General features: G+C 45.5%; 37 protein-coding genes, 4 pseudogenes and 1 riboswitch. Of the genes and pseudogenes, 8 read left to right on the top strand and 33 right to left on the bottom strand.

All coding sequences use genetic code 11. The annotated features are described in order from the left end of the window. From GC102_RS10665 to GC102_RS10625, 9 genes and pseudogenes are all read right to left on the bottom strand, one after another. The coding region (locus GC102_RS10665; RefSeq protein WP_171689505.1) for a DinB family protein at positions 1-412 on the bottom strand (412 nt) is incomplete at its 3' end. Between the two features lie 163 nt (positions 413-575). Then, positions 576-1,436 carry an FRG domain-containing protein gene (locus GC102_RS10660; protein ID WP_171689504.1) on the bottom strand — a complete coding sequence of 287 codons (861 nt, stop codon included), beginning with the start codon at positions 1,434-1,436 and terminating at the stop codon, positions 576-578. Between the two features lie 545 nt (positions 1,437-1,981). Further along, a complete protein-coding gene (locus GC102_RS10655; RefSeq protein WP_171689503.1) occupies positions 1,982-2,503 on the bottom strand; it encodes a hypothetical protein in 522 nt (173 codons plus the stop codon). A gap of 163 nt (positions 2,504-2,666) precedes the next feature. Next, a complete protein-coding gene (locus tag GC102_RS10650) occupies positions 2,667-3,176 on the bottom strand; it encodes a hypothetical protein (protein WP_171689502.1) in 510 nt (169 codons plus the stop codon). Positions 3,177-3,384: 208 nt separating this feature from the next. Further along, the gene (locus tag GC102_RS10645; RefSeq protein ID WP_171689501.1) at positions 3,385-4,029 is read right to left on the bottom strand and encodes a class I SAM-dependent methyltransferase; all 645 of its coding nucleotides are present in this window, start codon (positions 4,027-4,029) and stop codon (positions 3,385-3,387) included. 12 nt (positions 4,030-4,041) lie between these two features. Further along, positions 4,042-4,188: a hypothetical protein gene (locus GC102_RS10640; RefSeq protein WP_171689500.1), complete on the bottom strand. Its 147-nt coding sequence runs from the start codon at positions 4,186-4,188 to the stop codon at positions 4,042-4,044. A gap of 328 nt (positions 4,189-4,516) precedes the next feature. Then, the gene (locus tag GC102_RS10635; protein WP_171689499.1) at positions 4,517-5,107 is read right to left on the bottom strand and encodes a TetR/AcrR family transcriptional regulator; all 591 of its coding nucleotides are present in this window, start codon (positions 5,105-5,107) and stop codon (positions 4,517-4,519) included. Next, positions 5,082-5,867, bottom strand: coding sequence for an alpha/beta fold hydrolase (locus GC102_RS10630; protein WP_171689498.1), 786 nt, complete (start codon positions 5,865-5,867; stop codon positions 5,082-5,084). Before GC102_RS10630 ends, GC102_RS10635 begins: the two co-directional genes overlap by 26 nt. A 173-nt stretch (positions 5,868-6,040) precedes the next feature. Further along, a pseudogene (locus GC102_RS10625) lies at positions 6,041-6,403 on the bottom strand (GNAT family N-acetyltransferase); the annotation flags it as partial. A 99-nt stretch (positions 6,404-6,502) separates the two neighbouring features. Here GC102_RS10625 and tnpA point away from each other — a divergent pair. Together tnpA and tnpB are read left to right on the top strand one after the other, a co-directional pair. Continuing rightward, the gene (gene tnpA, locus GC102_RS10620; RefSeq protein ID WP_171689496.1) at positions 6,503-6,829 is read left to right on the top strand and encodes an IS66 family insertion sequence element accessory protein TnpA; all 327 of its coding nucleotides are present in this window, start codon (positions 6,503-6,505) and stop codon (positions 6,827-6,829) included. Then, a pseudogene (tnpB, locus tag GC102_RS40560) lies at positions 6,823-7,157 on the top strand (IS66 family insertion sequence element accessory protein TnpB). Before tnpA ends, tnpB begins: the two are co-directional and overlap by 7 nt. 60 nt (positions 7,158-7,217) lie before the next feature. Here the strand turns inward: tnpB and GC102_RS10610 are convergent. Beyond that, positions 7,218-7,979 (bottom strand): dienelactone hydrolase family protein, encoded by a 762-nt coding sequence (locus GC102_RS10610; protein ID WP_171689494.1) that lies wholly within the window; start codon positions 7,977-7,979, stop codon positions 7,218-7,220. 32 nt (positions 7,980-8,011) lie between these two features. Here GC102_RS10610 and GC102_RS40555 point away from each other — a divergent pair. Both GC102_RS40555 and GC102_RS40550 read left to right on the top strand, forming a co-directional pair. Then, a pseudogene (locus GC102_RS40555) lies at positions 8,012-8,398 on the top strand (IS66 family transposase). Then, on the top strand, positions 8,317-8,556 hold the full coding sequence (locus GC102_RS40550) for a transposase domain-containing protein (protein ID WP_376769358.1): 240 nt from the start codon (positions 8,317-8,319) through the stop codon (positions 8,554-8,556). The pseudogene GC102_RS40555 and the gene GC102_RS40550 overlap by 82 nt, the downstream one beginning before the upstream one ends. Before the next feature lie 183 nt (positions 8,557-8,739). On the opposite strand, the gene GC102_RS10600 is transcribed toward GC102_RS40550, so the two are convergent. Continuing rightward, positions 8,740-8,880, bottom strand: a complete 141-nt coding sequence (locus tag GC102_RS10600) for an NUDIX hydrolase (RefSeq protein WP_171689493.1) — start codon at positions 8,878-8,880, stop codon at positions 8,740-8,742. Positions 8,881-9,108: 228 nt separating this feature from the next. After that, complete coding sequence (locus GC102_RS10595; protein WP_171689492.1) at positions 9,109-9,699, bottom strand: NAD(P)H-dependent oxidoreductase; 591 nt, start codon at positions 9,697-9,699, stop codon at positions 9,109-9,111. Between the two features lie 176 nt (positions 9,700-9,875). Between GC102_RS10595 and GC102_RS10590 the strand changes: the two genes are divergently transcribed. Together GC102_RS10590 and GC102_RS10585 are read left to right on the top strand one after the other, a co-directional pair. Then, on the top strand, positions 9,876-10,487 hold the full coding sequence (locus GC102_RS10590; protein ID WP_171689491.1) for a TetR/AcrR family transcriptional regulator: 612 nt from the start codon (positions 9,876-9,878) through the stop codon (positions 10,485-10,487). Positions 10,488-10,713: 226 nt separating this feature from the next. Beyond that, positions 10,714-12,159, top strand: a complete 1,446-nt coding sequence (locus GC102_RS10585; RefSeq protein WP_171689490.1) for an IS1182 family transposase — start codon at positions 10,714-10,716, stop codon at positions 12,157-12,159. A gap of 1,167 nt (positions 12,160-13,326) precedes the next feature. On the opposite strand, the gene GC102_RS10575 is transcribed toward GC102_RS10585, so the two are convergent. The 3 genes from GC102_RS10575 to GC102_RS10565 form a co-directional block, all read right to left on the bottom strand. Continuing rightward, on the bottom strand, positions 13,327-14,061 hold the full coding sequence (locus tag GC102_RS10575) for a class I SAM-dependent methyltransferase (RefSeq protein ID WP_171689489.1): 735 nt from the start codon (positions 14,059-14,061) through the stop codon (positions 13,327-13,329). A gap of 629 nt (positions 14,062-14,690) precedes the next feature. Beyond that, a complete protein-coding gene (locus GC102_RS10570; RefSeq protein WP_171689488.1) occupies positions 14,691-15,188 on the bottom strand; it encodes an NUDIX hydrolase in 498 nt (165 codons plus the stop codon). Between the two features lie 87 nt (positions 15,189-15,275). Further along, the gene (locus GC102_RS10565) at positions 15,276-16,229 is read right to left on the bottom strand and encodes a nucleoside hydrolase (RefSeq protein WP_171689487.1); all 954 of its coding nucleotides are present in this window, start codon (positions 16,227-16,229) and stop codon (positions 15,276-15,278) included. A gap of 94 nt (positions 16,230-16,323) precedes the next feature. Between GC102_RS10565 and GC102_RS10560 the strand changes: the two genes are divergently transcribed. Next, positions 16,324-16,962 carry a Crp/Fnr family transcriptional regulator gene (locus GC102_RS10560; protein ID WP_171689486.1) on the top strand — a complete coding sequence of 213 codons (639 nt, stop codon included), beginning with the start codon at positions 16,324-16,326 and terminating at the stop codon, positions 16,960-16,962. Positions 16,963-17,421: 459 nt separating this feature from the next. Here the strand turns inward: GC102_RS10560 and GC102_RS40020 are convergent, their stop codons facing one another. The 16 genes and pseudogenes from GC102_RS40020 to GC102_RS10475 all read right to left on the bottom strand — a co-directional run bounded on the left by GC102_RS40020 (position 17,422) and on the right by GC102_RS10475 (position 42,578). Continuing rightward, on the bottom strand, positions 17,422-17,673 hold the full coding sequence (locus GC102_RS40020) for a DUF3231 family protein (protein ID WP_171689485.1): 252 nt from the start codon (positions 17,671-17,673) through the stop codon (positions 17,422-17,424). A gap of 222 nt (positions 17,674-17,895) precedes the next feature. Next, the gene (locus tag GC102_RS10550) at positions 17,896-18,132 is read right to left on the bottom strand and encodes a P-loop NTPase family protein (protein ID WP_171689484.1); all 237 of its coding nucleotides are present in this window, start codon (positions 18,130-18,132) and stop codon (positions 17,896-17,898) included. A gap of 106 nt (positions 18,133-18,238) precedes the next feature. Next, entirely contained in the window at positions 18,239-18,367 is a 129-nt protein-coding gene (locus GC102_RS40015; RefSeq protein ID WP_281367648.1) for a hypothetical protein, read from the bottom strand. Between the two features lie 87 nt (positions 18,368-18,454). Then, positions 18,455-18,541: riboswitch (cyclic di-GMP riboswitch) on the bottom strand. 85 nt (positions 18,542-18,626) lie between these two features. Next, positions 18,627-20,213 carry an ABC transporter substrate-binding protein gene (locus GC102_RS10545; RefSeq protein WP_171689483.1) on the bottom strand — a complete coding sequence of 529 codons (1,587 nt, stop codon included), beginning with the start codon at positions 20,211-20,213 and terminating at the stop codon, positions 18,627-18,629. Positions 20,214-20,386: 173 nt separating this feature from the next. Further along, positions 20,387-22,588, bottom strand: a complete 2,202-nt coding sequence (locus GC102_RS10540; protein WP_171689482.1) for a right-handed parallel beta-helix repeat-containing protein — start codon at positions 22,586-22,588, stop codon at positions 20,387-20,389. Between the two features lie 66 nt (positions 22,589-22,654). Continuing rightward, entirely contained in the window at positions 22,655-28,489 is a 5,835-nt protein-coding gene (locus GC102_RS10535) for a discoidin domain-containing protein (protein WP_171689481.1), read from the bottom strand. 34 nt (positions 28,490-28,523) lie between these two features. Further along, positions 28,524-30,818: a discoidin domain-containing protein gene (locus tag GC102_RS10530; protein WP_171689480.1), complete on the bottom strand. Its 2,295-nt coding sequence runs from the start codon at positions 30,816-30,818 to the stop codon at positions 28,524-28,526. A gap of 269 nt (positions 30,819-31,087) precedes the next feature. Then, positions 31,088-33,460, bottom strand: a complete 2,373-nt coding sequence (locus GC102_RS10525) for a helix-turn-helix domain-containing protein (RefSeq protein WP_171689479.1) — start codon at positions 33,458-33,460, stop codon at positions 31,088-31,090. A gap of 42 nt (positions 33,461-33,502) precedes the next feature. Continuing rightward, positions 33,503-34,387, bottom strand: a complete 885-nt coding sequence (locus GC102_RS10520) for a carbohydrate ABC transporter permease (RefSeq protein ID WP_171689478.1) — start codon at positions 34,385-34,387, stop codon at positions 33,503-33,505. 18 nt (positions 34,388-34,405) lie between these two features. Then, a complete protein-coding gene (locus tag GC102_RS10515; RefSeq protein WP_246320852.1) occupies positions 34,406-35,311 on the bottom strand; it encodes an ABC transporter permease in 906 nt (301 codons plus the stop codon). Between the two features lie 486 nt (positions 35,312-35,797). Next, positions 35,798-36,288: pseudogene (locus tag GC102_RS39385) on the bottom strand (MmyB family transcriptional regulator). Positions 36,289-36,879: 591 nt separating this feature from the next. Continuing rightward, positions 36,880-37,179 (bottom strand): DEAD/DEAH box helicase family protein, encoded by a 300-nt coding sequence (locus GC102_RS10500; RefSeq protein ID WP_171689475.1) that lies wholly within the window; start codon positions 37,177-37,179, stop codon positions 36,880-36,882. A 220-nt stretch (positions 37,180-37,399) separates the two neighbouring features. Then, the gene (locus GC102_RS10495; protein WP_171689474.1) at positions 37,400-38,311 is read right to left on the bottom strand and encodes an aminoglycoside phosphotransferase family protein; all 912 of its coding nucleotides are present in this window, start codon (positions 38,309-38,311) and stop codon (positions 37,400-37,402) included. Positions 38,312-38,647: 336 nt separating this feature from the next. Continuing rightward, a complete protein-coding gene (locus tag GC102_RS10485) occupies positions 38,648-39,496 on the bottom strand; it encodes a GNAT family N-acetyltransferase (protein ID WP_171689472.1) in 849 nt (282 codons plus the stop codon). Positions 39,497-40,098: 602 nt separating this feature from the next. Next, a complete protein-coding gene (locus tag GC102_RS10480) occupies positions 40,099-41,640 on the bottom strand; it encodes a peptidoglycan-binding domain-containing protein (RefSeq protein ID WP_171689471.1) in 1,542 nt (513 codons plus the stop codon). Positions 41,641-41,894: 254 nt separating this feature from the next. Next, a complete protein-coding gene (locus GC102_RS10475; RefSeq protein WP_312883226.1) occupies positions 41,895-42,578 on the bottom strand; it encodes a stalk domain-containing protein in 684 nt (227 codons plus the stop codon). 365 nt (positions 42,579-42,943) lie between these two features. Between GC102_RS10475 and GC102_RS10470 the strand changes: the two genes are divergently transcribed. Continuing rightward, positions 42,944-44,092 (top strand): IS110 family RNA-guided transposase, encoded by a 1,149-nt coding sequence (locus GC102_RS10470; protein WP_246320851.1) that lies wholly within the window; start codon positions 42,944-42,946, stop codon positions 44,090-44,092. A 695-nt stretch (positions 44,093-44,787) separates the two neighbouring features. On the opposite strand, the gene GC102_RS10465 is transcribed toward GC102_RS10470, so the two are convergent. Further along, positions 44,788-45,366, bottom strand: coding sequence for a DUF2269 domain-containing protein (locus tag GC102_RS10465; protein ID WP_171689470.1), 579 nt, complete (start codon positions 45,364-45,366; stop codon positions 44,788-44,790). 233 nt (positions 45,367-45,599) lie between these two features. Continuing rightward, entirely contained in the window at positions 45,600-45,899 is a 300-nt protein-coding gene (locus tag GC102_RS10460) for an immunity 53 family protein (RefSeq protein WP_171689469.1), read from the bottom strand. Positions 45,900-45,948 lie beyond the last annotated feature (49 nt).

Raw genomic sequence — 45,948 nt, 5'->3', positions numbered from 1 at the left:
TCACTTCATAGGTTTCATTTTCTGAAGCATTAACCCGAAGCATTCTGTTCCAATCCTCCAAGTCATAGCGGATTATTACTTCCCTTTTTAAATCCTCCTCGGACAAAACTGATACTATACTTTCCGATTCAGATCGTGTCCTCAAAAGAAGACTACTCAATTCATCCTTCGATATGCCACCTTCAGAATTAAATTCTCGAGCGCGTTCCCAAATGAAAGGTTTGTTTCCGATTGCACTTATGAGGTTCTGATACTCGTTTCCTGCTAAATGTAAGCAAAGGTTTCCAATGCTGTTCATGGAATCCTTTATTTTTTTCCAAATCAAAACATCATCAAGTTGGTTTAAGCTCTTTATGATTCGATCGAGCTGCTTGTTCATGTCTTCGAGTACGTTTTTTGTCAGGTCTGGCACGACTATTTCCCCTCTGCAATTTAGTAAAAATGCACATATCACTTTTTTAATAATTCACTTAACTCAGAATGATTCCCTTTAATTATTCTGCCCATTACTTCAACAGGGTGCCGAATATGCCGGTACGTTCTGCGTTAGTTCAATCTCTTCCTAACACTTTTGATTATTCACTTTTAACTTGTCTTAACATAGCTTCAATATTATTTTCTACACTATTTGAAAGGCAAAAACCCTCAAAATCAGGAAATAGCGTTCGCTGTCTAATATCAAATGTTGTAATCAAAATATCACGAATAACTTTCTTCAAGGAAGGAGATACAGCAATAAAAAGCCTTCCTTGAGTATAAGTCCCTAACTTTAAACTTCCAGTTTTCTCATGAACTACATCACTATAAAGAAATACACCATGTTGAGAAGAAATCCTGGATGATACAATCGGTGGTTCAATGAATAAGGGGTGAGAAAATGCCTTTAAGTTTTCTACGAATTGTTGGTAATCTGTTTTTGTGTGCATTATACTATCTTCAATATCGCCGCCAAAATTAGTATTAAGTAAACCCAACAATAATCCTGTTTCATTTGGGGAAGAGTCAACACAAAACCATAAAGAAACTAATAAATTTTTTGAGAAATCTACTAGTCGAGTTGCTGCTCCATGATGTTGTAGTCTAGCCAATAGCTCAAAATCGCTGATAATTTTACCATCTATATAATGAAAACCTTTGTGTTTTGCTTGATTTATTAAAATGCTTTCATAACTAGAAACATCTTCTTCTTCCACAATATCTCGATCTGCCATTGATTTAAAAGATCCTGACAACATGCCTTTAATTTTGGATTCATAAATTCTTCTATATGCCCCACTATTTATAGCCCAACGTATATCGCCCTGTCCTCTCCACATTCTGATTGGCTTTACTTGGTTATGTTCATTACCTATATTACTTGTGGCTAATTCCATGAGTTCAAGAAAAGTCTCTGGTTCAAATGCATTTTCAAATAGTTCACTTTCAAATTTTTTCATAATTTCCCCTTATCCATGCCTGTTTTCAACTCAGTTATTCCCTTATATTACCACACTATTCGCCCGTTGCTTCAATGAAAAAGGGAACAGTTGCCGGCCGAGGCGTTCTGTCCCTGGTATTTGCACTCGTATCCGTTAGCGTAAAAACTACGTTGTTATTTTTGACATTCTACTTTGCTGTTCTGTCACGATATATAATCAGAGTAATTGCATTTAATATGATGGTTACTATGAGAAGAACTGCTGCGACGGACGCCACAGCACCCGTTGTGTCCATAAGAGCATACCACTCCTCACTCTTTACCAGATGATAGCTATAGAAAATCTGGAAACATAGCGAAATTGCACAAGCACTGATGCTCATAATCGAAAGAGTGACCCAATGCCGATGGTCATGTTTTCCATATCGCATGAGATTAACAACAGGAAGTATCCAAGCAATTAGTCCAAGCACGAGGCTACCAAGATTAAGCAAACCATTCATATCTAATCCCCCTTTGTATTTTCCATTTCTTCACTCTTCTTCCGTTATCCTGCCCGTTACTTCAATGACAAAAGCAGACGGCTGTGGCTGTCTGCTTAATTTCACTATAGTTTCCCGTTAGCTTAAGGAGACATTTGTGATATATATATCCATCCATAGAATGATCTGAATTAATGAACACACCGGTAAATGCCATTTCCATTTCTTCATCAAAGGTTGGAAAAAACACAAAACTGTGTATAAACAAATTACATACTCGATTGACATTAAATTGTACTCCAGATTCATTCTCCAAAGAATAGTATTTGGCAAAATCCAGATAATTGTACGTATCAAGTTTCTCTGTTTTATTAATTCTTCTATATTGAGAAACCTTGAAATTAGAACTCATAAACTCATCGGATAATTTATTGTTCCCAACCAACTTTCTTATGATAAACGCACATGTAAAATAGAATTTCTCAAGCCCAAATACAAAGTGATCTGCATCGTACTTGTCAGAGCGAATGTCAACTTGATACTTTTTAAATTTTCTTAATTCCTTCTTCAATTCAGCTTTCCATAACGGTGAATTCCAAATCATTAGATCACCTGACTTTTATTTTTTACTCTTCTCATATTCTTAATATTCGTGAAATAATAAAAACTCTCCTGCCGTTAACGTATAAAGTTGCCGAGTGCAGTCGCAGCTACATCTAAGTTGAGTTATTGAGCTAAAGTTCTCATGTTAGATTAATCTTAGATTTTCACGTGCACTTCTTCTTGAAATGGGCTGACATAGCTTGCAAGTAGTCCTGAAGCTTAATTGGATCACTAGAGTAGTTATATGTGTGACGCATATCACCTTTTTTTGAAACCGCATATGCACTTAGCATGCGTCTTGACCAATCTTGTTCGGGAATCTCGATATCGGGATTATAAAAAAAGAACCAACAGCATTCTCCTTCTAATACGAAGTCTTCTAAGAAAGGTGTTTGGGGATCTATGATATATCGCTCTAAATCCTCTCGACTGGCATTTTCGGCCATTTGTTTTGCTTGGTCAAACGTAATAGTGGGGATGTATTCATCTACTGATTCCCCGTATAAGTAATTACCTATATTGGACTGCTGTCCTTCAACTTTAAATGTTATTGCTCCAACTTCCATAATATCTAGTACAGAAACGGTTATATTTTCATTTTCTATTACTTCCACAATTCTGAAGTTAAAATCTAAATCGGAATCAGAAACATAGAGTTTATTTCCCGACCTCACGTAATCAAGAGCTCTCCCATGTAAAACTTGAAGTTCCTGGTCGCTGTTGAAATTAATTGAATGGACGGAGAAGATAGGGATCCTTTCCAGACTAATTTTCTCCTTTCAGTACTCATCATTCTGCCGACAACATCTTACTATCTTAAAGATTATGTAAGAGTATTCGCTAAAATTGTTCTACTATCCTGTCCGTAGCTGAGAAGAGGCTTTATGAAGCTCTTGCTGTTAACAAGTGATAATAATTAATTATTTTCAATCCCTTTGAAGTTGCATATTTATTAAATATTCTCTCTACATCTTGTAAGCATTCTTGCCAAACAATTTCTTTTAGTTTTTTGCTCTGTCCAAAGCATTTTTTTATAAGAACATCTTCTGGTGTAGATAGGTATTCAATTTCTTCAAGTAGCTCTACTTTAATATCCGTTAAACCACTTTCATGAAGATTAAGCTCACGCAGTATGTCATTTGCTTCTGGTTTTGGTATTTGGGAATATAGACCTGGGAATAACTCTCGTAAAGCACCGTGACTGCCGGCATGGTAGAACCCTAAAATTGTCCCACCTGCTCTAACAATTCGATTGCCATCGTGATACCAATCTCTAGGTCCTTTTTTTGTATATGCAACATCGAAATAATCATTTGGAAAGGGTAAATTACCATTCCCATCAATAATTAAAAAGTTGATATTTTCAATTGATTTAGCTTTGTTCCCCTTTTCAATAAAGCCCTCTACTACATCAATCCCGACAACTTCATTTGCATTTAATGCAAATTGTAACGCAAATTCACCATGACCACATCCAACATCCAATAATCGACCTTCACATAAGGATGAATTTATTTTTTCTGCCAATATCATTTCAGCTCACGGTTCATCAAACGTTGACTTCCAAGGGTATTTATATACCCCCACCTCTTCAAACAATTGTTTATACCACTCTGGGCTATGGGGTGCTACCCATTCGGGGTGTTTCATTGGGTCAAAAAGTATTTTTTTCAAGCCATCTGACATCTTAATCCCCCCCCCCCCCGTAATCTTAAATATCTCTTCCCTAAATAACATCCTGGAACATTGTGGAAAACCCTTCTGTTGTTTAAAGAATAATTAATTCAGCATTCTTGCCCAATACTTCAAATGTACGTAGCTTTCCGCCACGCTCTACTGCCCAATAGCTTAATGGCAAAAGGAGCAGTTGCCTTGGCAATCTGCTCCAAATTTGTTTGAACTAACTATCGTTCGCCGTTAGCGGAATGAGCTGAACTCTTCTAAGTTGATACAAACGGTTCGGAGCTGAGGCATGTCTGCGGAGTGTAGAGTCCGATTGTTCGGTTTGGTGCGGTTATCGATCGGTACAAAATTGCTGGATGATCTGTTCTTTCATTTCCTCGGTCGGGTATTGATCGGGATAGGTGCAAATCATCAGCATCATTCCATGAAGAGTAGAGGAGAAGTATAGTGATCTTAATCGCGCATTCGCGGTCCCAAGTCCGGCGAACATCCCGCACTGCACTTCGAATTGTTTGGCCATTGCCTCATTGAGTATCTGGCTGTACTTGGACAGTACTTTATCTTCTTTCGGCTGCGTTTGCAAATGCAAGTAAAAGCGGTACACGTCAGGACGCTGCTTGACATTGTCAAGAGCACCTTTAACAATATGTTTCAGCTGTTCGGACGGTGAACCAAGAGCGGACGCCTCTTGCATCACTTGAATAATTTCTTCGATCCGGTTCTGTACCATTTCTTCGAGGAGCTCTTCCTTCCCCCTGTAGTAATTGTACATCAAGCCTTTGGAAACGCCGGCCTTCTTCACTACATCATCAATCGAAGCGTCATGGTACCCTCGTTCGATAAAAATTTCCATAGCTGCCGTGCGTATATTTTCCTTGGCGACTTGACGAATTCGCTCATTCTCTTCCTGTGTTCGAGGCATTGTCGAGTTCTCCCTGTACGAAACGCTTTATGTGCTCTGCGAGCTCTTCAGAGTGGGTCAAGGTAAGCATATGATCCGCCCCTTCAATTTCAGCAAATCGGATCGATGGGAGCCGCTTGAATTGCTCGGCAATCTTGATCATGTCCGGCCATTCTACTGTACCATGAATAAACAACGTCTTCACAGCAATCTCCTCTAACCTTTCAATCGCCAGCGGCTCAGGCCAGCGGACTTCAAAGCTCTGCCATTCGGTAAACACTCTCGTCATGTAGTGAGTAGCCATTTCACGAAGGAAATCCCGATGAGGACTGGCCATCGTGACACGATAATTCGGACCGGCTAAAGACAATTCCACCAATCTCGCAATATCGGGAGCGGCCAAATTGACAGCTGCCATCCACTCGTTAAACTCCTGAGAAAAAGTGAATCCCGTTAGAGAAGGGGCTACCAATACAAGCCGCTCAACCATCGAAGGATAAGATAACGTAAAATCCGTCGCCGCCTGCCCGCCCATTGAATGACCAACTAGCGTGACACGATCCACCCCCACATGTTCGAGCAGCTTTCGCAAATCCTCCACAAGGCTGGTCGGTACTTGCGGAGCAGGCGAGCGCCCAATCCCTCGGCCATCGAAGGTAATGACCTTGCGGGATTGCGCCAATATCGGCGCGACATACTTCCACTCCCTCGAATCGACGCCCGGGCTGTGAATCATGACGATTGGCGAGCCTTCCCCTTGAATTTCGTAAAAAAGATCCATAGTAATCTCCTCCCCAATATGCGAAATCATCCCTTGCATTGTTATTATAGTTTATGACTGACCGTACAGTCAATAAAAATTGGAGTTACCCTGCCCGTTAACACAACAGGCCACCGAGTTCATCATCGGCAGCCTGCTTGATCTTTGTTATGGAGCTATCGTTCTGCGTTAGCTTAATAACTTCCTGCAGCGTCCGCGTAATCGATTTTTGTCATCCCGTAAAAGACTAAATCTTCAAATACATCCCACTTCAAGATGTGCTGTTTGAAAATCCCTTCGTCTTTCATCCCAATTTTACTCATAACCCTATAGGAACCTAGGTTCTTCGTCATTGCAGCGGCGAAAATACGGTTTAACTCCAAAACCTCGAATCCAAATTGAACTATCCTTTTGGCAGCTTCTATTGCAAATCCTTGCCCCCAATACGGCTGACCTACCCAATAAGCAAGTTCAGCACGTTTATGATTTTTTGCAACACCTAAACTCATACATCCAATCAATGATTCATCTTCCTTTTTTACCATAGCGAAAGCATAACTATCCCCTTTTTGTAAGCGTCAAACCCTCCCCACCTTCGTTCCTTTCAATAGCCATGAGATAATCCTCCTCAGAAGCCAAATAGGGGAGGATTTTTTATGGCCAGAGAAAATGTACAAAAGAAATGGGAAGCACACATCGCAACTTTCCGGTCCAACGGAGAAAAAGCAACAAAATGGTGCACAGCCAATCAGGTTAACCGTCGTCAGCTTTACAATTGGATGAAAAGGCTGAGCGGATCATCCGCTGCTTCGACGGTGGCCAAATCAACCACCTTTTTAAGCGTTGAGATCGCTCCCGAAGCAGAACCGGAGGAGCCCGCCTCCCTTCGCATCAGGCTCGGAGCAGCCGTTATCGAAGTCGAAGCCGGATTCAACCCCGCTTTGCTCCGTGATGTGGTGCGAGCACTCCAAACCGTATGCTAAACAAGTTAAGCACCCATCAGTTATATCTGGCTTGCGGCAGCACGGATTTGCGCAAATCCATCGACGGACTGGCCGCTCTTGTCCAGAAGGGGCTCGGGCTCAATCCATTCTCTGCTTGTTGTTCGTCTTTTGTAACCGCGAGCGGAACAAGTTAAAGATCCTATATTGGGAGCACAACGGTTTCTGGCTGTTCTACCGCAGACTCGAGCGCGGCACGTTCCAGTGGCCAAAGAATCACGGCGAGCCGGTCACGGTTACTATCCGCGAGCTTCGCTGGCTATTGGATGGCCTGGTGGGGCTATTTGACGCTTACGTAATCCCCCAATAGAGACCCATGAGATTGAGAGCAGCCTTCATCAGCAACATCCCGTATCTTGTGATCAAAGCCTTAGTGATGGGCAGCGATAAAGTTCTGAATCTGCTTCCAGGCATCCGCAGAAATGGCTGCATACTCGCTGGCAAGTTGATCAAAGAAGCCATGAGGAGCGCCCTCATACACGATGATGTGATTCTCCAGGCCCCTTGCATTGAGCCTCGTTTCGAGCGTCCGCACAGTTCCTATTGGAATGTTCTGATCCGCGCTTCCAAACAGGCCGAGCACTGGACACGTTATGTTCTCGACCTGATCCAACATGGCTCCTGCTTCAGGAAAGACCTTAGGCAGACCCCCATAGAAGGAAATAACCCCAGCAAGCTCAAATGCTTGCTGCGTACCAGACAAGAATGAGAAGGCCCCACCTATACAAAAGCCAACTGGAAAGGTCGCTTCTCCCTTGTTCCCTTGTTCGCGTAAATAGTCAAGCGCAGCTCTCACGTCCAAGAAGAAGGTTTTCAGTTGCATTTGTTGGATGTGTGGCATGCATTCGAACCCTTCCTGACGTGAGGCCACACCTGCTGTCCGTCCAAAATAATCAAGGGCAAGGGCCGGGAGTCCAATCTCGGCAAAACGCAGAGCCAATTCTTTGTAAAACTGATGCAAGCCACGAACATCAGGATAAATGATCACCTGACCTTTTGCCGGTGCTTCAGGACGAGCAAAATAGGCAGCAAAATGATTGCCATCAGCAGCGGTCAAGACGATGTCTTCACCATGCGCCTTTCCAGTGGCCCTCGCTGGCAGCGGAGGGCGAGCGTTGTCATCATAACACATGACTTCTTTTCTCCTTATCAACAAATTGAGAGATGGTAACATCTGTGATCAAGACAGAGGGGGACACATACCGGCACTTAACATATCAATTTCTGAAGGTAGTGGTCGCAGTGGATGCTTTTCCCTCTCTGATTTTACCACAGATTGCGAGTTGGTATCAGGAGCGAAGCAGTCCTTTTGTGGAGGCGTATTTCGTATGGCTGAAACAGCAGCGGTCTCGGACTTTACCAAAGAGCTTGCTTGGTCAAGCGATCGCCTACAGCTTGAACCAGTGGAGAAGCTGACGGCCTTCCTCACTGACGGACGATAACAATCGAAGCGAGCGTTCAATCAAGCCATTTGTAATCGGGCGAAAGAACTGGCTGTTTGCAACACGTCGCGTGGCGCGAAAGCGAGCGCGTCCATCTATAGCGTCATAGAGACGGCCAAGGAAAACGGACTTCGTCCCTATGACTACCTGAAGTATCTCTTCGAGCAATTGCCGCAGCTGACCGGACCGCTCGATCCGCAAACGATCGAACCGTTTATGCCGTGGTCGTCATCGTTGCCGATCACTTGCAGAGTGCTACAGTCTTAATGCTTAGCCTACGCCAGCTCCCATCTGATCTCAAGGTGATGCTATTTGACGCTTACCTACAACATGAGTATTCGGATCAACCATGCTGTTTCCATGATGATTTCTTCCTATATATTCTCTTACTAATGCAAACTGTTTCACTTGTATACGGCAGCCAACTTCCTCAAGAAATTCACGTTTAAGTCATTCGATCAAGTTTTCGCCATGCTCTTGACCTCCGCCTGGTAACGTATTATCAGCACCAAAAAGTTGATCATACTTTTTTATTGTAAGGAGTTTGTTTTTACTGACAACAATTCCTTTCACTCCACTTCGTACCTTCAAATTGACCCGCCCCTTTCATTCGTATCAGGAAAATCAGTGATTATATTATTCTATTTATCTTCTTCAAATTATTTCCATTATCCTGCCCGTTACTTCAACAGGCTGCCGAATAAGCAGGCAGCCTGTTGTTATTGTGCTATCGTTCTTCGTTAGTTGAGAAATCGGCTCAATTTGAGTTTATTTTAGAATCTAGTACCTCCTTAGAAATCCCTTAAATATATCGCAGGTCTATCTCACATGCTCCGATATAAGTTCAGCAGTCTGCTCCAACATCATCATTCTCGCAATGTCATCAACCTTATTTACTTGATACAAGAATAGGTGTTCCACAACATCGATCCCGCAGAATCCAAATATTCCTTCTTTTGTAATTAACTTCATAGCCTGTTCCAGACCACTGTTCATTAGGTAGTATTCACTTCCTCCCGCTGTTTGGACAATTAGGGCTTTTTTTCCGGTGAGCAACCCTACCGGGCGTCCTGAATCTCCATAACGATAAGCGTAATTATTGCTAAGCACACGATCGATATAACCTTTCATAATCGCCGGCATCCCCATCCACCAAGTAGGGTAAATGAAAATGATGAAATCAGCCCAACGGATATCGTCATGCTCTTTGGCTACATCTGCGGGTGGTTCACAGCCTTGGAAAGAGCCGATCAACTCTTCGTAGGATATAACAGGTTGAAAGCTTTTCTCGTAAAGATCGGTCTGTTTTACTTCATGTCCTGCTGCAAGTAAACGATCCGCAAATGCATCCCGTAATGCCGCATTGAAACTACTGAAATTAGGATGTGCTCCGATCAGCAAGGTTTTCATCAAATTTCCTCCTCATTCGAAACTAAACACATTGTTGTAAATTCATCTATCTGTTGATTATTATTATAGATATAATGGGTATACGGCAACCAACAATATGATCGCATAAGTCGATTAGCCAACAATTAGCTGTAAAGCGACGGATAACACAAAAATCTTCCACAAAGGTGATCAAAATGTCCAAAAACTACAAAGATATAGATCGAAGGGTAAAACGCACCCGACAGTTTATACAGGACGCGTTAATTTCGTTAATTGCGGAGAAAGGATTCGATGCGTTAACTGTTCATGAGATTACGGAGCGTGCGGATGTTAATCGCTCTACCTTTTATTTTCATTTCATGGATAAGTACGACCTGTTGGACCAAAGCGTTAATGAGATGCTGGAAAAATTCGCTGAATCGTTAAAGTCATACGATGTTAATCCGGATGAAAAGTGCCCTATAGAAAGGAGTGCCCCTTTGGTGCAACAATTTGAACATGTTGCGAAGCACGCCAATTTTTACAAAACAATGATTGGGGAAAAGGGCATTCCCAGCTTTGCAAAGAGAATGAAGTCGGCAATTGAAGAGGCATTCTATCGAAAGCTAGAATACTCGAACATGGAACATAGGCAAATCCCTATCCCGAAGGATATTCTATGCAGATACGTAGCTTCGGCCCATTACGGCGTCATCGAATCTTGGTTGGAGAAGGACATGCCATACTCTCCTGCGTACATGTCCTCTCTATTACGCGAATTGGTTAAGATCGGGCCTTTAAACGCGGCTGGCATACTGAAGGAATAATCGCCGATTTTAACTACAAATGTATTAACGGGACAGTGATTATATTACTGCAAGCTGTACCATCACACACCATGTTAACCTGCCCGTTACTTCAACAGGCTGCCGAGTAAGTCGATGCCACTGAAAAAGTTCAAATCATATAAACAGGGTACCTTACCTCAATTCTGAGTATAGGTACCCTGTTTTCCTGTATAATTTATTTAATTAATTTCAGGTGGTTTCTCGGATGATTTCAAACCAACAATCTCTTATTCTTAGTCCATTTATGGCCATTTACGATATCGTAGTACCTAAAGATAATATGTTACGTCAAATTAAAGACCTCGTAGATTTTTCATTTGTCCATGAAGAATTACAGAATAAATACTGTCTCGACAATGGCCGAAATGCTGTTCCACCTATTCGAATGTTCAAGTATTTACTACTAAAATCAATCTTCGATTTATCAGATATAGATGTTGTGGAACGTTCGAAATATGACATGTCTCTCAAGTATTTCCTAGATATGGCACCGGAAGACGGGGTTATCGATCCCAGTTCACTTACGAAGTTTCGCAAACTTCGCTTGAAAGATGTGAACCTTCTCGACATGCTGATTCAAAAAACAGTGGCAATCGCTTTGGAAAAAGAAATCATTAAGAGCCGCTCAATAATTGTGGATGCTACCCACACGAAATCACGATTCAATCAGCAATCACCAATAGAGATATTAAAGGAGAAGTCCAAACTGTTACGGAAATCAGTGTACCAGATCGATGAAAACATGAAGAACATGTTCCCGCCAAAAACAACGTCTAACGAATTAGCGGACGAACTGGACTATTGTCAAAAAGTAATTGATTCCGTTGAAAAAGAAGAAGCTCTCCGCGAATATCCAAAGGTAAAAGTAAAGCTGAATTACTTGAAAGAAATAGTAGAAGATCACATAGAGCACCTTCAACTCTCGAATGATCCTGACGCACGTGTGGGTCACAAAACGGCAGACTCCTCTTTCTTTGGCTATAAAACACATATTGCCATGAATGAAGAACGTATTATTACAGCTGCCATCATTACAACAGGAGAGAAGAGTGATGGGAAACAATTGCAACCTTTGATCGAGAAAAGTCGCAAAACCGGCATGGAAATCGATACGGTCATTGGAGATATAGCCTATTCTGAGAAAGAGAATATCCACTATGCCAATGAAAATGAATTGCAATTAGTATCAAAATTACATCCCCTAATTACACAAGGAAATCGTAAAAAGGAAGAGGAATTTGAGTTTAATAAAGATGCAGGGCTGTACGTTTGCAAAGCAGGTCATATGGCGGTACGCAGGGCGCATACGGGAACAAAAAATTTGGGGGAAAACCAAAGAGATAAATATTACTTTGATATCGATAAGTGTAAACAATGCCCTTTAAAAGAAGGTTGCTATAAAGAAGGGGCGAAATCAAAAACCTATTCGATAAGCATCAAATCAATGGAGCATAGCGAACAGCTAGCCTTTCAAGAAGATGAATTTTTCAAAGAAAAGGCAAAAGAGCGCTACAAAATTGAAGCGAAAAATAGTGAACTAAAACACAGACACGGGTATGATGTGGCATCTTCCTCAGGTCTCATTGGAATGCACATGCAAGGGGCAATGGCCATATTCGCTGTCAATCTCAAAAGAATATTGAAGCTATAAGGGGCAAATCAAGCTCACCAAACGAGGCAACTCACTTCTGCGTAAGCATCTCTACTTCACAGTGTTTCACCTGTTATCTTTCAATGAAGCGTTTCAAGCCTTGAATGCTCATAATACCGAAGTAAAACGAATGACGAAAAAGCAGTCTATGATGAAGCTGATTGGGAAACTAGCCCGGATGCTTGTAGCCATGGCGAGAGAAGGGCAAACATTTTCAATGGATAAGGCCCAGCTAACATTAGCAGCATAAAAAGTAAATCGTAACCCAGACACGTAGATTGGCTCATTCGTAGGATCTCACAAAGAAAGCACGGAGTACCGAGATTGTTCAGCTTTAGGGCATAGACCCGTTCCGTTAACGTTAATCGGACTCCACACCTTGGAAAGATAGGACGAAGGAATGTGAGGGCATAGACCCGTCGAGATTTGGGAGAGTAAATCCCCAAGGACCTTGTGGAGTGAAGCGTGCAGCATAACTTTGTTATGGAAGATGTTGTAAATATATCAGCACCTTCTGTTCCCGCATGCGCTCTAACGGAACTTCCTGCCACACAGAACCCAAACACCGCAACTCCTATTTAACAAACATTTTGAAATCCTGCGAATGAGCGAGCATTCGTGAGAAAATCCCTATTCTATGAGGGAGCGGAGCGGTTAGGTTTATTTTGTTGGCAAGTAGAGAATCTCTTGAGTGATCCGATCTAAAAATCGATCTCCTATAATGTAGGTGAATTTGTGTCGCCAGACTACAATGTTGGGACATTTGTGCATTTTTAGATGACACAAATCCTCCTACATAAAAATAAAAAAGCCTGATTCCTCAGGCATTTGCATTCAAAGTTATGTAGGCACATTTGTGTCATTGGACACCTAGTGATGATTGGTCACACCCATTCCATAGCAATAAAAAACATAGCTATAATCTTGCTTGTTTCTTTGGTGCACATTAATCTCTGTTTGCAGCATTTCAACAACTTGCATTGCCACAACATTATCTGCGTATTTTTCTCTCATACACTTGAGATTGTTCTCTATTAAATCATAGTAGTGAGCAGTTCAATCGGTACTAGGTGAAATAAAATTACTGAACAGACTGCCGATATTTTCGGCAGCCTGTTGTTATGATGCATTCATTTTCCGTCGTAGTAGTTACATTAACTGAAATGTTTAATTCTTAACCGCTGAGATCAAGAGGAAAATGGGACGACGGGTTTCGTCTCTCATTTCGGGATACTTGTCCAATGTTTCTTGCGTTGGTTGAGGTTCGGAAAGTTTCATAATACGAAATCCTGAATCAATTAACGCATTCACATAGGTAGTGATAGTTCGATGATATTTGACGACATCATTGTCCAGAAATCTCGCCTGCCGTAGACCTTCTTTCTGGTAGTCGTCGACAGGCCAGTGCAATCGCTCGCCTGCGGAGCCATAATACCAGTCTTGTGCAGCGAGTGCAGTAAATACTGGATGTTCAACCGAAAGTATGAAAGTTCCTCCTGATACAAGACATTGATGTATTTTACGACAAACAACTTCGAAGTTCTCCACATAATGAAGAGCAAGCGAGCTCATCACAACGTCAAATTCCCCTGCTGCAAAATCGATGTCTTCAATCGCGAGCCTCCGATACTCGATCGCAGAATCGTTATTATTTTCTCTGGCATACGCTAACATTTTCTCAGATAGATCTACTCCAACCACTGACCGGGCTTGCTGTTCTATTGCATATTTGCAATGCCAACCAAAACCGCATCCAAGGTCAAGAACTCTTTTATCTCGCAGCGCGGGAAGCATCGCACGGAGTACGGGCCATTCCCCAGCAGCTTTCAGACCACCAATCGAGCGAGGCATCTCACTGTATTTTTCGAAGAATCCGAGTTCATCATATTTGTTCTGTTTCATATTTACCTTAGACTCCTAACTTAGCTATAATCTTGCTTGTTTCTTTGGTGCATATTAATCTCTGTTTGCAGCATTTCAACAACTTGCATTTCCACAACATTATCTGCGTATTTTTCTCTCATACACTTGAGATTGTTCTCCATTAAATCATAGAAGTGAGCAGTTCAATCGGTACTAGGTGAAATAAAATTCCCCTTTATACCATATCCTGCTGCTTCTATCTTTCTCATGTTATTTGCGATCGTATCCATTTCAGGGTACTGTTAGGCATACTCTGTAATTACAACTGCTTTTTACAGAGCAATTAACAAACAACACCATTAACCCGGTGGCTTTGCACTGAAATATTCACTCCACATAATCTTATGCTTTTTCTCAACCACCGGCCTCACCAATTCTGAAGAACACTGGCATTAATTTAAAAATCATTTGAAATCCCGCCGCGTGAAAATATTCGATGAATATTAGATGTGCATGACCACACAATTGATAAGAAAGTCAAAAAGCGAGAGTGCTCTCATGTTTCCCAGTAGGAAGTATTGAGGGCTTTTCAGGTTTTAGGGTACCTAATCTTCCTATCTGGGAATTGCCGTCCTCATTTATCCGGTTCACAGGAAATCCATACATTCTCAATGATTAGGAATAGCTTTGACAACACGTTCATGAAAATTATTTATGGATCGAATCTGATATTTCAATATATCTCCTTCGTACTCTACTCCCGTGTAAAAAAGAGCAAATTCTACTGGTACATCCATCGTGAGCACATCTTCCAAGATTGTCGGGATGCTACTAACGACATCGGGAGATTCCATGATCCACTCCTTACTTTTCCAATCGAGTGTTCCTTCATTGCATTCAATTAAATCCCCTACAAATTTCTTAGCAAGAAAAATATACATACCACCTACTTGATTCCAAGTGGCAATACCTTTGAAATGAACAGACTGGATTGTCAGTCCAGTTTCCTCTTTGACTTCTCGAACTACTGCATCCCGAGGAGTTTCATCAAGCATAATCTTGCCTCCCACGCAATTCCACATATTCTTAAAGGGAGGATTGTTCCTTCTAAGCATCAATAATTTATTATCTTTATAAATAAAACAATGTACATATTTTATAGACATTATAACCTCTAATTTAACGTATTTTTTCACCAGCAATTTTCTATCAGGCGAAGCCTATTAATGTTGAGAGAGAAAATATTAAAAATTTCATTGCACAAGTAAGCTAATTAATTTTTCTTTAAATAAAGGATTGTTGATCGTTTTACAAACTTTAGCATTAGGGGTATGGCCTGCAAAACCATCAGATATAGCAAGTTTACAACCGTCATTTACAATCACTTGACCATAGGCAGCTTCTTCTGTTGTGCATACATAGCAGTAACATAATTTTTCTTCAACTACAATTTCATTCCAGAGTACAACCCCCATTGCCACAGCATCAGGTAAGTCAACAATATGTTCATTACTTCTTTGTAAATTATATTCAAGCAAGGAACGGTTACATTTAACGGAAAACTCAGCTTCCTTCTTACCACTTGAGAGTAATACATCCATATCGCCCTTATTCAAAGCAGCTTCTCCTAGACATACATCAAATCCAATGATGGTAATAGGTATCCCTGAGCCCAGCATAATACGATAAGCCTCTGCATCTACATACACATTAAATTCAGCAACAGGTGTGGTATTTCCAGGGCCAAAGCCGGAAGTACCCATGGTGTAAATATGCTTGACCTTTTTCATGGTCTCAGGTGCTTTTAAAATAGCAAGAGCAATATTCGTTACAGGACCGATGGTTACAATTTCGATTTCTCCAGGGTTATTTTCAATGATGTCTAGGATCGCATCTACGGCATGCTCGGTTTCTGGCAAAATGGTAGGATGAATTAAATTACAATCTCCCATACCATCCTCACCATGAACATTAACGGCTGTAACTAAATCACGCATAAGCGGTTTGGCCGCTCCAACATAAAGAGGCGGTTTTTGTCCATTAGTAATTTCGATCGTCATAAGTGCATTTTTCGTTGCCAATTCAACCGGAACATTGCCACAAATGGTTGTTATCGCTTCCACTTTCACATCCGATGATTTTAATGCCATAATTAACGCTACAGCGTCATCACTTCCAGTGTCTGTGTCAATAATTAATTTTCTCATATAAGAGACCTCCATTTCGTATTTGATTTCATTATATAAATCCAATTACAATGAAAATAGGTCAAATGACCAAAAGGGAAAAGAAGGTGAGAATATGGATTTAAAAGAAATTGTGAATGATGTACCAACGCAGATTAAGAAAGAATTCATTTATAAAAAGCATAAGAAAAGCAGCCTTATTCTTCATCCACATGAACAAAATAATTATCTTTATATCCTGACTACAGGTTTAGCTGAAGTGTATAGGCAAAGTTATGTGGGAACGATGCTTTCCATGTATATTTACAATTCATATAGTTGTTTTGGGGAGATAGAAATTTTTAATGATAACATTAAGACACTCGGTGTTATTGCCAAAGAAGATTGTGAAACGATTGCGATCCATAAAACAAAGGTTTATGAATGGATGAAACTCGATTTTAATTTTAATTTTTACTTAATTAAACAACTTGCCCAAAAGTTAGTTTTAAGTTCAGATACCGCTGCGCAGTTATCACTACTACCAGCTAAAGACCGTATTTTATTAAGTCTACATAATCATTATAAAATTGGTGATTTAGATAACCTTACAAAGCAAATTTTATCAAGTGAGGTCTGTGCACCAATTAGAAGCTTAAATCGTTCAATAGCTGAGTGCATTAATGAGGGTTTTATAAACTATAAAGATAAAAAATTCTCTATAAAATCAATTGAAGCGATAGAAAAATACCTTGAAAATTTTTTACTAAGTTAAAAAGTATTGGTTCTGTTTTTTATACATCGTTGATAAGGAAAACCAGTGAACCCTTGAGGAGGCCACTGAAAAAGTAATGTTATAGAAAAATCAATGAATTTGGGGGGTCTAAATATGACTCCCGAAATACGAAACGAGCCTTAGAAGTGATTCTAGAGGCTCGTTTTTTTCTGCTATTTTCTGGTTTTAAAAAAGTGGGCTTTTTCAGCGGCCTCCCCTTGAGTTTACTGGTTTCTTGCACTTCAAAACTTAATTGTCACCCAACAAGCTGTTCAAGACGCTGCGCTACCAATGAGAACATCCTGGCCGAAAAGATCATTCTTTCTTCCAAAATTCTCCTTAGAACCTTTTCGATGAAGCATTGGTTGACCGCAGCGATTGCACATTTCAGACTTGCGTCCATTACGGTCGTGAACATTTATGCTTTCGTCAAAATGTTGGCGTGGATCCCTTTTTATTTTAAATATCTAAATGTTGCAGCTTAATAGGAATTGGCGTGTACACGCTTTCACCTCTTTCGACTTCTGTATTGACCATGATTGTCCCGAGCAAATCATCTTGAACCAACTTATCATTTATAAATTTGATTTGATCCATAGACAGTTGTTTTCCCCTTGCCAGTAAACGCTTAATATGTTCGTCCTTAACTACTTGCATAAAAGCTGTAAGAAGGATTAGTCCGAAATAGTTCCGTTCTATGTTGAAGAACATTTCGGATATTTCTCAGTCATATACAAGTAAATCAATGATGGATTGAGCGGGGATATAATCTTATAAATTGCTTCGATAAATGACTGAAGTTGGATAAGTGGTGCGTCAGCTAAGATAAATGTGTAAATTTGGAATTGAAAAATACAACTATCCAAGATTGCAATTTCATTGGAATGGAGTTGTTTCTCTACGAAATGCTCCCACTTTTCTATGGCCACTTGTTTATAGCGTTCTAAGTCGAAGAGGATAACGAGCGATAAATTCTAAATACTCTTTGTCCTCCATATAAGCTTCATAAAAAAATAAAGTTGGATGAGGTCTCGCTACTTCGTGAATCCTTCTTGCTTTCTTGCCATTTCGCTCTAATTGTGAGAATAATATTCCTGCATTCGTTGATTTGCCTGTTGAAGGAAGGCCCTCCATCAAAATCAACCTGGATTGATTGAGTGTCTGTTCCATAATGAGTACTCCATGGTTTCATAAATATACCAATTATACCAGAACAAAATGCACGGTACTGTTATGAGCAAAACTGCCCGTTACTTGAATGTAAAACAAGGAGCAGCTAACTTCCACTTACCACACTAAGCGGGATCTCTTCCGTTTCCTCGCAGTTCAAACAAATGTACTTGCCCGTCTCTTTGCTTAACATGCGCTTGCTTTTGCTTAGCGGCTGCTTCTTCTTCTGAGCCACTCTTATGAATCCCGAAAATTTATAATTTCTTATTTCTAAAAATAAACCGCCCATCGGGGCGGTAAGATCAGCATGACGCGCCGCAAATTCTGCAGCCCATGCGCCATAGGCGGATACGTCGTTAGGTCCGTGGTTTTGCGTCCCTGTCTTTCAACTGCTTTGCCGTTATAACATGATTTTCAAATCTTTGTGAAAGAACAATCAAATCGGCCAAAAAGGAAGGAAATCTCGCCTCTCTCTTGGCCGATGGTGAGATGGCTTATGACTTGGTCTTCTTCCACATATCAACTTGCCTTTGTTTCTCAGCGATCACTTTATCCACGCCAGCCTTACTCAGCTTATCGAGAAATTCGGGCAGCATTTTCACAGGATCGACCGATCCGGAGATCAAGGCGGTGTTATATTGTTTGATGACCGAATTCGTCTGCGTCAGCTCCGTCTTCACCGGCTCGGGATTAAAGTTGAAACCGAGCAGCGGCGAACGCTCCGCGCTTGCGTTGAGCTGCCGAATTTTATCCCAATTGCCGACATCGTCCTTGGAGATGTAATAGCCGTTAAATTGGTTGCCGAACATCCAATCCGTACCCGGCGCATAGCCGTTCGTTTCGGGGGTGACGCCCTCCGGCATGCCGATCACGCCGTTCGCTTCGTTCACCATCACGTAATGCTTGCCTTCGATGCCGTGGCTGAGCAGATTGTACAGCTTCTTATCCGAGTTGATCAGCTCCAGGAACATCATCGCCCGTTCGGGATTTTTGGATGTGCTGCTGATGCCCGTCATCGTAGCGATCGCGCGTCCTGTGGTGGCCAGCGGTTTGCTCAGCTGTTTGACTACTTTATGGACTCCCCAGCGCAGGAAAATCTGGCTTTCGACGCCCGGCGTAATCGTACCCGCGATCGATCCGCCGTATTTGCCAGCTTTGACGTCCGCCGTATCGTCCGAAATGGACGCATTGTCTTTGCGGAAATAGCCTTTCTCGTGCCACTTGTGCATCAAAGTCACGAAATCCTTGTACTCGGGAGACGCGTATTGGTTGACGACCTTCGTGTCGGCGTCTTTCAAGTAGATCCAACCCGGAGATGCGTCTTCGCCGATCGTATCCATGCCGAAATACGGCGCTTCACCGTTAAAGGTATCGTAAGTATTGACGAACTGAAGCGGAGTAACCCCCTTCTCTCCTTTCAGGATTTTGTCCAGGAACGGTTCAAGATCGTCGTAACGATTGATGGACCCCAGATTCAGGCCGTATTTCTCCGCCAAATCCTTGCGCATGTCAAAACCGTACGACATCGCGATGATCTGCCAGTTGATGGCACCGTAAATTTTGCCTCGTACGCGGGTAGCGTTCCAAACGTAGTCCGGCACGGTCGACTTCAGCGTCGGCGCGTATCGGGTAAGCAGGTCGTCCAGCGGTATCAGGGCTCCCTTCTCCACGTTTTTATAATAATTATTGCTCCAAGGGGCGGTAAACATCAGGTCGAATGCGTCGCCAGCTCCGATCATGACATTCATCTTCTGATCGTAGCTGCCCCAATCGATCAGGTTCAGCTTGATCGTGGCGTTGATTTTCTCCTTCAAGATTTTATTGATCTCACCTTCGACAAGCGGCAAATCTTTTTGCGGAGTTCCTACGAAGTAATAGGACAACTCCACCGGTTCCAACGCTTTCCGACTACTCTCTCCGCCGCTCGCCGCGGAACTTGCCGGAGGAGCGGTCGATAATCCGCTTTCTTTACTGCTTGGCGCTGCGTTGCCGTCATTGTTTTTGCCGGCGCATGCGCCCAAGAATAAAACAAGGATCAGCATGCTGACGATTGTCGTGAAACTGCGCTTATCCTTCCTCAAATTGCAATCCTCCCCGATTTCATTTGGTCAGCTTGAGGGAATACCGTTGCGGAAGTCCCTCAGCAGCCCAAACATATCATTCTATCACAGGCATCTCCACAGCAAAAACGCAACCTTTTTCGGGATTTCGATAGATTTGGCCACGCAAAAAGTATAGATTTGGGGAACCCGGTTTAATACCCGAATACTTTCAAGTCCGCGATGAAGAAATACTCGTTCACCGTTTTGACGACGCGCACGTATCGGTACGTGCCGGACGTGCCGTATACCGGGGTGATCCAAAATCCTTGATAAGGAAGCGGCGATGCGAACTGTTCGGCTATTGTCGCGTAGGTCGCGAACATTGGATCGTTGGAAACCCGGATTTCGAAATTCCTTCTCGTTACCGACTGGTCTACGTCTTGCCTTGTCGTCAGATTGATTTGTGTGATCGTTTTGGCCGCCCCCAAATCAACCTGCCACCAGTGGTTTGGCTCAGCGGTGGCGGATGCAGGAGACCAGCCCGTCGCGATATTGCCGTCGTTCGCCATACCGGCTCCGAAACCTCCGGGATACGTAGAGGAAGACGTGGCGGTTTTCCCTTGCGCCTGGTCGGTCGGAGCGTACCCTGTCTTGATCCCCGAATAGGAAGCCTGAAGTCCCGATTGGAAGATCGTAGTCGAAGAGGTGCCGTCGTTATTGGCGAAGGTATTCGGAAGCGTGGATACTTCGAAGCCCAAGTACAATGATATTGGGGCGTTGGCCAGGACGTTGTTCTGAACCGTCATGTTGCTGCTTCCGTAATCCATGTAGATGCCGGCCATCGGATAGCTTTGCGTATAAGAGGAACGGATGATGTCGTACACGTAGTTCGAATCGATGATCGTGCTGGGTTGGTTCGATAACGTATATATTCCGCCTCCGTCATCATGGAGCTGACCCGTGTTATGAATCCGATTATACCTGATTTTGTTATTTTGCAGAGCCGTGGGGCTTGTTGTCCACCCCCATCCCAATGCAATTCCGCTGTACGGCAAGTTGGCCAATTCATTATGTTCGATGGTTAACCCATTCGTATATCCCGCGAATAGGCCCGCGCTGCCCGGATAATATTGACCGATTCCTGTTATATAGTTGTTCGTGATCGAATCGTTGTGGCTGATGTTCCGATTATCGGCGGGATTGGCGACCAATGCGGCGTCCACGGTAATCCCTTGTCCGGCTATCTGATGGAAGACGTTGCCGTCGACGGTCGTATTTTTCGTGCCCGAAATCAGTTCGAGCCCCGTCGCGCCCATTTTTTGAAACTTGCTGTTTTCGAATCGCACGCCATCGGTGTTCTTGATTTCCACTCCGCCCGGTTCCATAAGCGTCTCTACGGAGTTACCTGTCTGAATCCCTACGAAACCGTTGCTTAATGGACTGTTCCAGGCCGAACCTTCGAACGTGATTCCTTGGAAGGCGATGTTGGTGGCAAGCGTATTCAAGGAAGAGCCTTGCACCCGCATGACCGTCTGCAAATATGGAGCCTGAACGACGGCCGACGCCATGTTCTCCCCGTCTCTCGGTATGTAGAACAATTCGTTCGTCGCGTTGTTGATATACCATTCGCCCGGAGAGTCCAGAAATTCATACGCATTCTCGAAGTAATAGCTCTGTAGATAATCGCTGCCTGTTTCCATATTGGGCCAGGCCAGGTTGAAATTGTCCGTCCTTTCCGGTTCTTTCACGGTAACGGTGGCGACGCCTCCGCCCGACGTGTAAGAGAGAAGCCTCATTTTGCTTTCGTTCCAATGCTTCCGGGCGACGAGCATGACGTCTCCGAAATTGGCCCAGTTGGCGATTTCCGTACTATTCAGCTTGATGGTTTTGTTCGCGATGTCCCAATTCTTGACGTAATAGTTGCTTCCGATATTCGGCGTCCTCGCGCGAATGGCCGTTTTGCCGTTTACGTAAAGCTGAAGAAAGCGGATGGAACCGAAAGGGGCAAGATCGGCTTTATAAATCCCGCCCCCAACCAAAGTCCAACCGGTAATGTTGGTGGCGCCGTTCAGAATGGGCGTCGCGCCGCCGGGATCGGCTTGCCAGATGACGTGCCAACCGTTTTTCCCGGAATCCGCTTCTGTTAACGAGAACGTAGAGACCAAATAATAGTTGCCGGTATACAGATTGACCACGATATCGCCCGTCATGGCGGCGTTCACCGTGCGAACCTTATCCCTGACCCCTGTCAGCGAGCAAGGAGCAACGTTCGAACAGGCGGTCCCGCCTCCGGTCGGAGACGCATAGAACGTATACTGCACGGCCGCTGACGCGGATGGAGAAAAAACCGGAAATAAACTCAAGAGTAAAGCGCTTACCATCGTGATGACAAACATTTTCACCGGTTTGCCCATTAGATAAAACCCCTCTCTTAATGGTTAAAAGAAGGGGCCGCGTATAAACCTGCCCCTTCCTTTCGATTACGGATTTGTCACACCCGAGCCATGGTTTGCCGTCCGGATCGGGATATCTCCATGAAAATTCGCGTTCGTCGTGATTAAGCTGCCCGTCGTATCGAATGCCGACAGATGAATATCGCCGGAAACGAAATCCGCGCGGGTTAAATCGATCGTTCGGTTGGCCGTCAGACGCGTATCCCCGCTATTCTTGGTCTTGAATTGCGTTCCTCGGGCCGAAATGTCCGTTCCTGCTTGAATCGTGATATCGTTACTTCCGGTCGAGGCTGCCAACACAGCGTGATCCACGACGACCGGCCCCAAGGCAGATCGAAGTTGAATGTCGGAACCGGATGCTTTCGTCGTGATTTGCGCACCGATATAGATCCCTTGATCCGCGGAATAATCCACCCGGACGCCATTGTTCGTTTGATAGCCGAAACTCGACGGAATGAATAAGATTCCTTTCGTCTTGATCGTCCCGTTGGATTTTAGTTGCTCCTGCGTATAGGTTTGCGCTACGCCGTCGTAAAAGCTGACCGCTTGCGTCGCGGCGGGAGCCGCATCCGAAATTGCATAACCCGCGGAATTGCGGGAACTATTCGCCGCGGTCACTTTAAACGAATAGCTTCCCGCGGCCACGCTGTCCGGTACGATGACGGGGACGACGGCTTTATCATTGCGGATCTTGCCTTGCGCCGAAACCGCAGGCGTGAGAGACGCTCCCTCGCTCGTGACGAGCTCCACGTTGACCGGCGAATCGTCCTCCACATTCGTCGTTCCGACGGAAACGAGAATCAACTGCATCGTGTCGGGCTTCTGGGCCGTCAGATTCGTCGTCACGGAGTCGATCGAGCGTTCCGGAACCGCTGTGATCAGTATCAAATCCGCATGGCTCACATCCTCATAGGGCACATAGATCTTGGCGGAGGATCCTTCATACCCGGTTCCCGTTGCTTTCACCAGATATTTACCCGACAATTGGGACGGGGATAACGTATAAGTCCCGTCCTGTCCCGTTATGGCCGTGCCTAAGGAAATTTCCTGTTCATCGTAAGCGTAAATGCTTATCATGGCTCCGGACACCGGCTGACCGTGATCGCCCTTGATCGTTCCGCCGACCGAATACGTTTCCGGCGCTCCCGGGCTGAATACCCTCAGCTCTGAAACGAAAGCGTAATCGATATTCGTCTTGGCATACCGGATATACCGATAGGCCTGGTCTCCCGATACGTCAAGCAGCCAGGATGCTCCCGCAAACGGCGTAGTTCCGACTTCTCCCAATACGGTATAGCTGCCTGCGGCAAAGCCCGGATCGTTAGAAGCCTGGATTTGGAATGTTTTTCTTTCCCCGTCATACCCATGGTTCGGTCTGGCCACCACCTCCACTCCTTTAACGGGAATGGAAGCTCCCAAATCGATCGTCAGCCATGGCTTCAGTTTTGGCTTGTCGGCCCATACGCCCGACTCGGCGCTCCATCCGTTGCCGAAGCTTACGATCCCGTCCACGACCGTATCCGGCCCGTAGCCAACCAAAATATCCTTCGCTTCCGAGCTGGTTGCGGTTTTGCCTAGCGCGACGTTGCTCCAAACCTTCTGCGATTTGGCAAACGCCGATTCCGCGGATTTCAAGAGAGCGAGCGCCTCTTGTAATTCCGCTTCCGTAGTCGCCGCGTTATCGTAGCTTATCTGTGCCTTGGCCACCATGAATTGGAGATACTCTTGGGCCCACTGAGGATATTGGCCGTATTCATTCCCGATTTCCGCCCCGCTCAGGGTCGTCTCGGCCTTTCCTATTTCCAGCGAGAGCAGAGGTTTTGTATCCATCGCCCCGCCGCTGCCGATCTCGAAGATTTTGCTTAACTTGATCGTGTTGTTCGCCTGGTAGGTACCGAAGTAACCCGAATGTTCGATCTTCCCTTCGAACGTATCCACGCAGTCGAATACCAGTTTGCCGTTGATGTACATGACCAGCCTAACTCCTTCGTCGGTGTTCAAAGCGCCCACCTGCACGAGATTGTCTTTGTCGAAGTCGAACGCGGTATTCGGGATCACGTCGCCGAACTTGCTCGGACTTCCCCCGATGTTCCCGTAAAAGACCGTCCGCACGCCGCCGTTGAACCGCTGCAGCTCGATGCCTTGTGATGTGATCACGGTAATGTAGCCCGAACTGCCCGCTGCGATCGGATCTTTGCCGCTGTCCTGCGCCCGGAAAAAAACGCTCGGCCATCCGCTGCTCGTCGTCTTCAGGTTGAACGCCAGCATCTCATCCTGGAACGTCTTGCCTTGATAGATCGTGTAGCCATTGTTCAAGGTAAGACTGTTAGCCGTCGCCGCCGCGGTACCACCCGTAGAATGCCAACCGGCAGCTTGCCTTATCGCGTCGTTCAACTGGAAGACGACCGGCGCTTTACTTAACTTGATCGTGTTGTTCGCCTGATAGGTACCGAAGTAACCCGACTGTTCGATCTTCCCTTCGAACGTGTCCACGCAGTCGAATACCAATTTGCCGTTGATGTACATGACCAGCCTGACTCCCTCGTCAGTGTTCATGGCGCCCACCTGCACGAGATTGTCTTTGTCGAAGTCGAACGCGGTATTCGGGATCACGTCGCCGAACTTGCTCGGACTTCCCCCGATGCTCCCGTAAAAGACCGTCCGCACGCCGTCGTTGAACCGCTGCAGCTCGATGCCTTGCGACGTGATCACGGTGATGTATCCCGAGCTGCCCGCTGCGATCGGATCTTTTCCGCTGTCCTGTGCCCGGAAGAAAAGGCTAGGCCATCCGCTGCTCGTCGTCTTCAGGTTGAAAGCCAGCATCTCATCCTGGAACGTCTTGCCTTGATAGATCGCGTAGCCGTTGTTCAAGGTCAGGCTGTTGGCCGTCGCCACCGCGGTACCGCCCGAAGAATACCACCCGGCGGCTTCCCTTATCGCGTCGTTCAACTGGAAGACGACCGGCGCTTTACTTAACTTGATCGTGTTGTTTGCCTGGTAGGTACCGAAGTAACCCGACTGTTCGATCTTCCCTTCGAACGTATCCACGCAGTCGAATACCAATTTACCATTGATGTACATGACCAGCCTAACTCCTTCGTCGGTGTTCAAAGCGCCCACCTGCACGAGATTGTCTTTGTTGAAGTCGAAAGCTACGTTGGGGATGACGTCGCCGAACTTGCTCGGACTTCCCCCGATGTTCCCGTAAAAGACCGTCCGCACGCCGTTGTTGAACCGCTGTAATTCGATGCCTTGCGACGTGATCACGGTGATGTAGCCCGAGCTTCCCGTCCCGATCGGATCCTTGCTCTTGTCCTGTGCCCTGAAGAAAAGGCTCGGCCATCCACTGCTTGTCGTCTTCAGGTTGAATTCCAGCAATTCATTCCCGAACGTTTTGCCTTGATAGAGGGTATATCCACCATTAAAGGTTATGCTGTTCGTTCGGACCGTTTTCGTGCCTCCCTGAACGGACCAGTTGTCGGTGTCCGCCAGTTGGTTGGCCAGGTTATACCCGGAGACGGACGTGCTCTCTACGTCCCGAAGCACTTTCAATTTCCAGAATTTCGCTTTGACGCCATCTTCGAAAATCCAACTCTTGGAGCCGTCGTTGATCCGAACTTGATAGGTCGCCCCGGACGAATAATCTCGACTCTCGCCGCCCACGCGTTCCAGAACGGTCCCCGGTGGCGAATATGCCCTCAGGTCCAGGTTGCGGATATCCACGTCCGGATTGGCCATGACGGTCATGATCCGGTTGCGATAGTCGATTTGCGTTTCTTCGGCTTTGATCCCCTCGAACTTGATGCGATCGATCACCAGCTGGGGAAAGTAGGCCTCCGGCTTGATCCGCGACTGCCACTCCACCTGGTCCGGCATGCTGAAGCTGATCACGTCGCCAGGCTCTACGTCGACATTGAGATTGTAGTTGACCGGGCTCTGTCCATCCAGGTTGCCCGACCAAGTCGGCTGTCCGTTTTTCAGGATGGATACGACCGTCTTATTCTGGGAGGCAACCGTTCCGCTGATCCTGAAGCTGCCGCGACCCGTCGCCGTCACGTTTCCGCCGGAATGATTCAACTCGGCGCCAGGAACGATGTCCCAATATGCGGGCTCAAGTCCTGCGCGGTTAATGACATCCGGATTCTGGGAATCGTTGTTCCTTAACGTGTTCCCTTCGTCGGCTACAACGTTGGCATACATTGTCTGTCCGACGCGGGTAAGCACATTGTCCGCGATCTCGTATCCCCATGTGGCCTGGTCCAGGTAGATGCTCGCTACCGGATAGTTGGACGCGTACTCATTGCTGTCGATGTCATGAATGTAGTTTTCGACGATTTGGCTGTTCGGCGTTTTGCTGAGCGTATAAATAGCCGCGCCGTCGGAAAGCTGTTTCATGACGCCGTAAATATTGTTGTTGCGGACCACGTTATTCATCAGTGAGGTGTCGTTGGCCGTCCAGCCCCATCCCAGCGAAATTCCGCTGTAGTCCGCGTTCGCGATTTCATTGTGTTCGATCAATACGTCCTGCGAAAATCCGGAAATGATGCCCACACCGCATGACGTAAGGGAAATCCCGTTCAAATAATTGTTCCGGATGATATTTCCCTTGGTAATCAGCGAAGGGTCCTTGGTGCTCGCATAGGATTCGGAGAATAATCCTTCGAAAATCCCGCTCCCGCCGATGTCTAGAACGGCGTTGCCGACGACTTCGTTATGGCTGGAGCTGCCCCGGATATCGATGGCGGTCGCTCCGGTATGGCGGATCACGTTCCTCTCCAGCTTGACATTATCCGCCGCTTCGAGCAGAATGGCGGCCGGCTGCCTTCTGGAACCTGCGTAGATGCCGTCCGTCAACCCTCCCTGCCCGGGAAGCACGTAATCGTGATCGATCGGATATTGGTATTTGGTGTATTCGAAGGTGATTCCACTTATGGTGACATTGTGGATGCGATTGTTCTTATCCGATCCCTTCAGGTGGAGGAACGATTCGACCGACCCGGTTCTGGCATCCAAAGCCGCAGGCAATTCTCCTTCACGAGGGACATAATAGACCGTGGAATCAGTCTCATCCAGCAGCCATTCGCCCGGTTCGTCCAAGTAGAGACGCGAATTTTCGAAATGGATGCTTTGGTTCGCCGCCTTGTCCGGATACTTGTCCGCGAACAGACGGTTTCCGGCCTCTTCCAACATTTCGAGGGAAACAAGGCCGTTCTGCACTTGGAAACCGTCCAGACGGGAGTAGTTGCGAATCCAGTGTTGGTTAATGACGATTTCCAGCTGCGGATCCAGGCTTCCTCCCCATGCGGACACGGTGGATGCATTCAGGTTGATCCGCTTATTCGGTTCGTCCCAGCTCACGATTTTGTAGGATTGCGATCTGGCTCTGACGGCACGTTCCCCATTGATCCAGAGATCGCGAAATTTCATCCCGGCCACGTTTGCCTTGAATATTCCGTTTTCCTCCGTCCATCCGGTAATTTTCTGCCCCCCGCTGATAACTGGCGTCTCCCCCGGGTAATTTCTGTAGATGACGTTGTGGCCGTTCATCCCCGAATCGGTCTCGTTCAGCACGAGCGTTTCCGTTGCCGAATATTCCCCTCCCCGCAGATAGACGACAATATCGCTGTCCATATTGCCGTTAATGCCGCGGACCGTATCCCGTGCCTTTCCGAGCGTTAGAAACGGATGGTCCATCGACCCGTCATTGCCGTCATTTCCTTGCGGAGATACATAATATTGGATCCTCGCCGCTTCTTCCGCATGGGCCGTTGACCCGATAGATGGCAAGAGGGAAAAGCTGACTGCGATCAGGCATAGTGCCGTTAGACTTTTGAACCATGGCGATCGTGCTCGTATTCCCATGTGAATGACCTCCCGATCATAATTCCGATTGCGTTCATGGAGAAAGCGTGAAATCCGCGTCGGTGACGGCCGCGTAGGGGATGGTCACCGTTTGATTGCCCGTCTGATACTGCGTCTTTTCCGCAGTCACGGTATATTTGCCAGACAACTGGGAAGCCGTTAACGTATACTTGCCGTCCGTTCCCGTCGTGGCCGTCCCCAGCACCGTCGTCGATCCGTAAGCGTACAGTTTCACGGTCACGCCCGAGACCGGACTGCCGCTCGCGTTCACGACCTTGCCGCTGATCGGGTATTTTCCTTTCGCGATGCCGAAAACTCTCATTTCCGTCAAGAACACGTATTCCGAACCCGTTTTCTGATACCGGACATACCGATACGTGTTTGTAGTCGTCAGATCCAATCCCCATGTGGCTGTGGTGAAGGCCGTCGATCCCACGCTGCCCAATACCGTATAAGTCGCGAAAGTCGGATCATTGGACGCCTGAATTTCGAAATTTTTCCTTTCTCCGTCAAAAGTCGACGTCGGCCGGGCATCGATTTCGACCCGATTGATCAGGGACTCCGCTTGGAGATCGACCTGGATCCACGTGCTGGCCGTCGTTTTTCGGTTCCACCCGTTGGTGAACTGAACCCCTCCGTCAAAAGCCTGTGAAGGCGGATATACCTGGTCGTAGCCGGCTCCATCCGAGCTGGTGGACGGCTTATGGAGGGCAATATTGGTCACCGCGTTTTTGGATTTTTCGAAAACGGTTTTTGCATTCCGAAGGGCCATCATGGCATTTCCAAATTGCGACTTAGTGGCGTTTGGAGCCGCCAGAAGCGCTTCCAGGTCGTCGATCGCCTGCCCCAGGTATTCGGCCGCCCAAGTCGGATACTGATTCGTACCGCTGCCGATGGACGAGCCGTTCAGCAAGGCATTCGCCTCCGTGACATCCTGCTGCAGGGACGTATTCGTCAACAGCGCAGGTACCGCCCCCGTCCAAGTGACCGCTTCGTCCGTCACGTGAACGGCCTTGACTTCCGTCCGATTCCCGTAGACTTCGAACACCAGCATTTGCTGTGGCGAGCCGCCCGACGGCGTCGTAGATCCCGCGTTGACGAAAGTGCTCTCCGCGCGGAACATACCGGCGGATGAATGCATGTGACCGCTCGTGAAAATCACTTGCGGGTATTTCGCCAGAATGCTCTTCACCTTCGTCCACTGCCTGACTCCGTCCCGCCAGCCTTTGAGACCGTAACCGTTTGCAATGTACGTTCCGTTCACCGTCTCCTGCAACGGCTGATGGATGAATACGAAGATGGGCTTGTCGTAATCCGCGTTCTCCGCCAGCTTCGTCTCCAACCAGCTCAGCTGATTGTCGGAGAGGAAGACCTCGTCGCTGCCTTCGTTCTGTTCGGTTCCGAGGAAGATGAAGTGATGGTCCTCAATCCACGCGTCGGAATACATGGCTGGCATTCCCGTCTTTTGCTTGAAGCGCGCCTCAAGTTGGGCGAATGTGCCGGCCGTCGCTCTGACGTCGTGGTTTCCGATAACGTAATAGGCCGGAGGATGAGCGGTGGAATTCATAATCGACATCAGCGCGTCATACTGGGCGTCCGTGGACCCTTCCGTCAAATCTCCCGTGATGACGAATGCCTTGCAGTCCTGGCTCACCGAAATTTGCAGCTCAGTCGTGAGATTGGCCGAACCGGTCGGGATATGCGTATCGCTTGCCAAACAGAATTTGAACTTGAGCGCGTTCGCGTTCTCTGGCGTTCCAAATACCCTGAGCTCGGATAAGAAAGCGTAATCGATGCTTGTTTTGACGTATCGGATATACCGGTACGCGTTGGTGTTCGTTACCGTGAACACCTTTGAATCGCCAGTGAAGGCCGTTGTGCCTACTTCTCCCAATACCGCATAAGTGCCGTCGGCAAAGGTGGGGTCGTTAGAGCCGAGAATCTGGAACGTTTTTCTCTCGCCGTTGTACCAGGCATTTCCGTTATCGTCCAATCCGGGTCTCGCCACGACCTCCAGGCTGCTGATCACGTAGGCTCCCTGCAAGTCCACTTGCAGCCAAGGTTTGACCTTCGGCTTGTCGGCCCAGACGCCCGAGTCGGCGCTCCAGCCGTCGAATCTGGATACGACCCCGTTAAACGCTTTGTCCGGTCCCAGATTCGGATAGACGAGATCGGACCCTTCCGAAGCGGTTGCCGGCTTATTGAGCGCCACATTAACGGCTGCAAGCGAATCAGCGCTCGCCTTAGGCGCGAACGATGTGCCCAGCGCCCCGAATACCATAGCTATTGATACAAAAACTGCGATTAACGTTTTACTGATCTTCTTCATTACACCATCTCTCCCATCTTGTTTAACGAATAGGTTCCGGCCCATACAGCCGGGTCCAACACGATCCGAGATAACCGAATACTCGTTCTGAACGATGCTTCAAGCGGCCATGACCCGCGTGGAAATCCCCCCCCTCAAAACGTGATTAGACATGAAAAATCCCCTTGCGAGCTGAAGGTACTTGGCCCAACTAACGCCTTGTACTACGTTGACTGTCGCAAGAGGATCTTGTTGCCGTTGCTTGATTGCCTTCAGGTGTCTGTTGCCGGTTATCCCCCCAAACGTTCTTTGCCGCTGACGATTTGCTCCAGATGTTTCGTTTTGTATTCGCTGAAGGATACGCCCATTTTGACCTTGAACAGTTTGTAAAAATAATTGCTGTTTTCCATACCGATTTCGTTCAAAATATCGTTCAAATTCGTTATGCCGCGATTCATGAGCTCCGTCGCTTTTTTGAATCGGACATCGGTGATGTAATCCGCGACGGATTGGCCGTAGGCTTCCCGAAACAGCTTGCCGATATAGACCTTCGACATGTTCATCGTGTTCGCGATCTCTTCCAGGCACAGCATCTTGTCCTGGTAATTGCTCTCGATCAATTTGGCGATCGCGCCGGCCACCGCCGTGTTCCTTTTAGGCTTCTGTTCTTGCATGACGGTTGAAATATGGGCGAATAACCGATGGAACCGTTCGGTGATTTGCTCCAACGTTTCCATCCGGCTGATGTCCATCGTTAAGGCATTGAAATCGACGTGGAACTTGTTCACGCTGTTCCTCTCCAGCGTAATGACCGAATTGTAGGTCAAATAAATGATATAGAGGATGGCGGATACGATCGTATCATGCGAATAGCTCCTCAACTCGTCCGTGATTTCCGCGTACACCGCCGCCATGTCTTCGAATTTACCCGCCAAAATCGCGTCGAGAAATTGCTTCTCCTTAGCGGCGGATAATCGGTAAGCATCTGTGTTCTGCTTGGCGAGCGAACTCGGTTTCAGCAAGGCGCCATGATTGAAAATCAAACGGTATTGGGATATTTTGTACACTTCCTGATACGCTTGCTGGATCAGCGACAGATCAGCATGTACATATCCGATCGAAGCGGTAACCGATAATTTCAAATTTGCAGCGATCCAATGCTGAATGTCCTTGATCGCGTGCTCCAACTTATCCTGCTGCTCATCGGGGAAGCTGTCGGCGCCGCCTTGGAGCACCGATATCAGCCGATCTTCCCCCAGATCGACCGTTTCACAACGATATTCTTTCCTTAGCCATTCATTGACGGAGTTGGCGATCGCATATCGAAGAAGCGTCCGGTCCCGGTTGGAATAGCCGGCTTCCATTTCGGCGTAATGGTCCAACCTCCAGGAGAGGAGCAGGTAGCTCCGTCCGAATTCGAAATCGAAGTTATGTTTGGCGAATAGCGACTGTAGATGGGCGATCTCGTAGCTCGTCTGCGGATCGAGCAGCAGGCTGCTAAGCAGCTCGTTCCTCCGTTGGTACTCTCGGTCCCGCTCGGACGCCTCCAACAACTGCGCTTTATGATGCGTCACCGTGAAAGCTTGGGACAGCCAAGCCACTTCATCCATGTTTTTGCCGATCCGCTCGCCTTTCGTCAGGTTCTTGACACTTCCGACCAGGGTTCGGATCGGAGACGAAATTTTACTTGAAATCAAGAAAGACACCGCGAAGCCGATAAGGAGCAGCCCGACGCATAAGATCATCATTGTCCTTTTGATTCCATCGATCGGGCTGGTGATGACATCATACGGGGTGACATTGAAGAACTTCCAGCCGAGGACGTCCGATGAAACGAACGTCACCATCATTTTCTCCCCGTTGATCGTCGCTATGGAATATCCGCTGTCTTCATTTGACTGAAGAATGGACTGTACATAGTCCATTTTGGAGGTGTCCGTTAAAAATTGTTTGCCCCCGCTGATAATGAATCCTTTCTCGTCTACGATAAACGTGTTCGTATCCGGGATGCGGTTTTTCTCCTGTAGGGATTGGATGATGTGGTCCAGATACTCCCCCTTAACGTTAACGATGACGGCGCCCTCCGGCACGTTCTTGTTGGAGGTTAACTCATAAACCACGTATGTGAAAACATTAACCGTTTGAGGATTGCCGTCCGAGCTTCGCAGCTTTAATTCGAGTTTTCGCGGATAGGGTGTGAATTTTTTCCGATTCGGATTGACGGACAGCAGCATGTTTTCTTTAGCGTTCGTTCCGGGAGGATACTCGTAAGACGTATCTCCCACCCAATAGTATTGGTTGATTCGGCTGTTGTAGATATAAAAGGAATAAATGAACGAATTCGTCTGCATCAACCGGTTTAAGCGGTCCATGTTGATCAACAGCCGGGGGTCCTCTTCATGCTGGTACATGAGCTGAGTCACGTCGGGATCGCTGAAGACGGAGAATGCGAAATTTCTGGCGTTCTCATTCATGTAGTTCGCGCTGTAACTGATTTGGGACAGGATTTTTTTGTTTGCATCCGCCACCATGCGGAGCCCTGCATTCTCGAACACGGCATACAGACCGAAAGATGATCCGATGATCAAAATGACGAGAACGAACGTGAACGATAAAAACATTCGGGAAAACACGCTTTTGCGCGATTGAAAAAACAGGCCCATCAGGAACCCCTCCCACCTATCGGATGACTTCATATATCAAAGTCAACCTTTTATGGCTCCTACTGTCAATCCTTTCACGAAATATTTTTGGAAGAAGGAATAGACGAAAATGATCGGTCCGATCGCCAAAACCGCCGTCGCCATCCTCACCGTCTCGGCCGGGGCCGCGGAGGTTACGGTATTCACGGATGCATTGATGGCCTGAATGTTCTGGATAATCGTGATCAATAAATATTGCAGAGGCAGCAGTTCCCTGCTGTCGATATAAAGCAGCGCCAAAAACCAATCGTTCCAATAATTCAAGCTACTGAACAGGCCGATCGTGGCGAGCACGGGGGTCGATAGGGGCATCATGATTCGGAAAAACAACCTGTATTCCCCGATTCCGTCGATTTTGGCCGACTCGATGATTTCGGTCGGAATCGCCTTGAAGAAAGTGCGCAGCAAGAGCACGTACCAGGGCAGGATCAGATAGGGCAGGATCAAAGCCCCTATCGTGTCTTTCAAATGGAACACTTGCGACACGACGATATACGTGGGAACGAGCCCTCCGTTGAACAGCATGGTGAAGAACACGTAAAAAGAAATCGGACCTTTCCACTTGAAATCTATGCGGGACAGTGGATAGGCCAGCAAGCTGGACAACAGCAATGCCGAAATCGTCCCCGAAACTGTCACGAAAACGGTAACCCCGTAAGAACGCAAAAGCTGTTCGGGTTGATGCCACAAGTACCGGTAGGCAGCCGTGCTGAACTCTTTTGGGAAAACCATAAACCCGTGTTCCACCAGCGCATTCTCGCTCGAAAAGGAAGCGGAGACTACGATCACGAGCGGAAACACGCACAGAAAACCAACCAGCGACAATAAGACGATCAACAAAGCCTTGTTTAAGCCTTTAAGCAAAACGAAAGATTTCCCCACATTCATCACGTTCCTTCCCGAAATCTAAAACAGTGCGTTCTCTTTATCGATTTTCCGAACGATCAAATTCGCCAGGAGGACAAGCGCGAATCCGACAATGGCCTGATAAAATCCGGCAGCCGAAGCCATCCCGACATCCCCTGCTGAACGGAGCATCCGAAATACATAAGTGTCGATGACATCCGTCGTTGTATACAACATGCCGGAATCGCGCGTTACGTTGTAAAACAGGCCGAAATCCGCGTAAAAGATCCGTCCGATTTGCAAAAGCGTCATGATCGTGACGACTGGCGTCAACAAAGGCAACGTGATGAACCTGATCTGCTGCAACTTGCTTGCACCGTCTATTTTGGCCGCCTCGTAGTATTCGTCGCTGATTCCCAGAATAGCCGACAAATAGATGATCGAATAATAACCTGACGTTTTCCAAAGCATAACGACCAATAGGATTGCGGGCCAATACCGGGGTTCCATGTACCATTGCACCGGTTGAAGTCCCATCCCCGTCAACCAATTGTTGAGAAGTCCGTTTTCCATCTTAAGTACGGCAAAGACGATGTAACCGATCAGAACCCAAGACAGCAGATAAGGAAAAAACAAGGATGACTGCAGCAGTTTATTCGCCCATTTTTTTTTGACTTCATTCATCAGCAAAGCCAGAAGGACAGCGCTTACCGTGCCGCAAAAAATAAACAGGGCGTTAAGGTACAACGTGTTGAAGGTAATGCGCCAGGCGTCCGCGGACCCGAACAGGTATCGGAAATTGTCGATTCCAACCCATTCGCTGCCCCAAATCCCCTTGGTTGCCTTGAAATTTTTGAAAGCGATCACGATTCCGAACATAGGTAAATACGAAAACCCGAATAACAAGAGAATCCCAGGTATGGTCATGGATAATAGCGGAATGTTGTGACGGATAGAGGTTTTCATTTCTCCACTCCTTGCGGCAGTTATGATTTTATGCCCCCATCATAACAATCGCCTAATCGCAAAGAAACACCAATATCTAGATCACTTCGGCAATATGACAAGGTCGGCTACGATAAAATCGAAACATATTGACCAAAAAGTAAACAAGTCGTAAGAAAACCCTAGCCTGAGGCTAGGTCCAGACTGTCGACAAAGCCCTTGTTTTCAAGTCATCTAGCCTACAGGGGTACCGCCAACAATACGCGGAAAAAGTACGCTAAGGCATATTTATCTGGTAAAGCCGCCATACGCATAAAAACAGGTAACACTAATCCTTTGTTTGAACAATGGTGTTTAAAAGAAAATTGATGACATAGCTCAACAGCAGGCTGCCGTGGCAGCCTGCTAGTTTTATTAAAGTAACGTTTCCCGATAGTGCAGCAGCAAGAAGCTAATGCGGCGGCCTGTTCATTGTTATTGCATAGCCTATTAAAAATTGAAATGCAATTATTGCCCTATCAATGTTATCAGCTTTTCTTTGGTATCCGTTTTAGCATTCGGGGTAATTACGGAGAGTATCCAATCTGGATGTTCCACTAGTAAAAAACTATTATATTTCAAAGTCAACAGCCCTGCTCTCGAATGGTAAATCTCCTTCTTCCCTTCAGGTATACTGAACACTTCGTGTTGTTGCCACCATTCTTCAAATTCTGGACTAGTTTCTTTCAGTTTCTCCACCATTTCGTTATACCAAGGGTCCTCGATATTTTTGGCAAAATAACTCCTAAATTGGGCCAATAGCCTCTTAGCCATAGGCTCCCAGTCAACAAATAAACGGCGATATTCATAGTCGTTAAACATCCGCCAAATAAGTTTCGTCCCAAATGATCCATTACGAAAAAGTTTCCGAAAAGTTCACAACCTATTTGATTCCATGCTATTATGTTCCATCGTTTCCCGATAATGTAGGCTTGACAAACTTTTAATTCGTCAAGCACTTGTTGTAACGACGGAGAGATCGTTTCTTGTATTAAAGTTGTTGGCTCATTGGTCAACCACTGATTGGCCAGGGCAAATAAATAGTTTCGTTCGTCGCTATCAAGCTGCAAAGATCGGGCCAATCTTTCCAAGTCTTGTTCGGATACGCGGATAGGGGTTCTTGTGCAAGGATTTAAAAAAGTTCGCAGTTACCCGACAAACTATACTTTGTCTATGCCATTAAACCAAATATCTTATTTAGCCATTCAACAGCAGTGAGGACAGTCGAATTATCATCGGCCTGCCCTTTCCTTATCATATGTAAAGCCTCAATTCCATTTAACGTCTGATCCGCTGTACATGAAGATCGCCTATCATCTCTTAACTCGCAACGAAGATTACAGAGATTTAGGTGCTGATTATTTTGAAAAACGTCAGCAAGATCTCATCGTCAAACAATCCGTTCGTAGACTAGAGAATCTTGGTTTTACAGTAACAATCGCTGCTCCCGACGCCTCATAATACCTCGCTCATATTAAAACATGAGACGCAGCCTTTTGAAAAAAACGTCATAGCTGCGCCTAGTTTCGTATTGCCATTTTAGTTCTCTGCTATGTGAGATTTTCAGGGTAGTTGTCAGTACGTCCACGAACCCACTCACTTATTTGAATAGCCACTTCGTTTACCCCCGCTTTAGAAGTATCGGCAATTGGCATCGGTGATGCGTATGCTTTGTCAGCATTTTCAAGCAACCACTTTGCAAAAGATTTATGATCTTGAATCAAATCATCTGACCAATTCCTTGCACGTAATCGTAATTCACGGGTTTCATCGTCACAGTGCAAGTTCAAATAGTAAATATTCTTGAAGTATTGGTAATCATCACACTTTTGAACATCCCAAGGCATCATTGTTCCGCATATTATTGATATACGCCCACTCTCGGCTATATTTCTTGCAACTCGATTTTGAGGTCCATGGTTCTTCCCCCTTGAAAACAATTGATTATCTTCTACCTCGCGGCAAATTGCTCCCTGATCATTGAACTATCGTTCCCGTTAGTTTAACAAAGGCTGGCAGAGAAAAACCATAATGTCTATAGTCGACTCAGTTACCTTTTTTTGATAGACCTCAATCCAGACATTTGGCAAAGCGCTCCGTCATTTGAATGCCTCTGTGCCAATCTGTTCCTCCGTCTTCAATCGTCCAGCACGCCTCCAGCACACCTCGCGCCACACCCCACATCGCGATTCGGCGAGGGTCAAGACCAAGGCGATCGGCCATAATCGCGATCCGGCCCCGCAGCACCTGCTCGCAGTCACCGCCCCGATCCTCGTAGTTAAGCAGATACTGGATCGTATCAAAATGGATGTCGCCGATGATACCTTTAGGGTCAATAACAGCCCATTGCTCTTCGTCTTGGCGAAGAATGTTATCATGATGCAGATCGCCATGCAGTAAGAGATTCTCACTCGTGGTCGCAATGAGATACTCCAGACATTCTTCGGCATTCTCCACCCAGCTCGGAGGTAATGGAACGGCAACGTTCATGTCGTTGAATCGCTCGCGGTATCGCTCGATTGCCGCGAAGTGCTGCTTCATTGACGGGTACAGACTGCCAGTTGGTGCCGGAAGGTGAAGGCGGCGAAATACTTCACAAAAGATATCCGTTGCAAGCGCATCATTCTCAATTGTCGACAAAGGCGTGCCAGGCTCGGCATCCTCCAACAGTGCAACTCCCCATTCCTCGTCTGCATCAAGCACATGAATCGCCCCCCGGCCCTCATAAGCGCGAAGAACACTAACTTCTCTAGAAAGCTCGCCCTTCATGAAAGATGATTTAAGGACGACTCGCTTCCCGTCGCTGCGCGTTGCGCGGAGCACGAAGTTATAGGATAAATTGGAAAACGGAGCTTGAGGGCTAAAGTCAAAACGGCTTGCACAGTCGGTGATTAGCCTAGGCAGCGCCTCCGACCAGGCGACACCTTGCTCACCGTGGAGTTCGTGCATTCTTTTAATAAATGTATCGGGGATCACAGTCATGCCGGAATGACTCCTTTCAGATATGTAGTCATTTAAAAGAGGAACTGAGGAACTGTTACTTTACAAACTCCTACTCTACTACAGTTATGCGTTAGCTTAAGTTAAAAGCTGGTTTTAGCTCATAGTTTTCTTCGTCAATTCAATAACTGATTGAATGAACGGTAATTTCAACTGGGTATATGTCGATCTATCTTCAAATTATAGGGAAGCCAAATGCTTCTTAAGTTGAGAATACCCTACTACTTTCTCTGGATGCGATCTGAGGTAGTTCCGGAATAAAAGGTTATTGGGCAATAGTAACCCGTTAGACTATTCCTTAATAAAATTGATTTGAAATTACAGCGTTTTCCGCATGAATTCCATAATATGCTTTTCTTTAAAACCTAGGCTGTCATACAGATTTCTGGCATTATTCCCGACAACACACCAAAGGTCGACGTTTGCACTGCCACGCTGATAGATCTCGTTGCATAGAAACATAACAAACTTTCTTCCGATCCCAAGCCCCTGTAAGTCTGTACGGACGGAGATACTGCTGAGTTCATTACCGGAAAGATGGCTATAAGCGACGATTTCTCCATTTATTTCGTAAACAAATCGGTCCTCCACATCCTTTTTCCAAGCTTTTCGTTCTTTTTCACTAGGCTGGGCAATCACAGAATCGGGAAAGCACCCGACACGGACGCGCATTTCATGAAATGCTGTGGCATACAGTGACTGACTGGCCAGATAGTCTACGTTCGTATACTGCCTCACCGGAAGCTCCTCCAGGGGAAAGGGGGCGCCGGTTCGCTGCATTAAAGCCGATGAAAAGTATTTGTCATAACCAAGCTTGCGTGAAAACGTAAGAGATGATGGATGACCGGCACGAAAGGAACTCCTGACTAATTGGGTTCCGCCAGCCAGCAATTTGGTTTCAGCATACTTTACCATTGCAGATCCGATTCCTTGCTTTCGAAACGATGGATCGACAAACACAGTTAAATAGGACTGAGCTGCAGGCTCGTTCACTTGGGCCAGTGCAACAAGCTTATTCTCGATGACCGCGGTAATAAACAATTCCGGTTCTTCAGCAAGCACCCGAAGGATGTTTTCACCCACGTCGACGTCATAACTTAATAATGCTTTTGCGACATTATAATCTTTTTCAATGAGTTGCTCGTATCTGATATTTGCTATATTCATCAGCCTTCGATTCCTCCGTTATTAGCGGTGTAACGACACAACTCTCGTTTCCCGTTCGCAATATGCGTATTATGGTCTTTGTATTTTGACTTTCTATTAAGTTATCAATCTTCTGTTCTAATCTTCTCAATTAGTCATTTGTAAGTTTACTCCTATAGACCATTCCCTTAATAAATCTATAGAAAAGAAAGAAAAACAGTAGGATTAATCTAAAGAAACTAACTGGATAATAGAAGATGACCAAGAATTAGACAACGTCACTCTCTTTTGAATTGGATACAATTCTAGAAATATTCGCCAAATCCATTTGATATCCTTTTATCCATACACGTAGAGTTGATGAGCGAACCTGCCCTTTAACGCGGCAACTAATCTGCCCGTTAGTGGAATGACCCACCGTATATTTATTATGTCTCTTTGTCTGCAATCGGACGATATTCTTGGCCTGGTTCGGCAATCGGATCATATTCTTGTCACACGACAAGTATTATTTTCAGTCAAGAACTCTAATTTTATTGGACATTATGATGAAAGGGGCCACCTAAACAGCAGCCCCTTTATTTTAGAGTGGGAAGGTTATGATTTAAATAATTCAATATTTATCAGCGTGCTTGAGCTTTTCCAGCTATCAAAAGTGCAAGAAGAGCTTTTCTTGTCTCCTCTCCATATATACCGTCCGCCTTCTTTTGCATCTTTGTTTGCACTGATTTGATTGCTTCGACCGTTTCTTTTCCATAGTGACTGTCCGCACCGCTGACAGGAAGCTGCTCTCCGACTAGCAAGAGCGCTTCCTGTAATTGTTTCACTTTAGAACCCGATGATCCGGGCTTCAGAACTCCCTCAGGCAATACCGGAACCTGTGGATGTTCTGACGGCTTTGGAGTGATGGCTGACTTTGCACTCTCTGCAGGTTTGGTTCTCTCCGCTGTTTTTGAGCTCTCGATCGGCTTCTTTTCCTCCGCTGTAACCTGAACGGGAATGGTCTCTTCCTTGGGAAGAATGACCTCCTTACTGGTTAAGACATTAAAGGGCTTTAATTGCAACAATTGAACGACCGGGTCACCTCGTTTATTTCCAATCTCAATGTTAGATCTTAGTCCGCGCTTTTTCATCTCATCTACGTTCATATACAGCTTGCCTTCAACCGTATCGAAATCATGACGGATAGGTAGACTAGTATACATCTTCTTACCAATACCTAATTCTTCTAACCAAACGATTTGAAATCCGACTTTTTTGCCATTTTTATAAAGATCGAATGTCAAATTAATGTTCGGTAATGTCCCAGTAATTTTCGTTTGATTCGAAACAGTTACCTCTAACTCCTTTTTAGGTGTAAGTTCGATTCTGTCTACTGAGATTTCGACTGGAATGTTCTTGGAGTCCAAGAATATGCTTTCCTTGGGCTTCCTACCACCGAAGATGTTGTCGGCTCGCCAATAGATGTCACTAGTTTTTTCCATAGGCAGACCGAATGCCGCTTCCGCATCTTTATAAACCAGAGGATCATGCTTATCGATATCGTATTTTCCGTCCTTCTCGATATAATTTTCAAAGCGGTTTTTCATAAATAAGTAGATTTCTATTTCTTTAGGAGTGATATACCCTTTCGAAACCTCATCCAAAACAAGCTGTTCGTGCTTGGTTCCAGGTGGTATCAACTCTTTAGCCTTCTTCATATCTTCATCGGTTGCAACAGGTGTTGCGATAGCCGGCTTGACCTGTTCGGAAGGTTGATCTGATTGTTCAGACGAAGCTTTTGCAATAACCGGATGCTGCTCCATTTCCTCAGGTGAGCTAGAGCATGCGGAAAGATACTCGCTAAGATGTTCGCCCTCGTAATTAGGGAGATTCTTGTAATTGCCCCGGGCTATGCCGTTCATCGTATATACACTTCCGGAAGATTTCAGGTGGACCACACTTGGCCCGAAACCGCTGCTGGGACAGCCCAAATAATCTCCATAGGTTGTCTTGAAAACGTGAAAATCGGGGTGATTTCTCAAAGCCAGACGAATCTGCTCCGATGCCTTATCCTTTTCTGCATCTTGAGGAGGCTTTATTGGCTCGCTCTCACTGCATGCTGTCATAATAAGCGCTGCAGTTGCGAGGATAGCAGCCGCTTTTTGTTTTACCGAGAAGAACATGATGTGTACCCCTTTGCATTATGACTTGGCCATTTAGTTTGGGTATGATTCCAATTACGCTATGCTGCTCGTTGTTTTATATTACATATTGCCAAATCAATTTATTTTTGATCATAAATCGTCAGTCGTACGGAAAATCGTCAACTGTATATAAATAAGTAGAGTAGACTGAGTCTCATAAAATACAAAATAGCAGTCCAAAACTCTAGACTGCCACACTTGATTTTAACTCGTTCTTTAGAACGATGCGTGATCTATTTCACAAGTTTAATACTGAAAGTACCAACTGCTTGTTTATTGACCGAATTTACTGAGCCATTGATATAGTCGCCGGAAATGCTTCCTACAAAATTAACAAATTCATAGTTGGATGGTTGGATAATCCATTTGACTCCTGTCAGAGTAATAGCATTCGTAGCTTTATTGTAATCAACGAGAGTAGTGTACTTACCTAATGGAACATTGGGGTTATTGCTCGTAGGCCCAAATTCAAACGTTGCAACTTGTCCATCGATCGTAATGGTTACGCTTGTGTCACTTTGATTAGCGGTATATGTTCCCTGCCATTTGGAATGTAATACATCCGATGTTTCTGTAGTTGGTTTTGTATTGTCCTTGTTGGGTACACCTGCGGATGTGTTATTACTTGTAATTTCGACGGTTTGAGTACCATTGTTCCATTTGACGGATGCTCCCAAAGCTTCTGCGACAGCCTTTGCTGAAACATAGCTATGGCCATCATAAACAATCGGATACATCATTCCGTCTTCACTGGACATGTCAACAGTGTGACCATTAACCGTTACATGTAAAGCAGCATTTTGGTAGGCCGAGATTTGTTTCAATGTTGAATCAGCGTACGCAGCAAGGGATGCAGCTGTGAGCAGCATAGTCGATAGTGTGATTGTTGCTATAACTTTCTTCTTGGAAAATTTCACTGTTAGTTCTCTCCTTATGATGTTGTATGCTTTATACGAAATTTATATCGGCAGAAAATAATTAAAAGTGAATAGTAAGCTTTGTTTATAACCATGCATAACTGAGTTAAGAAAGGCAATCTAGTCTAGTTCATTAGCCTTTTTCGGCCCACCTTGCCACTTTATCTTATTCTCTACACTGGGAAGAAAAAAGGCTGCCTGTTAAAGTAATATATCAGCGAAATCAGCTACTGGCCACCACGCTATACTGCCCGTTAACATTCCTGTAGGTGTTAGTAGATTGAATTTGCAGAAAAAAGAACGCCTCGCTACGATGAGTATGTACTGGGTTGCAGCCCTCAGAACTCACCTTGGGAGGCGTTATCATGAAGTCTAATCCAATTAAGTCTCAAAATCAACGTGTAGAACGAATCTGCACTACTACTCTGGTCATAGGCATCGACATTGCCAAGGAGAAACACGCAGCACAAGCCATTAATTTTCGAGGTGTTGTCCTCACCAAGCGCCCTATTCTATTTTCGAATGACATTGCCGGATATGAGCATTTAGAACAAAGCATTCGGAAATTACAGAAGATTCATGGCATGAATGACGTCGTTGTGGGAATGAAGAGCACCGGTCACTACTGGTTCAATATTGCCAACTGGTTGGTGGATCAGGGCATTGATGTGGCTCTTGTCAATCCAATGACAACAAAACGCAATAAGGAAAACAGAGATAACTCACCTTCCAAGAACGACCCAAAAGATGCTCTGGTCATCGCCGATGCGGTGAGCCGTGGGTTCTACACGCCCTTCTCTCCAAAGGATGAAGCATTCCGCCGCATACGGGTTATGGTTACAAATAGAGAGCACTGGGTTGTTAAATCAGGACGGATTAAGAATAGAATCCACCGCTGGCTCGATATCCGGTTTCCAGAATACAGACAAGCATTTGATGATATTTTTAGCGACCGTTCGTTGGCCACTTTACGCCGGTTCCCAGCCCCTTCTGACCTATTGCAGCTAACTCCGGAGCAAATGGTACAGATCTGGGGTGAGTATATGGCCAGACCTGGCGGGGTGCGAGGTAAGAACAAGGCGATGGAACTTCATTCACTCGCTAGACATAGCGTAGGAGACACTACTGCCCTTGAAGAAGACAAATGGGAGCTAATGCACCTCATCGAAGAGTATGAAAGAATCTGCCGAATCATTGATGAAGCGGACGAGATGATTGAAAAGATACTGCCTGAAATTCCCTTTTCAGATCTCGTTCGATCTGTCGGTGCTTCCGTTCCTGCAACGGCTGCCATATTGGCATTTGGCGGGGACTTACGTAAGCTATCTCACGGAAATCAATTATTACGCAAGGCAGGATTGAACTTAGCAGAACGAAGTTCAGGCAAGTATAAAGGGCAAATTAAGCTCACCAAACGAGGCAACTCACTACTGCGCAAACATCTCTACTTCACTGTGTTTCACCTGTTATCTTTCAATGGAGCGTTCCAAGCCATGCATGCGCACAATACCTAAGTGAAAAGAATGACGAAAATGCAGTCCATGATGAAGCTGATTGGGAAACTTGCACGGATGCTTGTAGCCATGGCAAGAGAAGGACAAACATTCTCCATGGACAAGGCCCAGCTACCGTTAGCAGCATAAAAAAGTAAATCATAACCCTGACACGTGGATTGGCTCATTCGCAGCATCTCACAAAGAAAGCACGGAGTACCGAGATTTTTACGCTTTAGGGCATAGACCCGTTCCGTTAACGTTGATCGGACTCCACACCTTGGATAGATAGGACGAAGGAATGTGAGGGCAAAGACCCGTCGAGATTTGGGAGAGTGAATCCCCAAGGACCTTGTGGAGAGAAGCGTGCAGCATACCATTTTTATGGAAGATGTTGTAAAGAAGTTCAGCACCTTCTGTTCCCGTATGCGCTCTAACGGAACTACCTGCCCCACAAGACCCAAACAACTGAACTCCTATTTACCATGCATATTGAAATCCTGCGAATGAGCGAGCATTCGTGAGAAAATCCTTATTCTATGAGGGAGCGTAACGCGACTACCGTAACTTGCCGGCGTTGTTATTTAGCTCCCCCGCCAGTTAAATCAACCAGAAACTGACGTGATCAAGATCACTTAACTATCCATATCTTAGCGCGATCCCCAATATTCAAAAGCTACATATCAATCTTCAAACCCTCGTAAGCAGTATTATCGTCATTGACTTACCTTTCTCTTCCCCCACGGTTTTAGATATGAGATCGCGGTTAAAAAGACTAATATTGCTAACACTAATACGCTTCCAGTCAGTATCATTTTTTGACTATGAAGGTATTCGGGATTGTACATGGGTTCAAGCTCTTTTAGAGAAAGCGCATTTAATGCCTTTTCAATCCACGTACCAATAAAAATACTACCAAAGAAAATCGTCATCAAATTACCGACCCACTTCGCGATAATCCAGTAATGTGTGGTGATCCCCCACGCTCCGACAGCTAGCCAAATACCAGTTGCCAAACTCCCTAAAGCCCCTGGAACAATTAAGTAATAGTCAAAATATTTGATGAAATAATGAGCAGCATAAATAAGTTCGCGATCTTTTAAATAGAGTGTAAATAGTGTTAGGACGAAATTACCTAACACCCCTGTAAAATACATAATCACAAAGAGAACATGGAAGATTACCCACCATTTTTTCCGTTTTGCATCTAATCTGGTAGCCCTCAATTTGCCAACCAAGATTACTGATCCCGCAATTAGTATAACCATTAATAATGTCCACAAAAAAGCAATCATGAAAATCTGACCCCTCGCCCATAAATTTTACTTGCAACGGTTTGCAAGTTTTATCTTACAGGTCAATTACTGACAACAATGTGTCAGTGTTAAAAATAATATCATTGATATTATCCTGCCCGTTACTTCAACAGACAAAGGCAGCCGATCGTGTGTCGGCTGCCATAATGTCGTGATTGAACTATAGTTTCCGTTAGCGTAATCGACCACGAGTTCAATACTTTAGAAATTCATCAGTTGTTTTCACTTAAGGAAGACCATTTTTGGAAAATAATAATCAATTCTTCTAAGTTATTACTTCCGCCTCTACCCCTAAATAAATTATCACTAACATCACAGTAAACCCAATCAAGATCAGAACGATCCACCTTCAATGTTTCGAAATTGATATCTTCAAGATGTGTTCCTTCCAATCGGATGTCAATAGCCCATCCAGGGTTATCAAGAGTTGTAATTTTAATTCCGTAACCATGCTCCCAATCCCCGTCACAATTATCTGTATACCAGTTTTCCAACCATTTTAATACATTCATCCATAAACCTCCCTTAAGGTATCTCCCCTATTCCACAGCGTAACTTCAT

The sequence above is a fragment of the Paenibacillus germinis genome, from assembly GCF_013141785.1.
GTDB lineage: Bacteria > Bacillota > Bacilli > Paenibacillales > NBRC-103111 > Paenibacillus_E > Paenibacillus_E phytorum.
The sequence above is the reverse complement of the archived record's forward strand: the minus strand, read 5'-3'. Positions and strand labels throughout refer to the sequence as shown.

Excerpts from the sequence above, each read along its gene's own strand:
- GC102_RS10660 (WP_171689504.1), bottom strand. The coding sequence starts at position 1,436 with ATGAAAAAATTTGAAAGTGAACTATTTGAAAATGCATTTGAACCAGAG.
- GC102_RS10655 (WP_171689503.1), bottom strand. The coding sequence starts at position 2,503 with ATGATTTGGAATTCACCGTTATGGAAAGCTGAATTGAAGAAGGAATTA.
- GC102_RS10640 (WP_171689500.1), bottom strand. The coding sequence starts at position 4,188 with ATGTCAGATGGCTTGAAAAAAATACTTTTTGACCCAATGAAACACCCC.
- GC102_RS10635 (WP_171689499.1), bottom strand. The coding sequence starts at position 5,107 with ATGCCTCGAACACAGGAAGAGAATGAGCGAATTCGTCAAGTCGCCAAG.
- GC102_RS10630 (WP_171689498.1), bottom strand. The coding sequence starts at position 5,867 with ATGGATCTTTTTTACGAAATTCAAGGGGAAGGCTCGCCAATCGTCATG.
- tnpA (WP_171689496.1), top strand. The coding sequence starts at position 6,503 with ATGGCCAGAGAAAATGTACAAAAGAAATGGGAAGCACACATCGCAACT.
- GC102_RS10610 (WP_171689494.1), bottom strand. The coding sequence starts at position 7,979 with ATGTGTTATGATGACAACGCTCGCCCTCCGCTGCCAGCGAGGGCCACT.
- GC102_RS10595 (WP_171689492.1), bottom strand. The coding sequence starts at position 9,699 with ATGAAAACCTTGCTGATCGGAGCACATCCTAATTTCAGTAGTTTCAAT.
- GC102_RS10590 (WP_171689491.1), top strand. The coding sequence starts at position 9,876 with ATGTCCAAAAACTACAAAGATATAGATCGAAGGGTAAAACGCACCCGA.
- GC102_RS10585 (WP_171689490.1), top strand. The coding sequence starts at position 10,714 with ATGATTTCAAACCAACAATCTCTTATTCTTAGTCCATTTATGGCCATT.
- GC102_RS10575 (WP_171689489.1), bottom strand. The coding sequence starts at position 14,061 with ATGAAACAGAACAAATATGATGAACTCGGATTCTTCGAAAAATACAGT.
- GC102_RS10570 (WP_171689488.1), bottom strand. The coding sequence starts at position 15,188 with ATGTCTATAAAATATGTACATTGTTTTATTTATAAAGATAATAAATTA.
- GC102_RS10565 (WP_171689487.1), bottom strand. The coding sequence starts at position 16,229 with ATGAGAAAATTAATTATTGACACAGACACTGGAAGTGATGACGCTGTA.
- GC102_RS10560 (WP_171689486.1), top strand. The coding sequence starts at position 16,324 with ATGGATTTAAAAGAAATTGTGAATGATGTACCAACGCAGATTAAGAAA.
- GC102_RS40020 (WP_171689485.1), bottom strand. The coding sequence starts at position 17,673 with ATGTTCTTCAACATAGAACGGAACTATTTCGGACTAATCCTTCTTACA.
- GC102_RS10550 (WP_171689484.1), bottom strand. The coding sequence starts at position 18,132 with ATGGAACAGACACTCAATCAATCCAGGTTGATTTTGATGGAGGGCCTT.
- GC102_RS10540 (WP_171689482.1), bottom strand. The coding sequence starts at position 22,588 with ATGGGCAAACCGGTGAAAATGTTTGTCATCACGATGGTAAGCGCTTTA.
- GC102_RS10535 (WP_171689481.1), bottom strand. The coding sequence starts at position 28,489 with ATGGGAATACGAGCACGATCGCCATGGTTCAAAAGTCTAACGGCACTA.
- GC102_RS10530 (WP_171689480.1), bottom strand. The coding sequence starts at position 30,818 with ATGAAGAAGATCAGTAAAACGTTAATCGCAGTTTTTGTATCAATAGCT.
- GC102_RS10525 (WP_171689479.1), bottom strand. The coding sequence starts at position 33,460 with ATGGGCCTGTTTTTTCAATCGCGCAAAAGCGTGTTTTCCCGAATGTTT.
- GC102_RS10520 (WP_171689478.1), bottom strand. The coding sequence starts at position 34,387 with ATGAATGTGGGGAAATCTTTCGTTTTGCTTAAAGGCTTAAACAAGGCT.
- GC102_RS10515 (WP_246320852.1), bottom strand. The coding sequence starts at position 35,311 with ATGAAAACCTCTATCCGTCACAACATTCCGCTATTATCCATGACCATA.
- GC102_RS10500 (WP_171689475.1), bottom strand. The coding sequence starts at position 37,179 with ATGATGCCTTGGGATGTTCAAAAGTGTGATGATTACCAATACTTCAAG.
- GC102_RS10495 (WP_171689474.1), bottom strand. The coding sequence starts at position 38,311 with ATGACTGTGATCCCCGATACATTTATTAAAAGAATGCACGAACTCCAC.
- GC102_RS10485 (WP_171689472.1), bottom strand. The coding sequence starts at position 39,496 with ATGAATATAGCAAATATCAGATACGAGCAACTCATTGAAAAAGATTAT.
- GC102_RS10480 (WP_171689471.1), bottom strand. The coding sequence starts at position 41,640 with ATGTTCTTCTCGGTAAAACAAAAAGCGGCTGCTATCCTCGCAACTGCA.
- GC102_RS10470 (WP_246320851.1), top strand. The coding sequence starts at position 42,944 with ATGAAGTCTAATCCAATTAAGTCTCAAAATCAACGTGTAGAACGAATC.
- GC102_RS10465 (WP_171689470.1), bottom strand. The coding sequence starts at position 45,366 with ATGATTGCTTTTTTGTGGACATTATTAATGGTTATACTAATTGCGGGA.
- GC102_RS10460 (WP_171689469.1), bottom strand. The coding sequence starts at position 45,899 with ATGAATGTATTAAAATGGTTGGAAAACTGGTATACAGATAATTGTGAC.